General features: G+C 73.5%; 50 protein-coding genes and 1 pseudogene (2 of these 51 cut by a window edge). 36 read left to right on the top strand and 15 right to left on the bottom strand.

Translation table 11 applies throughout. From position 1 onward, the window contains the following. Positions 1-362 carry the end of a molecular chaperone HtpG gene (htpG, locus tag POF43_RS00660; RefSeq protein WP_271318033.1) on the top strand. It extends 1564 nt beyond the left edge of the window, so only the last 362 of its 1926 coding nucleotides appear in the window; its start codon lies off the left edge, out of view; it ends in the stop codon at positions 360-362. Between the two features lie 101 nt (positions 363-463). Here htpG and POF43_RS00655 read toward each other — a convergent pair whose 3' ends face one another. Together POF43_RS00655 and POF43_RS00650 are read right to left on the bottom strand one after the other, a co-directional pair. Next, the gene (locus POF43_RS00655; RefSeq protein ID WP_271322122.1) at positions 464-1054 is read right to left on the bottom strand and encodes a TIGR03086 family metal-binding protein; all 591 of its coding nucleotides are present in this window, start codon (positions 1052-1054) and stop codon (positions 464-466) included. Continuing rightward, entirely contained in the window at positions 1051-2610 is a 1560-nt protein-coding gene (locus POF43_RS00650; protein WP_271312478.1) for an AMP-binding protein, read from the bottom strand. The genes POF43_RS00655 and POF43_RS00650 overlap by 4 nt, the downstream gene beginning before the upstream one ends. A 451-nt stretch (positions 2611-3061) precedes the next feature. On the opposite strand from POF43_RS00650, the gene POF43_RS00645 reads away from it, so the two are divergent. From POF43_RS00645 to POF43_RS00575, 15 genes are all read left to right on the top strand, one after another. After that, a complete protein-coding gene (locus tag POF43_RS00645; protein ID WP_282704349.1) occupies positions 3062-4489 on the top strand; it encodes a class I adenylate-forming enzyme family protein in 1428 nt (475 codons plus the stop codon). Between the two features lie 707 nt (positions 4490-5196). Beyond that, entirely contained in the window at positions 5197-5463 is a 267-nt protein-coding gene (locus POF43_RS00640) for an acyl carrier protein (RefSeq protein WP_271312476.1), read from the top strand. Beyond that, complete coding sequence (locus POF43_RS00635) at positions 5460-5717, top strand: acyl carrier protein (protein WP_271312475.1); 258 nt, start codon at positions 5460-5462, stop codon at positions 5715-5717. Before POF43_RS00640 ends, POF43_RS00635 begins: the two co-directional genes overlap by 4 nt. Before the next feature lies 1 nt (position 5718). Continuing rightward, positions 5719-6834, top strand: coding sequence for a beta-ketoacyl-[acyl-carrier-protein] synthase family protein (locus tag POF43_RS00630; protein WP_271322124.1), 1116 nt, complete (start codon positions 5719-5721; stop codon positions 6832-6834). Beyond that, positions 6831-7409: a beta-ketoacyl synthase N-terminal-like domain-containing protein gene (locus POF43_RS00625; protein WP_271322125.1), complete on the top strand. Its 579-nt coding sequence runs from the start codon at positions 6831-6833 to the stop codon at positions 7407-7409. The genes POF43_RS00630 and POF43_RS00625 overlap by 4 nt, the downstream gene beginning before the upstream one ends. Further along, positions 7406-9025 (top strand): class I adenylate-forming enzyme family protein, encoded by a 1620-nt coding sequence (locus tag POF43_RS00620; protein ID WP_271322126.1) that lies wholly within the window; start codon positions 7406-7408, stop codon positions 9023-9025. Before POF43_RS00625 ends, POF43_RS00620 begins: the two co-directional genes overlap by 4 nt. After that, entirely contained in the window at positions 9022-10296 is a 1275-nt protein-coding gene (locus POF43_RS00615; protein WP_271312471.1) for a beta-ketoacyl-[acyl-carrier-protein] synthase family protein, read from the top strand. The genes POF43_RS00620 and POF43_RS00615 overlap by 4 nt, the downstream gene beginning before the upstream one ends. Continuing rightward, complete coding sequence (hppD, locus tag POF43_RS00610; RefSeq protein WP_271322127.1) at positions 10293-11306, top strand: 4-hydroxyphenylpyruvate dioxygenase; 1014 nt, start codon at positions 10293-10295, stop codon at positions 11304-11306. The genes POF43_RS00615 and hppD overlap by 4 nt, the downstream gene beginning before the upstream one ends. Before the next feature lie 29 nt (positions 11307-11335). Beyond that, positions 11336-12259, top strand: coding sequence for a phytanoyl-CoA dioxygenase family protein (locus tag POF43_RS00605; RefSeq protein ID WP_271312469.1), 924 nt, complete (start codon positions 11336-11338; stop codon positions 12257-12259). Next, positions 12256-13257: a thiamine pyrophosphate-dependent dehydrogenase E1 component subunit alpha gene (locus POF43_RS00600; protein WP_271322128.1), complete on the top strand. Its 1002-nt coding sequence runs from the start codon at positions 12256-12258 to the stop codon at positions 13255-13257. The genes POF43_RS00605 and POF43_RS00600 overlap by 4 nt, the downstream gene beginning before the upstream one ends. After that, on the top strand, positions 13254-14216 hold the full coding sequence (locus tag POF43_RS00595; protein ID WP_271312467.1) for an alpha-ketoacid dehydrogenase subunit beta: 963 nt from the start codon (positions 13254-13256) through the stop codon (positions 14214-14216). The genes POF43_RS00600 and POF43_RS00595 overlap by 4 nt, the downstream gene beginning before the upstream one ends. A 74-nt stretch (positions 14217-14290) precedes the next feature. Next, positions 14291-15085, top strand: coding sequence for a DUF3050 domain-containing protein (locus POF43_RS00590; protein WP_271322129.1), 795 nt, complete (start codon positions 14291-14293; stop codon positions 15083-15085). Between the two features lie 34 nt (positions 15086-15119). Further along, positions 15120-16091 (top strand): LipP1 family hormone-sensitive lipase, encoded by a 972-nt coding sequence (gene lipP1, locus POF43_RS00585; protein ID WP_271322130.1) that lies wholly within the window; start codon positions 15120-15122, stop codon positions 16089-16091. After that, positions 16088-17383: an aminotransferase-like domain-containing protein gene (locus tag POF43_RS00580; RefSeq protein ID WP_308217711.1), complete on the top strand. Its 1296-nt coding sequence runs from the start codon at positions 16088-16090 to the stop codon at positions 17381-17383. The genes lipP1 and POF43_RS00580 overlap by 4 nt, the downstream gene beginning before the upstream one ends. Further along, the gene (locus POF43_RS00575; RefSeq protein ID WP_271312463.1) at positions 17380-18537 is read left to right on the top strand and encodes an alpha-hydroxy acid oxidase; all 1158 of its coding nucleotides are present in this window, start codon (positions 17380-17382) and stop codon (positions 18535-18537) included. The genes POF43_RS00580 and POF43_RS00575 overlap by 4 nt, the downstream gene beginning before the upstream one ends. Before the next feature lie 307 nt (positions 18538-18844). Here the strand turns inward: POF43_RS00575 and POF43_RS00570 are convergent, their stop codons facing one another. Continuing rightward, a complete protein-coding gene (locus POF43_RS00570) occupies positions 18845-20173 on the bottom strand; it encodes a C1 family peptidase (protein ID WP_271312462.1) in 1329 nt (442 codons plus the stop codon). A 624-nt stretch (positions 20174-20797) separates the two neighbouring features. On the opposite strand from POF43_RS00570, the gene POF43_RS34725 reads away from it, so the two are divergent. Then, positions 20798-21358, top strand: coding sequence for a DUF3592 domain-containing protein (locus POF43_RS34725; protein WP_271322131.1), 561 nt, complete (start codon positions 20798-20800; stop codon positions 21356-21358). 1018 nt (positions 21359-22376) lie between these two features. On the opposite strand, the gene POF43_RS00560 is transcribed toward POF43_RS34725, so the two are convergent. Beyond that, positions 22377-23063 carry a helix-turn-helix transcriptional regulator gene (locus POF43_RS00560; RefSeq protein WP_271323539.1) on the bottom strand — a complete coding sequence of 229 codons (687 nt, stop codon included), beginning with the start codon at positions 23061-23063 and terminating at the stop codon, positions 22377-22379. A 772-nt stretch (positions 23064-23835) separates the two neighbouring features. Continuing rightward, positions 23836-24903, bottom strand: a complete 1068-nt coding sequence (locus POF43_RS00555) for an Lrp/AsnC family transcriptional regulator (RefSeq protein ID WP_271323538.1) — start codon at positions 24901-24903, stop codon at positions 23836-23838. Between the two features lie 117 nt (positions 24904-25020). On the opposite strand from POF43_RS00555, the gene POF43_RS00550 reads away from it, so the two are divergent. The 8 genes and pseudogenes from POF43_RS00550 (at position 25021) to POF43_RS00515 (ending at position 33669) form a co-directional block, all read left to right on the top strand. Then, on the top strand, positions 25021-26502 hold the full coding sequence (locus tag POF43_RS00550) for an amidohydrolase family protein (protein ID WP_271323537.1): 1482 nt from the start codon (positions 25021-25023) through the stop codon (positions 26500-26502). Positions 26503-26534: 32 nt separating this feature from the next. Further along, positions 26535-27260, top strand: a pseudogene (cuyB, locus tag POF43_RS00545) (cysteate racemase). Next, positions 27224-27715, top strand: coding sequence for an SRPBCC family protein (locus POF43_RS00540; protein WP_271323536.1), 492 nt, complete (start codon positions 27224-27226; stop codon positions 27713-27715). The pseudogene cuyB and the gene POF43_RS00540 overlap by 37 nt, the downstream one beginning before the upstream one ends. Before the next feature lie 148 nt (positions 27716-27863). Then, positions 27864-29159, top strand: a complete 1296-nt coding sequence (locus POF43_RS00535) for an amidohydrolase family protein (RefSeq protein WP_271323535.1) — start codon at positions 27864-27866, stop codon at positions 29157-29159. A gap of 387 nt (positions 29160-29546) precedes the next feature. Further along, positions 29547-30470 carry a class A beta-lactamase gene (gene bla / locus POF43_RS00530; protein ID WP_271314735.1) on the top strand — a complete coding sequence of 308 codons (924 nt, stop codon included), beginning with the start codon at positions 29547-29549 and terminating at the stop codon, positions 30468-30470. 214 nt (positions 30471-30684) lie between these two features. Then, positions 30685-31857 carry a glycosyltransferase gene (locus POF43_RS00525; protein WP_271314734.1) on the top strand — a complete coding sequence of 391 codons (1173 nt, stop codon included), beginning with the start codon at positions 30685-30687 and terminating at the stop codon, positions 31855-31857. A 401-nt stretch (positions 31858-32258) separates the two neighbouring features. Then, positions 32259-32927, top strand: a complete 669-nt coding sequence (locus POF43_RS00520) for a DUF4232 domain-containing protein (protein ID WP_271314733.1) — start codon at positions 32259-32261, stop codon at positions 32925-32927. Between the two features lie 100 nt (positions 32928-33027). After that, a complete protein-coding gene (locus tag POF43_RS00515; RefSeq protein ID WP_271314732.1) occupies positions 33028-33669 on the top strand; it encodes a DUF6518 family protein in 642 nt (213 codons plus the stop codon). Positions 33670-33738: 69 nt separating this feature from the next. On the opposite strand, the gene POF43_RS00510 is transcribed toward POF43_RS00515, so the two are convergent. Then, positions 33739-34635 carry a helix-turn-helix transcriptional regulator gene (locus POF43_RS00510; RefSeq protein WP_271314731.1) on the bottom strand — a complete coding sequence of 299 codons (897 nt, stop codon included), beginning with the start codon at positions 34633-34635 and terminating at the stop codon, positions 33739-33741. Between the two features lie 107 nt (positions 34636-34742). Further along, positions 34743-35333: a DinB family protein gene (locus POF43_RS00505; RefSeq protein ID WP_271314067.1), complete on the bottom strand. Its 591-nt coding sequence runs from the start codon at positions 35331-35333 to the stop codon at positions 34743-34745. A gap of 805 nt (positions 35334-36138) precedes the next feature. On the opposite strand from POF43_RS00505, the gene POF43_RS00500 reads away from it, so the two are divergent. Then, a complete protein-coding gene (locus POF43_RS00500) occupies positions 36139-37017 on the top strand; it encodes a cellulase family glycosylhydrolase (RefSeq protein ID WP_271323051.1) in 879 nt (292 codons plus the stop codon). Positions 37018-37074: 57 nt separating this feature from the next. On the opposite strand, the gene POF43_RS00495 is transcribed toward POF43_RS00500, so the two are convergent. The 3 genes from POF43_RS00495 to POF43_RS00485 form a co-directional block, all read right to left on the bottom strand. After that, the gene (locus tag POF43_RS00495) at positions 37075-38343 is read right to left on the bottom strand and encodes a hypothetical protein (protein WP_271323050.1); all 1269 of its coding nucleotides are present in this window, start codon (positions 38341-38343) and stop codon (positions 37075-37077) included. Then, complete coding sequence (locus tag POF43_RS00490; protein ID WP_271323049.1) at positions 38333-40429, bottom strand: hypothetical protein; 2097 nt, start codon at positions 40427-40429, stop codon at positions 38333-38335. The genes POF43_RS00495 and POF43_RS00490 overlap by 11 nt, the downstream gene beginning before the upstream one ends. Positions 40430-40705: 276 nt before the next feature. Next, positions 40706-41725: a LacI family DNA-binding transcriptional regulator gene (locus POF43_RS00485; RefSeq protein WP_271323048.1), complete on the bottom strand. Its 1020-nt coding sequence runs from the start codon at positions 41723-41725 to the stop codon at positions 40706-40708. Between the two features lie 244 nt (positions 41726-41969). On the opposite strand from POF43_RS00485, the gene POF43_RS00480 reads away from it, so the two are divergent. Both POF43_RS00480 and POF43_RS00475 read left to right on the top strand, forming a co-directional pair. Next, entirely contained in the window at positions 41970-44168 is a 2199-nt protein-coding gene (locus POF43_RS00480; RefSeq protein ID WP_271323047.1) for an RICIN domain-containing protein, read from the top strand. Between the two features lie 383 nt (positions 44169-44551). Further along, positions 44552-45421 carry an alpha/beta fold hydrolase gene (locus tag POF43_RS00475; RefSeq protein WP_271314073.1) on the top strand — a complete coding sequence of 290 codons (870 nt, stop codon included), beginning with the start codon at positions 44552-44554 and terminating at the stop codon, positions 45419-45421. Positions 45422-45652: 231 nt separating this feature from the next. On the opposite strand, the gene POF43_RS00470 is transcribed toward POF43_RS00475, so the two are convergent. The 3 genes from POF43_RS00470 to POF43_RS00460 all read right to left on the bottom strand — a co-directional run bounded on the left by POF43_RS00470 (position 45653) and on the right by POF43_RS00460 (position 49494). Then, complete coding sequence (locus tag POF43_RS00470) at positions 45653-47149, bottom strand: glycoside hydrolase family 18 protein (protein WP_271323046.1); 1497 nt, start codon at positions 47147-47149, stop codon at positions 45653-45655. A gap of 213 nt (positions 47150-47362) precedes the next feature. Next, positions 47363-48790, bottom strand: a complete 1428-nt coding sequence (locus POF43_RS00465; RefSeq protein WP_271323045.1) for a HAMP domain-containing sensor histidine kinase — start codon at positions 48788-48790, stop codon at positions 47363-47365. Next, entirely contained in the window at positions 48787-49494 is a 708-nt protein-coding gene (locus tag POF43_RS00460) for a response regulator transcription factor (protein WP_271314076.1), read from the bottom strand. Before POF43_RS00460 ends, POF43_RS00465 begins: the two co-directional genes overlap by 4 nt. Before the next feature lie 336 nt (positions 49495-49830). On the opposite strand from POF43_RS00460, the gene POF43_RS00455 reads away from it, so the two are divergent. Both POF43_RS00455 and POF43_RS00450 read left to right on the top strand, forming a co-directional pair. Further along, entirely contained in the window at positions 49831-50361 is a 531-nt protein-coding gene (locus tag POF43_RS00455; protein WP_271323044.1) for a hypothetical protein, read from the top strand. 187 nt (positions 50362-50548) lie between these two features. Next, the gene (locus POF43_RS00450; RefSeq protein ID WP_271314078.1) at positions 50549-50674 is read left to right on the top strand and encodes a hypothetical protein; all 126 of its coding nucleotides are present in this window, start codon (positions 50549-50551) and stop codon (positions 50672-50674) included. A gap of 525 nt (positions 50675-51199) precedes the next feature. Here POF43_RS00450 and POF43_RS00445 read toward each other — a convergent pair. Further along, a complete protein-coding gene (locus tag POF43_RS00445; RefSeq protein WP_271312690.1) occupies positions 51200-51562 on the bottom strand; it encodes a DoxX family protein in 363 nt (120 codons plus the stop codon). Positions 51563-51676: 114 nt separating this feature from the next. Beyond that, positions 51677-52198, bottom strand: coding sequence for a cupin domain-containing protein (locus tag POF43_RS00440; protein WP_271322257.1), 522 nt, complete (start codon positions 52196-52198; stop codon positions 51677-51679). A 262-nt stretch (positions 52199-52460) separates the two neighbouring features. Between POF43_RS00440 and POF43_RS00435 the strand changes: the two genes are divergently transcribed. From POF43_RS00435 to POF43_RS00410, 6 genes are all read left to right on the top strand, one after another. Beyond that, a complete protein-coding gene (locus POF43_RS00435; protein ID WP_271312691.1) occupies positions 52461-53312 on the top strand; it encodes a LysR family transcriptional regulator in 852 nt (283 codons plus the stop codon). A 451-nt stretch (positions 53313-53763) separates the two neighbouring features. After that, the gene (locus tag POF43_RS00430) at positions 53764-53943 is read left to right on the top strand and encodes a hypothetical protein (RefSeq protein ID WP_271312692.1); all 180 of its coding nucleotides are present in this window, start codon (positions 53764-53766) and stop codon (positions 53941-53943) included. 182 nt (positions 53944-54125) lie between these two features. Beyond that, positions 54126-54305 carry a hypothetical protein gene (locus POF43_RS00425; protein WP_271312693.1) on the top strand — a complete coding sequence of 60 codons (180 nt, stop codon included), beginning with the start codon at positions 54126-54128 and terminating at the stop codon, positions 54303-54305. A 570-nt stretch (positions 54306-54875) separates the two neighbouring features. Beyond that, complete coding sequence (locus tag POF43_RS00420) at positions 54876-56099, top strand: polysaccharide lyase family 7 protein (protein ID WP_271322254.1); 1224 nt, start codon at positions 54876-54878, stop codon at positions 56097-56099. A 198-nt stretch (positions 56100-56297) separates the two neighbouring features. Then, on the top strand, positions 56298-56771 hold the full coding sequence (locus tag POF43_RS00415) for an ATP-binding protein (RefSeq protein WP_271322253.1): 474 nt from the start codon (positions 56298-56300) through the stop codon (positions 56769-56771). 519 nt (positions 56772-57290) lie between these two features. Beyond that, positions 57291-57671, top strand: partial view of a beta family protein gene (locus tag POF43_RS00410; RefSeq protein WP_271322252.1) — the 5' portion only. Its footprint extends 672 nt past the window's final position; only the first 381 of its 1053 coding nucleotides appear in the window; it begins with the start codon at positions 57291-57293; the stop codon falls past the right edge of the window.

The following is a 57671-nucleotide window of genomic DNA, read 5'->3' as shown; positions in this document are numbered from 1 at the left end:
TGCTGGCCTGGATGACCGGCCGGCTGGGTGAGGACGTCAAGGAGGTGCGGCTGTCGTCGCGGCTGACCGTCTCGCCCGCCTGCGTCGTGTCGGACACCGACGACGTGACGCCGGCGCTGGCGAACATGTTCCGCGCCATGGGCCAGCCGGTCCCCGAGGTCAAGCGCATCCTCGAACTCAACCCGGGCCACCCGCTGGTCAGCGGCCTGAACCGGGCGCACGCCGACCGCCAGGAGGACGCCGGTCTCGACGAGGCGGCCGAACTGCTCTACGGCATGGCGCTGTTGGCGGAGGGCGGCGAGCTGGCCGATCCGTCGCGGTTCGTCAAGCTGATGGCCGACCGCCTGGAGCGCACCTTGTAGGTCCGCGCTCCCCGCGCCGCGACGAGCACGTGGCGCACCGGGCGGGGCCCCCCGCGCCCCCGGGGTGGGGGGGCGGCCCCCCCCCCCGCCGCGGACCGGCCTCAGGCGCGCCAGGCGGGCGAGCGGCCGGTCGCCGCGAGAATCCGCTCCAGCGGCCCCGCCGCACCGGGCGCCGGCAGCGCGGGGCGGAACGCGGCGCCCGGGGCGAGCCGTTCCGGCCCGTCTGGCACCCGTTCCGCCACGGCGAGCGCCGCGCCGAGCACCTCGTCGTCGAACTCCACCGCGGTGCCGAGGGATTCGGCGACGTCCCAGCCGTGCACGACGTAGTCCAGCAGATGGAAGCCGAGCGCGGTCGTGCCCGGGAAGCCGAACGTGGGGTGCACCTCCGGCAGCGCCCAGCGGCGTTCCGGCGCACCGGGTTCGGCGAACGCGGTGAGCGCCTCGGCGGCGGCCTTCGCGTACCCCTGGGCCGGATCGCCGTCCACCGGCAGGTCCGCCCAGACGGCGAGGTCGGCGCCGCCGCCGCGCGCGGCGGCGGCGAACCCGCGGTGCTGGCCGGCCATGTGCGCCAGCAGCCTGCCCAGCGTCCACCCGGCGCACGGCGTGGGCCGCGCCAGGTCCCCCGTGACGGCCGCGACGAGCTGCACGCCCGCCTCGACGGCCCGCCGGTCGAGGTCGACCAGGCCGGTCACCGGCCGGTCCCGGCGCCGGTGCGGGCCGCCCACTGCTGGCGCAGCGCCTTCTTGTCCACCTTGCCCATCCCGGTCAGCGGCAGGGCGGTGACGAACTCCACCGCCCCCGGCGCCGAGTACTCGCGCAGTTCGGCCGTCACCAGCTCCCGCAGCTCGTCCGCGGTCGGCTCCGCGCCCGGTGCCGGGACGACGAAGGCGACCACCGCCTCGCCCAGCGCCTCGTCCGGCACGCCGACGACGGCGGCCGCGCGGACGCCGGGGTGCGAGGTCAGCACGTCCTCCACCGGCTTGCTGTAGACGTTCACCGCCCCGCGCCCGGTGACGATCATGTCCTTGGAGCGGTCGAACAGGTACAGGTAGCCGTCCTCGTCGACGCTGCCGATGTCGCCGGTGTGCAGCCAGCCGTCCTTGACCGGGCTGTCCTCCTGCGGCTCGTCCCAGTAGCCGCTCATCACCAGCGAGCCGCTGACCCACACCTCGCCGGTCTCGCCGGCCGCCAGCACCCGCCCGTCCGCGTCGCGGATCTGCGCCCTGGAGTCGGCGAACAGCGTGCCGCACGAGCTGAGCCGCCGCGGGTGCCGCGGGTCGGGCATCACCGCGCGGTACTCGGTGACGAACGCGGCCTCGGTGAGCCCGTAGACCAGCCGGATCACCGGGCCCAGCCGCTCGCCCGCCTGCCGCAGCCGGGTCGGCGAGACGGCGGCGCCGCCGACGTTGAGCAGCAGCAGGCTGCTGAGGTCGGCGGACTCCAGGGCCGGGTGGTCGAGCACCTGGTAGAGCTGGACCGGGGTCAGCAGCGTGCTGGTGGCCCGCTCGGCCTCGATCGCGGCCAGCCACTCGGGGATGTCGAAGCCGGCGTGCAGCACGACCGTGCTGCCGGTGAAGAGCATCAGCAGGTTGGTCATGTGCCCGCTGACGTGCGAGAAGCCGTTGATCGTCAGGTGCTTGAGGGTGGGGGCGCCGGAGGCCAGCCAGGCCGAGCCGATCGCCAGCAGCGCGAGGTAGAAGCGGTGTTCGTGGTGGACGAGCTTGGCGCGTCCGGTGGTGCCGCCGGTGTAGAACAGCGAGGACGGCGCCGGGCCGGGGGTGAGGTCGGGCTCGGCCGCGTCCCGCCCGGCGAACAGGTCGGGACCCTCGCCGCCGGGGCCGACGCACAGCACCGTGCCTTTCCAGTCACCGCGCAGCAGTTCGGCGGCGGTGTCGCCATAACGCTTGGTGTCGTACACCAGGTAATCCGCACCGGAGCGCCGCAGATAGTCGGGCTGCTCCCGGGAGGGCATGTATCCGGCCACCCACACCGTGCGGCAGCCGATCAGGTGAGCCGCGAACTGCAACGACATCGCTTCGGCCTGATTGCCGGTGAGAATGGCGACCACCGATTCCGGCACCACGCCGTGCAAACGCAGTTCGGTGACCAGCGCCCGGATCTCCTGGACCAGATCCGCGTACGTGGTCCTGCGTGTCGCCGAGACGATCGCCTCCCGATCCCCGTATTCGGCGAACCGCTGGAGGGCATTGATCACGTAGTTCGCGACAGAATCACTGGGGTTATCCACGGATTCATCTAAGGCTGACCACAGAGGGTTGTCAACGTACCTTAACCATAAGGCGGTTGGCATCCGCCCGCAAAAGCCGCCGGCCCTTACCCCCGCCCTGCCGCAAACCGTTGCCGGCGGCTGCCGGGAAGGACGCGGACGGCCGTGGTCGAGCGTCGTGCCGCCCAACGCCCCCGACCGCGTAACGGTTCGGGCCCTTCGCCTCACCCCCCGGATCGCAGTCTGGCACTGCCCGGTTCCGGTGACCAGTCCCGGAATGCCCGAAGTTCGACTTCGGCGGCCGACCGCAGTTCCCAAAGGCCCCTGCGGCGGCGCCCGGTGAGCCGCCGGAGCCGTCTCTTGACCGCCTTCTGCCTTCTGTGCAAATCTCTGGACGCACAGTCAGGCGCGAGGCGAAATCAGTTCTGTACTTCCGTACGCTGTTATCCTTTTCCTCAAGCTTGGGGACGCGTTGAACGATCACACAACCCGCTGCGGCGGTCCCCAGGAGCGGCCGGAGAGCTGGGTGGACGACCTTCTTCTTGCGGGCCCCGACACGGACGACTGCCTGCGGTTCGGCACACCCACCGACCGCGGCACCCTGCGGCGGCTCGTCGCCGAGCGGCAGCTGCGGCTGCGCGCGGCGGGACTCACCCCGGACGGCACCGCCGCGCTGAGCATGGGCCCGTCGCTGGAGTTCGTGGTGACCCTGCTCGCCGGCTGGCGCGAAGGCGCCCAGGTCGCGCTGCTCGACCACCGGCTGTCCGCCGCCGAGACCGCGGCGGCCCTGGACCGCCTCGCCCCGCAGGTCCTGGTGGAGGACGGCCCCACGCCCCCCGGCGCCGCGCTGCGCGGCTACGTCGAGGCCCCGGTCGTCGTCACCGGCCGCCCCGGCGGACGCCCGGCGGCCGGCGAACACCGGCTGATCCAGCTCAGCTCCGGCTCCACCGGACCGTCGAAGGTGATCGCCCGCACCGGCGCGGACCTGGCCGCCGAACTCGACCGCTACGCCCGGATGCCGGACTTCCCGCGCCGCGGTGGGCGCGTGGTGCTGCTGTCGTCGATGGTCCACGTCCTGGGCCTGGTCGGCGGACTGCTGCACGCGCTGCACGCCGGCGCCGAACTCGTGCTGCCCGACCGCCTGACCGGCGACGGCATCCTCGACGCGGTCCGGGCCGGCGAGCGGCCCACCACCGTCATCGGCGTCCCGTTCCACGCCCAGCTGCTCACCGCGATCGCCCAGCCGCCGCCCACCCCCTCGCTGGTGCGGATGATCGTGGCCGGCGAACTCGTGCGCCCCGCGGTGCCGCAGGCCTTCCGCGAGCGCTACGGCGTTCCGCTCGGCACGATGTACGGGATGACCGAGCTGGGCGTGATCGCCACCGACCTCGACGGCACCGCCCACCCCGCCCTCACCCCGGCCCACGGCCACGAACTCATCGTGCGCGACGGTGAGTTGCACATCCGCCGGCCGGACAACCCCTACCTGGGGACCGTCGCGGCCGACCGCTGGTCGGACGGCTGGCTGCACACCCGTGACGCCGCCGAGATCGACCCGGACACCGGCCGGGTGGTGGTCCTGGGCCGGCGCGACTCCCAGGTGTCGGTCGGCGGCCTGAAGGTGGACCTCAACGAGGTCGAGCAGACCCTGCGCGAGGTGCCCGGCGTCACCGAGTGCGTCCTGGTCTTCGACAACGGCGCCATCCGCGCGTACGCCGAACTCGACGCGACCACCAGCCCGCAGGAGGCGCGCGGGCGACTGGCCGCCCGGATCGCCGGCTACAAGGTGCCCCGCACCCTGCGGGCGCTGCCCCGGCTGCCGCGCACCAACACCGGCAAACTGCTGCGGTCCGCCGAGGCGCTGCGCGCGGCCGGCGAACAGATGGCTCCCAGCGCGTGACGGCCGCCCGCACGTTACCCCGACGACGCGCCCAGCACCTCCCGGCGCCCGGACCGCAGCACCGTGCGGTCCGCACCGGTGCCCCGGGGCACCGCGGTCCCCGGCGTGCCGTCGGCCGTGCGGCCGGCCGCTCCGCCCTGCGCCTTACGCCGTTCCCGCAGCCGCAGGGGCGCCGAAGACCGGTCGGCGCGATCGCACCGCTGCGCCCTGCCCACCGCATACCGGCGCCCGCCAGGACGCCGGACCCCCGGGCCGTCCACCACCTCGACCACCTCGACCGCTACGCCGGCCCGCGCACCGGAACCGGCCCCGCCGCGGGCGTGACGCAGGCCCGCCCCGCCGCGGTCACCCGTCACCGCCGGCCGGCCGCCGAAGGCCCGTACCGCTCGCGGCCCGCGCCGGCCGGCACCGCACAGCCGCGCCACCGGCCCGCAGCCGGCCCGCGCGTCCCCGCGGCCGGCCCGGCCCGCGGCCCGCGCGACCCCGCCCGCCGCGCCCTGCGGCTCCCCGGCCGCGTACCGCCGGCACCCGCACCGGCGCGAAGGACCCGGAAGACCCCGTCGGGCACCGCCGCCCGGCAGGCGACCGGCTCGCCCCGCACGGGTGCGGGCAACCCAGGACACCCGCCCTGCGACCGGCTGATCGCCGACAGCAGGACCCGCCGCACGGGTGCGAAGAACCCAGGACACCCCCATCGAGGAGGAACAGTGCAGGACGCCGTACGCCGTTTCGTGGTCAACGCCCTGAACGACATGAACTACGACGTCAGCGAGGTGACCGGCGACACCGATCTCGGTCCCGCCGGCCTCGACCTCGAATCGCTCGCCCTGGCGGAACTCGCCATCCAGGTCGAGGACGAGTTCGGGGTCAAGATCGCCGACGACGACATGGAGAGCACCGCGCTGATGACCCTCGACGAGTTCACCGCCAAGGTGGCCCAGATGGCCGCCGTCGGCGTCGGGGACAACGCGTGAGCCTGCTCCCACCGTTCGACCGCGCCGCGGTCATCGGCATGCTCGCCGCCTTCGGCGACCGCGATCCGTCCGCCGTGGACGAGGAGATCGGGTCGCTGGAGCTGACCTGGCTGGTCACCGAGGTCGAACAGCGCTACGGCATCACGGTCGAACTGCCCGAGGACGCCCTCGACGCGGTGTGGACCGTGGACGACGCGGTGCGGGTGCTCGGCGCCCTGCTGCCCGCGGCGGCCGCCCCCGCGGAAGGACGCTGAGATGCCGGGCGGCGATCCGGCACGGCAGGTCGTCGTCACCGGCCTCGCCGTGCTGTCCGCCCTCGGCGACGGCACCGGGCCGCTCGTCGAGGCCGCCTGGGCCGGCAAGCCGGCGTTCGCGCCGGTCACCCGGTTCGACGTGGCCGGCCGCCGGGTCCGGCACGCCGCGCACCTGCCCGGCGCCCCCCGGCTGGCCGCCGAGCTGACCCGGGTCGTCGGCGAGGCCGCGGCCGGCGCCGGGCTCGACCGCGAACAGGCCGGCCGCGCCCCGCTGCTGCTCGCCCTGCACAGCGACACGCGCACCGCCGCGACCGTCGCCGAGGTCGGCGCGGCCGTGCGCGACACCGTCGGCCTGCCCGCCGTCACCAGCACCGCCGTCGGCGCCTGCACCGCCTCCAGCGGCGCCCTGGCCGACGCCGCCGTCCTGCTGACCGCCGGCCGCGCGCAGACGGCCGTCGTCGCGGCCGGCTACCTGGTCGAACCCGACACGTACGCGCTCTTCGACGCCGCGAGCGCGCTCTCGCGCGACGGCGAGGTGCGCCCGTTCAGCCGCGACCGGCGCGGACCGCTCCTCGGCGACGCCGTGGTCGCCGTCGTCCTGGAGACCGCGGGGTCCGCCCACTCGCGCGGGGTGCGGCCGCTGGCCGCGCTGGCCGGCTGGGGACGCACCGGCGACGCCCACCACGTCTGCCGTCCCGCCCCCGACGGCGCCGGGCTCGCCCGCGCCGTCACCGCGGCGCTGGCCCGGGCCGGGGTGGCGCCCGGCGACGTCGGCTACGTCAACGCCAACGGCACCGGCTCCGTGCTCGCCGACGCCGCCGAGACCCGGGCGCTGCACGCGGTGTTCGGCCCCGGCGACGGGCCGCCGGTCAGCTCCACCAAGTCCGTGCACGGCCACGCCCTGGAGGCGTCCGCCCTGCTGGAGTTCGCCGTCACCGTCGAGTCCCTGCGGGCCGGCCTGCTGCCGGTCAACGCCGGATACCTCGGCAGCGCCGACGACTGCCGGCTCGACCTGGTCCTGCACGCCCCCCGCGAGGCCCGGCCGCGGTACGCGCTCAGCCTCAACTCCGCCTTCGGCGGCGCCAACACCGCCCTGCTGGTGGAGGCCGCCGCGTGAGCGCCGCCGCGCCGCCCACCGGGCCGGTGACCCTGGCCGAGGCGCGCTGGCCCGAACCGGACGACCAACAGCCGCCGCGCATCCCCGGGTTCATCGTCTCGCCGTTCAACCCGCTCGTCGCCGCGGTGGCCGACCGCTGCCTGCGCGCCGCCCACGGGACACCGGAGACCGCCGACCCGCGGCGGCTGGAACGCACCGCGATCGTGCTGGCCAGCGCCGACGGCGACACCGCGACCGCCGACGCCGTCGGCCGGGCCGTCGCCGACGGCAGCCGGGTCCAGCCGCTGCTGTTCTTCCAGTCCAACCCCAACGCCGTGGCCGGCCACGTCGCCGCCCGCTGGGGGCTGCGCGGACCGGTCAGCTGCGTCAGGACCGCCGACGCCGACGCCCTGCCCGCCGCCCTGGCCGCCGCCGAACTCCTGCTGCTGGACGGCGACGCCACCGAGGTACTCGTCATCGCCGCCGACGCCGCCGCCGGCACCCCGGGCGAGGCCCGCGCCCGGCTGCTCGCACCGGCACCGCACCCCGTACCACCGCGCCTGACAGCGCCGCCGAAGGGAAACCCGCACCCGTGAGCGCCAAGACGATCCGCGCACAGCTCGCCAGCGATCCAGCCGTGGGCGCGGGCAACGTGCTGACCACCCTGATGGCCCTGGACACCGGCCTCGACGTCCCGCTGATCACCTTCGACAGCGCCATCGACACCCACCGCGCGGGCGAGGCCCTCACGGTGCGCCAACTCGACCGCGCCGTGCGCGCCCGGGCCGCCGCGCTGCACGCCGAGGGCATCCGGCCCCGCGACCCGGTGGCGGTGTGGGCGGGCACCGCGGCCGACCACGTCCTGAGCTTCCTCGCCCTCGCCCGGCTCGGCGCCATCCCCGCCCTGGTCAACCCGCGCCTCGACCCGGACAAGGCCGTCATCTACATCGGCCGGCTGCGGGCTGCCGCCGTGCTGGCCGACACCGAGCGGCACGCCCTGCTGACCGGCCGCGACACCGGCGCCCCGCTGCTGCCCGACCTGTCCGCGCCGGCCACGCACGACCCGGCCGACGCCCCCGAGCCGTACCGCCACTGGGCGGACGACCCGGTCGCCATCACCCACTCCTCCGGTACGACCGGCCTGCCCAAGGCGGTCGTCCACTCGCACGCGAGCCTGTACGCGGCCGTCCGGCACCGCCTGTCGCTGCCGCGTCCGCAGGGCTCGGAGCGGATGCTCAGCGTGCTGCCCGCCCCGCACGCCGCCACCTTGATCGCGGTCAACCTGGCGCTGAGCACCCACGCCGAGATCTCCCTGCTGTCGAGCCAGACCGGCGACGCGGTCCTGGAGGCGATCGAGAGCTGGCAGCCGCGCGGCGTCATCGGGTTCGCCACCACCTGGGCCGACCTGGCCCGCCACGACCTCGGCGCCCGGCGCACCGGCAGCGTCGCGCTGTGGTGGAACACCGGCGACTGCGCCCACGAGGCGCACATCCGCCGGCTGATCGCCGCCGGGTCCCGGCAGTCCGTCACCCGGCAGGGCCGCGTCACGCTGCCCGGGTCGGTGTTCGTCGACGGCCTGGGCTCCACCGAGATGGGGCACTCGCACTTTTTCATCACCCACACCCCCGACACCGAGCGCTACGGCCGCTGCGTCGGCCGCCCGCACGCCTTCGTCGACTGCGCGGTGCTCGGCCCGGACGGGGAGGAACTGCCCGCCGGACAGGTCGGCGAACTCGGCACCCGCTCGCCCACCCTCGCCCTCGGCTACTGGAACGACTCCGTCACCACCTACCGCACCCGGGTACGCGGCTACTTCCTGACCGGCGACCTGGTGTACCGCGACGAGGAGGGCTACTACTACCACCTGGACCGCGCGGTCGACGCGGTCGACCTCGGCGGCGGCCGGCGGCTGTACACCGCGGTGTCGGAGGAGGCGGTCCTCGCCGCGTGCCCCGACATCCTCGACTGCACCTTCGTCGCGCTGCGCGAGGACGGCCGGGTCGTCACCGACGTCCTGGTCCAGCCGCGCGACGGCGCCGACCCGGGCCGCGACTGGGCCAAGGAGGTCGCCGCCGCCCTGCCGCCCGAGGTGGCCGCCACCCTGCGCGAGGTGACGACCGCCGCCGACGGGCGCATCCCGCTCGGCCCGACCGGCAAGGTCCGCAAGGTCCTGCTGCGCGACCGGCACTCCGCCCAGGGCGGCGCCCGGTGAACCGGCCCGGTGCCACCGTCACCGGCCTGGGCGTGGTCACCCCGGTCGGCCGCAAGCCCGCCGAGTTCTTCGACGCCCTGCTGACCGGCCGCTCCGGCCTGGTGCGGCCGCCCGACGGCCACCCGGCCGCCGGCTGGCTGGAGTCGGCCGGGATCGCGCCGGCCGTCGACCCGCTGGAGGTGCTGCCGCCCAAGGAGGGCCGCTGCGTCGACCGCTTCGTGCTGATGGCGCTGGCCGCCGCCGAGGACGCCCTCGCCGACAGCGGGATCGTCGTCGGCCGGGACGTGGACCCCTACCGGGTGGCGGTCGTGGTCTCCAGCGGCGGCGCCGGGCTACAGACCTTCGAGGAGCAGTCCCACCGGCGCCTGGAGCGCGGCCGGCCCGGCGTCAGCCCGTACCTGCTGCCGGGGATGCTCGCCAACATGGCCTCGGCCCGCATCGCGATCCGGCACGGCATCCGCGGGTACAGCTCGGCGGTCTCCACCGCCTGCGCCGCCGGGGCCCAGTCGATCGCCGAAGGGCTGCGGCTGCTGCGGGCCGGCGACGCCGACGTGGTGGTGTGCGGCGGCTCGGAGTCCTCACTGCACCCCACCATCGCCTCCGCCTTCGCCAACACCCGTGCGCTGGCCTCCGGTTGGCAGGACCCGGCGCAGGCCAGCCGCCCGTTCGACGAGCGCCGCAACGGCTTCGTGCTCGGCGAGGGCGCCGCCGTACTGGTGCTGGAACGCACCGACTTCGCGGCCGCGCGCGGCGCCACCGGGTACGCCGACCTGATCGGCTGGGGCGCCACGACCGACGCCCACCACCCCACCAGCCCGCGCCCGGACGGCGAGGGCGCCGCCGCCTGCGTGCGCCGGGCGATCGACGACGCGGGCCTGGCCCCCGGCGACATCGACCACGTCAACGCGCACGGCACCGGCACCAAGCTCGGCGACCGCGCCGAGACCGCCGCGCTGCACACCGTCTTCGGCGACACCGGCCCGGCGGTCAGCTCCGTCAAGGGCAACACCGGCCACCTGCTCGGCGCCTCGGGGGCGGTCGAGGCCGTCGCCACCGTGCTGTCCGTCGCCCACGGCGTCCTGCCGCCGACCGCCAACCTCGACGCGCCCGCCCCCGACTGCGAGCTGGACCACGTCCGCGCCGCCCCGCGCCACACCCGGGTGCGCGCCGCGCTGTCGAACTCGTTCGCCTTCGGCGGGCACAACATCAGCCTGCTGTTCGGGCCGGCCGGCACGGCCGCCCCGAGAGTTCCGGAGGGGGACACACCGTGAGTGTGCAACGGATCGACCATGTCGAGTTCTACGTGGGGGACGCCGAGCGCGCCGCCGCCGACCTCGCCGACGGCTTCGGCTTCACCGCCGGCCCCGTCGAGGACACCGACGGCACCGCCGGCACCCGGTCGGTGCCCGCGGTCCAGGGCGGCATCCGCCTGCGGCTGACCTCCAGCACCGACCCCGCCCACCGGGCCGCCGACTACGTCGCCCGCCACGGCGACGGGGTCGCGGTCGTCGCGCTGGCCTGCCCGGACGCCGCCGCGACCCTGGACCGCGCGCTCGCCCACGGCGCCCGGCTGCTGGACGCCGGCACCCGCACGGTCGCCGGCTTCGACGACGTCGCGCTGCGCTTCGTCCAGGACGGCGACCCGGCCGCCGAAGCCGCCTTCCCCGCCCCGGCCGGCGCCGGGCTGCTCGACGCGATCGACCACCTCGCCATCTGCGTCCCGTCCGGCACCATGGCCGACGCGGTCCGCTTCTGCGAGGACGGCCTGGGGTTCCGCCCGATCTTCAGCGAGTACATCGAGGTCGGCGCCCAGGGCATGGACTCCGTCGTGGTCCAGAACCCCTCCGGCACCGTCACGTTCACCCTGCTGGAGCCCGACACCCGCCGCCCGCCCGGCCAGATCGACGACTTCCTCAAGGCCCACCAGGGAGTCGGCGTCCAGCACGTGGCGTTCCGCACCGACGACATCGCCCGCACCGTCCGCACCTGCTCCGAGCGCGGCGTCGGCTTCCTGACCACCCCGGGCACCTACTACGACGCGCTGGCCGAACGGCTCGCGGCCGACAGCGGCATCCCGGTGGCCGCCCTGCGCGAACTGCACGTCCTGGTCGACCAGGACCACGGCGGGCACCTGCTGCAGATCTTCACCCGCTCGGTCCACTCGCGCCACACCTTCTTCTTCGAGCTGATCGAACGCCGCGGCGCCGCCACCTTCGGCACCGCGAACATCAAGGCGCTGTACGAGGCCGTCGAGCGCCAACAGGCCGTCGCCACCACCTGACCGGGCCACCCACCGAAAGGATCCACCCCGTGACCAGCACGGCCGACCTGACCCTCACCGACGCCGAGACCCGCCTGCTGCCCACCGCCGAGGACGTCGCCTTCTACGCCGAACACGGCTGGTACCTCTCGCGCCGGCTGTTCGACGACGCCGAACTCGACGCCCTCACGCAGGCCAGCGACCAGTACTACGCCGGCCACCGCGACCGGCAGCTGCCCGTCCGGCCGCCGTACCTCGCCTCCTGGCAGCCGTCCGACGGCCCGATCCACCGGCACAACGACTACGTGCACTACGAGAGCGACGAGATCGGCCGCATCCTGCGCAAGCCGCTGCTCGGCGCGGTCGCCGCCGCGCTGGCCGGCACCGAGGAGATCCGGGTCTTCCAGGCCACCATGATCTACAAGCCGCCGAACCCGGCCGAGCCCAGCAACCTGGTGCCCTGGCACATCGACCGGCACTACTGGCAGACCTGCACCTCCGAGCGGATGCTGACCGCGTTCGTCCCCTTCCACGACTGCGGGGAGGAGATGGGCACCATCACCATGATCGACGGCAGCCACCGCTGGAAGGAGACCAGCACCGACGACTCCACCCGGCACTTCGCCCGCCGCGACCGCGCCGAGCTGGAGGAGATCCTGGAGCGGACCGCCCACTTCAACGGCGACACCATCCGCAAGGTCCCGGTCACCATCCCGCGCGGCCACGTCAGCTTCCACAGCTGCGCCACCTACCACGGCAGCGGCCCCAACCGGTCCGACCGCCCGCGCCGCGCGGTCTCCGTCCACCTCCAGGACGGCGACAACCGCTACCGCCCCCACCTGCGCCCGGACGGCAGCCCGCTGGTCTACAACCACGACGTCCTGGTGCGCCGCACCGAGGCCACCGCCGGCCGCCCCGCGGAGCCCGACTACGCCGACCCGGACTTCTGCCCGGTGGTGTGGCGATCCCGATGACACCGACCGCACCGCCCCACCACCTCCCGCTGGCGGAGCCGGCCGACCGCTACCGCGCCATGCGGCTGGTGCGCGGCTTCGAGGAGCAGGCCCTGGACCTGGTACGCGAGGGCGTCATCGCCGGCGGCATCCACCCCTACATCGGGCAGGAGGCCGTCGCCGTCGGAGTGTGCGCCGCACTGCGCGACGGCGACCTGATCACCAGCACCCACCGCGGGCACGGGCACGTGCTGGCCAAGGGCGCGTCACCGCACCGCATGCTGGCCGAACTGGCCGGCCGGGTCACCGGACTCAACCGCGGCCGCGGCGGCTCGATGCACGCCGCCGACTTCTCGCTGGGCATCCTCGGCGCCAACGGCATCGTCGGCGCCGGCGCCCCGATCGCCGCCGGCGCCGCCTGGGCCGAGGCCCGCGCCGGCCGCGACACCGTCGTCACCGCCTTCTTCGGCGACGGCGCCCTCAACCAGGGCGTCCTGCTGGAGACCTTCAACCTCGCCGCCATCTGGCGGCTGCCGGTGCTGTTCGTCTGCGAGAACAACGGCTACGCCACCACCTTGCCGGCCGCCGGCGCGGTGGCCGGCGGCGCGGTCGAGCGGGCCCGGGCGTTCGGCATCCCGGCGCAGACCGTGGACGGCATGGACTGCGAGGCGGTGCTGGCGGCCGCCGCCGGCGCCGTCGAACGGGCCCGGGCGGGCGACGGGCCGTCCTTCCTGGAGTGCCGCACCTACCGGTTCGAGGGACACCACACGATGGAGCGCCGCCTCAAGCTCGGCTACCGCACCGCCGAGGAGGTGGCCGGCTGGCGGGAGCGCGACCCGCTCCCGCGCGCCGCCGCCGCACTCGACCCCGGCGAGGCCGACCGCATCGACGCCGGGATCGGCCAACTGCTGGCCGACGCCCGCACGTTCGCGCTCGCCAGCCCCGCCCCCGACATCTCCGGCGCCTGCGACTACCTGTACGCCGACGGCCTGCGCCCCCGGGCGGGGGTGACGCTGTGAGCAAGCTGTCCTACACCAAGGCGCTCAACCGGGCGCTCGGCGACGCGCTGGCGGCCGACGAGTCGGTGTGCGTCTTCGGCGAGGACGTGGGCGCCGGCCTCGCCGGACCGACCCTCGGCCTCCAGGCCCGGTTCGGCACCGACCGGGTGGTCGACACCCCGCTGTCGGAGCAGGCGTTCGTGTCGATGGCCATCGGCGCAGCCCTGGCCGGCCGCCGCCCGGTGGTGGAACTCCAGATCCCCTCGCTGCTCTTCCTGACGTTCGAACAACTCGCCAACCAGGCCCACAAGTTGTCGCTGATGACCGGCGGTCAGACCTCCGTGCCGCTGACCTGCCTGGTGCCCGGGTCCGGATCGCGCGAGGGCTGGGCCGGCCAGCACTCCGACCACCCCTACAGCCTGTTCGCGCACGTCGGCATCAAGACCGTCGTCCCGGCCACCCCCAGCGACGCCTACGGGCTGCTGGCCTCCGCCATCCGCGACGACGACCCGGTGATCGTCTTCGCGCCGGCCGCCGCCATGGGGGTGCGCCAGGACGTCACCTGGGACCTGGAACCCGTCCCGCTCGGCCGCGCCCGGATCGCCCGGCAAGGCGACGACGTGACGGTGGTCGCCCTCGGCGCCCCGGTGCACGGCGCGCTCGCCGTCGCCGAGGAGCTCGCCCCGGAGATCTCCGTCGAGGTCGTGGACGCCCGTACCGTCCACCCCTTCGACTGGGCCACGCTGAGCCGGTCGCTGGAGCGCACCGGCCGGCTCGTCGTCATCGACGACTCCAACCGGGCGTGCGGCTTCGCGGCGGAGGTGATGGCCACCGCCGCCGAGGAGATGCGGCTGACCGCCCCGCCCCGGCGCGTCACCCGGCCGGACGGCGCCGTGCTGCCCTTCGCCCTCGAACTCGACCGCGCCCTCCAGCCGGACGCCCGGCAGCTGACCGGAGCCATCCGCGCCGTCATGAAGTGAATGACCCGTTCGTCCACCCGGGCGCCCAGGACCCGCACGCGCCCGCCGCTGCGGCCAGTTGAAGGAGAACCGCCATGACCGCCAGCCGTTACCACTGGGACCGCACCCACCCCGGACTCGTCAGCCTGCAGAAGGCCATCGAGCCGGTACGCGGACAGGTCGTCGCCCACCCCGTCTACACCGCCCTGGACGACCTGGAGCGCGTCCGGGTCTTCCTCGGCACCCACGTCTTCGCCGTCTGGGACTTCATGTGCCTGCTGAAGTCCCTTCAGCGCAACCTCACCTGCGTCCAGGTCCCCTGGGTGCCCAGCGGGCCCACCGCCAGCCGGCGGCTGATCAACGACATCGTGCTGGTCGAGGAGAGCGACGAGTACGGCGACGGCTACATCAGCCACTTCGAGCTCTACCTCGAAGGCATGGCCGCCGCCGGCGCCGACACCACGCCCATCGACACCTTCATCGGCCTGCTGCGCGACGGGACCGGCGTCGCCGAAGCCCTCAAGCGCGCCGAAGTACCGCAGGGCGCGGCCGACTTCGTCACCACCACCTGGGGGATCATCGAGTCCGCCCCGGTGCACTGCCAGGCCGCCGCGTTCGCCTTCGGCCGCGAGGACCTGATCCCGGAGATGTTCCAGCAGGTCGTCGGGATCGAGGACACGGCCGGCACGCTGACCGTCTTCAAGGACTACCTCGCCCGGCACATCGAGGTCGACGGCGAGATGCACACCCCGATGGCCATGCAGATGCTCATCGACCTGTGCGGCGACGACCGGGCCAAGTGGGAGGAGTGCGCCCGTACCGTCCACGACGCGCTGTCCGCCCGCGTGGCGCTGTGGGACTCCATCACCGCCTCCTTCCCCGGCCGCTGACGACCCGCCGCACCCGCTCCCCGGAGACCCGACCATGCCGCTCCACCCGCAACTCCAGGCCCAGCGCGCCCACCGGGCCGCCGAGGGCACCCCGCCGCTCTACGAACTGACGCTCGCCCAGGCGCGGGCCGCCGACCTGGCGGCGATCCGCGCCGGCGCGGGCACCGGGGAGCGGGTGCACCAGCTCGCCGAGGAGACGATCCCCGGCCCGGACGGCGACCTGCCGGTACGCGTCTACCGGCCGGACGCCGTCCCCGGCCGGCCCGTCCTGCTGTACTTCTTCGGCGGCGGCTGGACGCTCGGCAGCCTCGACACCGGCGACGCGGTCTGCCGCTCGCTGGCCAACGCCGCCGGATGCGTCACGATCGCCGTCGGCTACCGCCTCGCCCCGGAGAACCCGTTCCCGGCCGCCGTCCACGACTGCTACGCCGCGCTGTGCTGGGCGGCCGGCAACGCGGCGCGGTTCGGCGGCGACCCGGCGCGGCTGGCCGTCGCCGGGGACAGCGCCGGCGGCAACCTGGCCGCCGCCACCACCCTGCTCGCCCGCGACCGCGGCGGCCCGGCCATCCGCCACCAGGTCCTGGTCTACCCCAACACCGACCACCGCGCCGACACCCCCTCCGCCCGCGAGAACACCGACCCGCTGCTGTTCAACCGGCACTCGGTCGCCTGGTACTGGGGGCACTACCTCGCCGGCGCCGACGGCACCGACCCGCTGGCCTCCCCGCTGCGCGCCGCCGACCTCGGCGGCCTGCCGGAGGCCACCGTCGTCACCGCCGAGTACGACCCGCTGCGCGACGAGGGGGAGCGGTACGCCGACCGGCTCCGCGACGCCGGGGTCGCCGTCGCCGCCCGGCGCTACGACGGCATGGCGCACGGCTTCTTCACCATGACCGGCGTCCTGGCGGAGGCCCGCGAGGCGCACGCCTGGATCGCCGGCCGGCTGCGCACCGCGCTCGACGCCCCCGCCTCCGCTCCGGCCCCCGTCGCGGAGGGCCGGCCGTGACCGCGCTGACCCCGCTGGACCTGCACGGTTCGCTGTCCGACCCGCTGCTGGACACCATGACCTTCCTCAACGAGGTCACCACCCGGTACCCGGACGCGATCTCCTTCGCCCCCGGCCGCCCCTACGAGGGCTTCTTCGAGGTGGACTCCGTCCACACCTACCTCGACACCTACCTCGAACACCTCGCCAAGGACCGCGGCATGCCGTCGGAGCGGGTGCGTACCGAACTGTTCCAGTACGGCCGCACCAAGGGCATCGTCCACGAACTGATCGCCCGGACCCTGGAGGCCGACGAGGACCTGCGCGTCGACCCCGAGGCGCTCGTCGTCACCGTCGGCGCCCAGGAGGGCATGCTGCTGGTGCTGCGCGCGCTGTTCGCCTCGCCCCGCGACGTCCTGCTGGTCAGCTCGCCCTGCTACGTGGGCATCACCGGCGCCGCCCGGCTGCTCGACATCGCCGTCGAGTTCGTCCCCGAGGGCCCCGGCGGCGCGGACCCCGCCGCCCTCGCCGCGGCCGCCACCCGGCTGCGGGCCGCCGGCCGCCGGCCACGCGCCTTCTACGTCGTGCCCGACTTCGCCAACCCCTCCGGCACCAGCATGGCCACCGAGGACCGCCACCGGCTGCTGGCCACCGCCGCCGAGCACGACCTGCTGGTCATCGAGGACGACCCCTACGGCTTCTTCGGCACCGACCCGCTGCCCCGGCCCACCCTCAAGGCCCTCGACCCGGACCGCCTCGTCGTCCACCTGGGCTCCTTCGCCAAGACCTGCTTCCCCGGCGCCCGGCTCGGCTACGTCGTCGCCGACCAGGAGGTCGTCCACCCCGACGGCCGGCGCGGCCTGCTCGCCGACGAACTCGCCAAGCTCAAGAGCATGACCACCGTCAACACCCCCTCGCTCAGCCAGGCGGTCATCGGCGGCATGCTGCTGCACCACGGCTTCCGGCTGCGCGAGGCCAACGAACGCTCCCGCCGCTTCTACGCCCGCAACATGGCCACCCTGCTCGACTGCCTCGACGCCGCCTTCCCCGCCGCCGAGCGGACCGCGCTCGGCCTGGACTGGAACGCGCCCGAAGGCGGCTTCTTCGCCGTCGTCACCGTGCCGTTCACCGCGGACGACGCCGCACTGGAACGCTGCGCCCGCGCGTGGGGCGTGCTGTGGACCCCGATGGCCGGCTTCCACCCCGCCGGCGGAGGGACCAACGACCTGCGCCTGTCGTGCAGTTGCCTGGAACCGGCCGACATCGCCGAAGGCGTCCGCCGACTCGCCGGCTTCCTGCGGGAGGCGGTGTGACCACGGGGGACGGCACCCGGCCGCGTCCCGCACCGGACGGCGTGACGCCCGCGGACCGCGGTGAGCCGCTCGACCTGGCGGACCTGGAGGCCGCGGCCCGCGACCGGCTGCCCGCCGACGTGTGGGACTTCATCGAGGGCGCCGCGGGCGAGGAGTGGACGCTCGCTGCCAACCGCGCCCAGTTCCAGCGGCTCGCGCTGCGCCCCCGCGTGCTGGTCGACGTCTCCGCGGTCGACCCGGGCGTCGAACTGCTCGGCGCCCGGCTGGCCGCCCCGATCGGCGTGGCACCGCTCGCCTACCACGGACTGGCCCACCCGGAGGCGGAGTTGGCCACCGCCCGGGCGGCCGGCGCGGCCGGGGCGCTGTTCGTGGTGGGGATGCTGGCGGGCGAGACGATCGAGGACATCGCGGCGGCGGCGACCGGCCCGCTGTGGCTCCAGCTGTACTGGCTGCGCCGCCGCGACGTACTCGCCGACGTGGTGCGCCGCGCCGCGGACGCGGGATACCGGGCGCTGGTGCTGACCGTCGACGCCCCGCGCGTCGGCCGCCGGCTGCGCGACGTGCGCAACTCCTTCCGGCTGCCGGACCGGCTGGCCGCCGTCAACATCGCGTCCGTCCCGTCCGCCAACTCCTACGGCACCCGGGGCGCCTCCGCGATCGAGGCCCAGTCCCGCGACCAGTTCGACCCCGCGATCACCTGGGCGGACCTGGCCTGGCTGCGTGCCCTGACGCCGCTGCCCCTGGTACTGAAGGGCGTGCTGACCGCCGAGGACGCCCGCCTCGCCCTCGACCACGGCGTCGACGCCGTGATCGTCTCCAACCACGGCGGCCGGCAACTCGACGGCGCCGTCCCGCCGCTGGCCGCCCTGCCCGAGGTCGCCGGCGCGGTGGGGGAGCGGATACCGGTGCTCCTCGACGGCGGTATCCGCTCCGGCGGCGACATCGCCAAGGCGCTGGCCCTGGGCGCCCGCACGGTGCTGGTGGGCCGGCCGGTCCTGTGGGGCCTGGCCCACGACGGCCGCGACGGGGTGGCCGCGGTCCTGCGCCTGCTGCGCGAGGACCTGGAACAGACGATGACCCTCGCCGGCCGCCCCCGCCTGACCGACCTCACCCCCGACACCGTCACGGTGTGGCCCCCGGCACCGGGGGCCTGAGGGGTCGCGTTCGCGATCAGTGAACGTGCAGGTCACAGCCGCGAGTCGTGGGTTCGGGCACCGCGGGGCACCAGCCCGTCCGGCGTCAGCACCCGGGACCGTCCCGTCCGCCGTCGCCCCGGGGCAGCACGAGACCGCTCCGCTACGGGCGGACGGTGACGGGACCGGCTGCGATGGCGAGGGGGACGGTCCTGGTGGCCGTCGTACACGACAGCTCACCCGGATCGTGAGCGAGGAGGCGGACCCCCGCCTCGGGGAGGCGGGGAGCCCGCGCCCTCGTGCGGCGCGGTCCGTCTTCCGGACGTCCTCAGTCGGCGAGGGCGCCCATGGGGTCCCAGGCGGGCAGGACGATCGGCGGCTGGTCGAGGGCGGCGGCCAGCTCCGGCGGCAGCGCGGAGCGCCGGACCGCGATCTCGAAGACGTACTCACCGAACCACGAGTCGTTCATGGTCCAAAAGCCCCGGTCGGCCTTCTCCGCGCCCCAGCTGTTCTCCACCCGCCAGCGGCGCGGACTGCCGTCCACCACGTCGACGCCGGTGAACAGCATGGCGTGGGTCATCTGCGTCTCGTGGTGAAGCAGCCGGTCGGCCTTGTCCATGGTGAAGGGGGCGTCGTAGACCCCCGCGTAGTCGTAGAGCGCGGCATCCCACACCCCGACGTCCGAGCGCGACATCTTGCTCACGTCGCAGCCGAACCACACCGGCTCGCCGTCGACGATCGCGGTCATGGTCAGCCGCTTCAGCAGCTCCATCGGCGCGTTGAGATAGACCACCGGCGGGGCGTCCACGACGTTGCCCAGGTACTGCACGGTGAACGTGCGGCCGACCGGGCTGGACTCCCGCGGGTCGTGCACCAGGCAGACGTAGTCCTCCAGCGGGAGCTGCGCGTACGAGGCGGCGAACTGCGCCGGGGTGAGCCAGCCGTCGCGGTGGAACTCCTTGTCCTTGTCCTCCCACTGCCACAGGAACCGCTGCGGCGGCGTGCCGAGGTGGATGCTGAGCACCCGGTGGATGGCGGCCAGCACCTCCCGCTTGCACTCCCGCTGCGCCGCGACCCCCTCGGCGGCCAGTGCGCGCAGGTCGCGGGCGCCCTGGCGCAGCAGGGTCTTCAGCGCCAGGTTCATCGCCCGGGTGGCGGAGGAGCTGTGGGTCTCCGGCATCGCCGACTTGGGTACCAGACCGTGCTTGGCGACCAGCGCCACGAACATGTTCCACTGCCCGCCGTCCCCGATCGGGTCCGACAGCAGGTGCGCCACCGTGCGGTCGTCCACCTCACGGTCCGACGTCTCGACGACCGCTTCGAGGAAGTGGTTCGCCCGCTCGAACTTGTCCCACCACAGCAGGTAGTTCTGCGAGAACTCGAAGTCCTTCACACCCAGCTTCCGCGCGGCGCCGACCCGGAGCAGGTTGAGCCCGGCGAACATCCAGCAGCGGCCGCTTTTCTTCTGGTTGGTGACCTTCCAGTCGTCCAGATGGTGCGAGACCGAGTGGTCGATACCGGTGACGACCCGCCGGTCCAGGGCGACGTCGTCCACCGGCGTCTGGGTGACGGCGTTCTGCATCAGCCGGTTCGCCGACCGGGCGGCGAACCCCTTCTCGAAGAGTTCGAGTTGATCCGGGGTCAAACTGCGATCCATGGCCTGGCGGGAGTCATCGTCTCCGAAGGTCACAGCGGCCTGCCTCCAGTTCCCAGCGGTTCTCAGAGCAGCGCACCCACCGTTGCACGGCCGTTCAGCCGAGTCAACGAGGTATCGAAGGCAAGCCGCTCCGCCCGCGCGGCACCGCCCGCCCCGCCCGCCGGCCTGGCCGAACCGGATCCGGACAGGCGGCAGCCGAGCCCGGCCGGCTCACCTCCCCCTCGCGACGGGGTGAACCGCACCCTGGCGGCAGGGCCGTAAGCGCGGTCACCCTGGGGTCCGGCTATGGCCACGGCAAGCGGTGGTCACGAGGCGCCGTGCGGTCGGCGCCCGGCCGCTGCGCCGACGCCCCGACCCCTGCGATCACCGATCGGGCCTCGGCGGGGTGGGCCCAACCGGCCCGGAGACCGACCGGTTCGCCACGGCGAAGACGCGGACGGCGAGGACACGGACCACGCGGACGGACTGCGAGGTCACGGACCAGGAAGACGCGGACCACGCGGACACGGACCCAGAAGACGGACGGCGAAGACGCAGAGCACGCGGACAGCACGCGAAGACAGCGCACGAAGACACAGCGCACGAGGACACAGCGCACGAAGACAGAGCACGGAGAACTCGGTAGTGACATCGTTCAGGGACTACGTGACGGGCCGCCGGGGACGAGCCGTCGCGGGAGGCATACTCGTCGCCGACGGCATCGTCGGTATCGATGGACAGGTCGGCCGGAAACGGGCCGGCATCCTGAGTTCGCTGGTCGTACTCGTGGTGGGGCTGGTTTTCGTCGGAGTCGGTGTCTACGTGCACCGTCAACACCAGCCCTACGCGAACGGGATGTCGACCACCGGGACCGTGACGGGGGTACAGACGTCCCGAAACGATCACGGCCAGCCGGCGTACGCGCCCGTCATCGCCTTCACCGCGGCGAGCGGGCGGAGGGTGACGGTGACCGAGCCGAACACGAGCAGCGTCAGGCCCACCGTCGGCGGCAGCGTCCAACTGTCCTACCGGAAAGGTGATCCGCAATCGGCGCGCGTCATCCCCGCGCACGACTGGGTGGCGTTCGCGGTGACCGGAATCGGTGGCCTGACCGCGCTGATCGGTGCCATCACCTTCGTCATCAGGCTCAAAACACTGCTCGCCGGCCTTCGTCTGCTGATCGGCTCCAGGGGACAACACGGCTGACGGCGGTCGGTGATCTCTCCCGCAGGCAACGGTCCGTCGCTCCGCTCACCGGACCGACGGCCCGGGGATTCCTTCTGCGGACGTGTTCCCTTGTTCGCTGCGGGACGACATTGCGGCTGCTGCGGAACGTTCTGGCCGCTGCGGCGGGAATCTTCTCCGGCCGCGCGGAATCCGGTTCGGCCGCGGGTAATCCGGCTGTTCCGGTCGGCGGGCGGTGCGTGACGACTCCGTCCGCGCCGCTGTCCGCGCCTCTGTCCTGGCCTCCGTTCTGGCCTCCGTTCTGGCCTTTGTCCGGGCCTTCGTTCTGGCCTTTGTCCGGGCCCGCGCCGGCGCGCGAAGAATGCGCTGGACAATGGGTCATGCTCCGCGGTGCTTCGGGCGTCGCGCAATCAGAACCCGTCGCGATTATCCGGTGCGCTGATTCCACATTCCGCATTTCGCGTTCCGCGCGGTCCCGTTTTTTCGGCATGGCGGGACGGGATAGCCCGGGCCACGAGGCGCCGAGACGCGCGCAAGGCGGCGTTCCCCGTGCACTGAGGCGGGCCGGATCATCCCCCGGCGGCTGTCCGCGATTTACAACCGCCCCCTGATGCCGCCGCCCTGTCGGACGCGGTCGGGGCAGCGCCGGAACGCGTGTCGCTCGCGGCTCCGGACGATGCGGTGGGTGGGTGGGTGCCGTGGCCGTGGCGCTCGAAGGGCCGGGCGGGGTCCGGGAGATGCGCAGGCCGTGGCCGGGGTGGGCCGGTCACGGCCTGCGCGTGTCACGCGGCGCGGGCGGGGCCAGCGCACCCGTCGGCCACCGGTCTTCGCGCCACCGACCGTCGGCCGTCAGCCACCGGCCGCCGTTCCGGTGCCGTCGCCAAGCCCCCTCCCGTACGCCGCCCGCCGTCCCGCGCGGTCGACACATCGGCCGTGCCGTCGACACATCGGCTCCCGCGCCGCCCTTTCCGTACCGCCGCCCGCCGGGCCCCCGCCCCGACGACCCTCCTCCAGCGCGCCCGTTACCCGAAAGCCCGCCCTACTTGACGAACTCCGGCAGCACGCGGGGCGGCCAGTGGCCGACGGTCAGCATGCCCATCGAGTGCGCGCGGGCGACCAGCGCGGCCCGGTTGGGGGCCTTGAGGGTGCGCAGCATCAGGCCGACGTGGTACTCGACGCCCTGGCGGCTGAGGTAGAGGCGGGAGGCGAGCTGGACGGTGGAGGCGCCGCTGGCTACGCCTTCCAGCACGAGGGCGTCGAGCTTGCTCAGGATCGCCTTGCGGTGCTTCAGCGGCTCGGTGGCCGCCGGTTCCCCGGCTTCCTCGTCGGGCTGCACCATGACAACGATGCCGGACAGCCGGTCGTCGCTCTGGTGGACCGCGATCCCGACCAGTTCGCCGGAGAAGGGGGTCTCGCCGTTCTCACCCTTGAGGCCCACCATCCGCTCGGCGAAGCGGTTGCAGCGGCGTTCCGTCAACCGGGTGAAGTGCCGCCCGAAGACCGTGGGCGCGCTGGGGTGGAGCAGTTCGTAGAGGCTGCGACCGCAGACGTCCGAGGGGCTGCGGCCGAACTGGTGGTAGAAGTCCGGGTCGGCCGACGTGATGCGCAGTTCGGGGTCGAGGTTGGCCGTACAGGCGCGGCGGCGAACACGTCCCCGGGCGCGGAGATCCGCCGCCTGCTGGGAGGCGGCCGCACGCGCCGGGTTGAGCGGACCAGGACCAGTCACCGTAGTGCTAAGCAATTCCTGGGACCTTGTGATGGTTTCCTGGGTCATGGAGATGGTCGTCTTTCTGATGTCAAGAGGGAGCGGAGATATCAGGGTTCCGGGGTCGAGGGGGGAATACGCCCCGACGTCGCCGGCCGTGCGGACCCTGGTGCGTGCGAACGCGCCCTGGTGCCTGGCCGGAAAGACCCGAAGAACTGGAGAGGAGCGCCCTTGGTGTGCGGCGTAACGCGGAAGTACCGGCCCGTCGGACAGGCGCCGGGAAATGCGGCTCCATCGGGATGTCCTTCCCGCGTTCCAGGAGTTGATTCTTCGCTATCGGAATCAACTCGTCCTCTTTCGTCCGGTGCGGCCTCCTCCGCCGAGGACGGGGAGGACCCATGTGATCGAGCGCGCCGGAATACGGCTGACCGAAAAGGAGCGGTCACGCTGGACGATCGGCTGATCGATGCCGAGGGTGGCATTCGAGGTATGCAGTAGATCGCACCCATTGCCACGTCACCAGGGTGCGATTCACCCCCTCCCCGGGGCAGGCGCTCCGTACCGGCGGCCCGCCAGGGCTCCCGGGGGCCGTCGATGCCCCCGACCGGTCAGGCGCGGGCAGCCGAAGGCGGCAGGGGAGAGGAAGCGCGATCCGGCCCGGCGGCCCCGCTCCGGCAGCCACGCGTCAGGGGCCCTGCCGTCCCTCCCCGGCCACCACGCATCAGGAGTCCTGCCGTGCCGCTCCGGCAACCACGCGTCAGAGGCCCGGCGGTCCCTCCCCGGCAACCACGCCTCAGGGGTCCTGCCGTGCCGCTCCTGCGCACAGACCCGGTCCGGGGCACGGCTCGCTGTCGCGGGCGGTGGCCCAGGGATCCAACGGCACCGACCCCACGGTACGGCCGGCGGCGTCCAGCAGGTGGCCGCAGAGCTTCTCCTGGCGCAGCACCAGGTTGCGCTCGCGGATGCGCGCGTACGGGAACTGCGCGGTGATGTCGCTGACCAGCCCGTGCAGGTCGCCGATGGAGCGGAGTCCGACGCTGAGCAGCAGGTTCCGTTCGTCGGCGAGCGCGGCGCAGGTGCGTACCTCGTGCCGTGCGCCGAGTTTCCGCCCCACCTCCTCCAGCCGGTCCTCGGGAACGGAGAACCACAGCAGCGCGGCGCTCGGCCACCCCACCAGACTGCGCGCCACGTCGCAGCGGACCATGACCTCGTCACGGGCGAGCAGCGCGGTCAGCCGGCGCTGGACCTGCCGGGCCGACAGCGACAGCCGCGACCCCAACGTGACGTTGGAACCGCGACCGTCCTGCGACAGGGCACGGAACAGGTCGCGGTCGGGGCTTGCGAACGGCCGCTCCGTGGAGCCGGCGCGTCGCGGGGCGGCGGTGCGCAGCCGGCGGACCTGAGCGGCCGACAGCACCCCCAGCCGCCACTGGCCGGTGGCTTCGAACATCCGGGTGGCCAGGCTGCTGCGTACCCGGGATACGCCCGGCAGCGACGGCAGGTCGACCAGCAGCAGCTGTGACATCTGCACGAAGTCGGCGGCGAACACGATCGCCAGCAGATCGTGCTGGCCGGCGACGTACTGCACGGTGACGACGTTGTTCCAGTGGGCCATGGCGTGCGCGACGTCGTGACTGCGTCCGGGCTCGCAGGAGATCTCCAGGAATCCGGTGGTGACCGTGGAGCTCGCCTGCGATCCGACGTAGGCCGACACCCACGCGGTGCCGTCGCCCGTCAGGCGCTCCCACCTGCGCCGGACCGTCACGGGATCCACCTGGAGGACCTCGCCGACCAGTGACCACGGAGCGCGCGGACTGATCTGCAGCGCGTCGACGATCTCCAGTGAGCCTTCACTGAGCATGACCTATACCTGGCATTCCGCAGGTCTGGATGTCCGAATGCTGCGTTTCAACCGTACCAATGTCCCAGTCGTGCACGGTGGTGGGACCGAGACACAGCGCACCGGAGGAGTGAGCACATGACCACGACGCATGACCTCGTTCTGGCCGGCGGACGCGTACTCGATCCGGAGAGTGGCCTCGACGCCGTGCGCGATGTGGGCGTGACCGGCGGTGTCGTCAGCGGCGTGGGCGAGCGGCTGGCCGGGCGCCGCCGCACCGACGTCTCCGGCCTGGCGGTGGCGCCCGGCTTCATCGACATGCACAGCCACGCGCAGACCGTCATGTCGATGCGGCTCCAGGCGTGCGACGGCGTGACGACCGCCCTCGAACTGGAAGCCGGAGCACTGTCGGTCGAACGCGCCCACCGCGAGGCGGAGCGGGCGGGCCGGCCGATCAACTACGGCTTCTCCGCCTCGTGGGCCGCGGCCCGGATGGCCGTACTCGGCGGGCTGAAGACCGAGCACGCGCGCGGCGACGTGCCCAGCCGCATCAGCGACACGGCGTGGACCGGTGCCGGGACTGCCGACGCCACGCGCCGGGTGGTCGACCGGCTGGAGAAGGAGCTGGCCGCCGGCGCGCTCGGCATCGGCGTGCTGCTCGGCTACGCACCGGGCGCGGAGCACCGCGAGTACCTCGACGTGGCCCGGCTCGCCGCCAGGTACCGGGTACCGACCTTCACGCACGCGCGCCACAAGAACCAGGCGGAGCCGGGTACCGCGCTCCAGGGCGTGCAGGAGATCGTGGCCGTCGGGCTCGACTCCGGGGCGCACATGCATCTGTGCCACCTCAACAGCACGTCCCTGCGCCAGCTCGACCTCGTCACCGAGCTGATCGGCCGGGCGCGCGAGCACGGGGGCGGGATCACGACCGAGGCGTATCCGTACGGCACGTCGATGACGGCGCTGGGCGCGGCGTTCCTCGACCCGGACAACCTCGCCCGGCTGGGTCTGCTGCCCACCGACATCGTGTACACGCCGACCGGTGAACGCCCCGCCGACGCCGCCCGCCTGCGCACCCTGCGGGAGCAGGACCCCGGCGCCATGGCGCTCATCCGCTACCTGGACGAGAGCCGCGCCGCGGACCGCGAACTCCTGGCCCGGGCAACGCTGTTCGACGACACCGCCGTCGCCTCCGACGCGCTGCCGCTGTACGGGCCGGACGGCAGGGTGCTCACGGGAACGCAGTGGCCGCCGCCGGAGGGGGCGACGACCCACCCGCGCAGCGCCGGCACGTTCGCCCGGACGCTGCGGGTGTTCGCGCGCGAGAGGGCGGAGCTGAGCTTGCTGGAGGCGGTGCGGCGCTGCACGCTGCTGCCCGCCCGGATCCTGGCGTCGGTGAGCCCGCAGTTCGCCCGCAAGGGGCGGGTGCGCACCGGTGCCGACGCCGACCTGACCGTCTTCGACCCGGGGACGGTGACCGACAACTCCACCTACGACGCGCCCGGACGGGCCTCGACGGGGATCAGGCACGTGCTGGTGAACGGCACGTTCGTGGTCAGGGACCAGGCGGTCGAGACCGCGGCCATGCCCGGCCGCCCGGTGAGGGCGGGCACGCTGTGAACGGCGTGCGCCGGGTCGGCGTCCTGGGCGGCATGGGCCCGGCGGCCACCGCGGACTTCTACCGGAGACTCATTGCGGCGACCGGCGCCGCCACCGACCAGGAACACCTGCCGGTGGCGATCTGGGCCGACCCCCGGACACCGGACCGCACGGCCGCCCTGCTCGACGGCGGCCCCGATCCCCGCCCCTGGCTCGCGTCGGGCACCCGCTGGCTGGTCGACGCCGGATGCGAAGTCCTCGCCATGCCCTGCAACACCGCGCACGCCTTCCTCGCGACCGTCCGCGCCGAAGCGGGGGACGCGTACGTCGTGGACATGGTGGAATAGACGGCGGCCGCGGTCGCCGCGCGCCACCCCGGTGCCCGGGCCGCCGTCATGGCGACCCCGGGGACGGTGCGCAGCGGGCTCTACACTCGGGCCCTGGGCCGGCGGGGACTGGAGCCGGTGGTGCCGGACGAAGGGCGGCAACGGCTCATCACGGCGGCCATCCGGGCGGGCAAGGCGGGAGCCGACCCGCGCGAGGCGGCGGCCGTCCTCACCCCAGTCCTGGAGTCGCTCGTGGCGGCCGGCGCGGACGTCGTGGTCACCGCTTGCACCGAACTGCCCCTGCTGCACCACCACTCCGGCGGCTGGCCGCTGCCGGTCGTCGATTCCACCGAAGTCCTCGCCACCACCACCGTCGAGCTCGCCCAGGCGGGCCCGCCCGATCGAGGGGAGACCCCATGCCCACGCACAACCGTCCCAGCCCCGAACCGCTGACGGAGTCGATCGACATCGCGCGATCCCCGGAGAGCGTTTACGCCGTCGTCTCCGACGTGACCCGTACGGGCGAATGGAGCCCCATCTGCCAGAAGTGCTGGTGGGACGACGCCGACGAACGAGGGGCCGGCGCGTGGTTCACCGGACGCAACGTCATCCCCGAGCGCACGTGGGAGACCCGCTCCCAGGTGGAAACGGCCGAACCGGGCCGGGAGTTCGCCTGGCGGGTCGGCCCCGCCGAGGACCCGGTGGCGCGCTGGGGGTACCTCCTCGAACCGATCGAGGGCGGTACCCGGCTCACCGAGACCTGGAAGCTGCTCCCCGGCAGCACGCCCTTCTTCACCGGCCGCTACGGGGACGACGCGGACGACGTGATCGCCGAGCGTGCTGAGATGGCACGGACCGGCATCGCGGAGACCCTTGCCGCGATCAAGCGGATCACCGAGGCGAACTGACCGGCCGCCAGGCGCCGCGGCCGGCCGCCGCGAGGCCGGCCGGCCGTGCGCGCTGCCCCTGAGGTCCGCACCCCACGTGCCCTCGGCGGAGCGGAACCGCCGGCGGTGCCCCCGCGGCACCACCGTGGAACGACAGGAGGAGATTCCCATGGGAAAGAACCCGACCACCTTGATCCGTGACGCCATCGTGCTGTCCATGGACGCGGAGATCGGTGACCTTCCTCGCGGGCAGGTGCTCGTCGAGGGCAAGCGGATCGCCGCGGTGGGGCGCGACCTCGGCCCCGTCGTCGCGGACCGGGTGATCGACGCGAACGGCGGCATCGTCATCCCGGGCTTCGTCGACACGCACCGGCACATGTGGGAGGCGATCCTGCGCGGCTACGCGGCGCGGGACACGCTGGAGGGCTACTTCGAGCGCATCCTGTTCGGGATCGGCCCCGAACTGACGCCGCGGGACCTCGCGGTCAGCGAGGCGCTCAGCGCGCGCGCCGCACTCGACGCCGGGATCACGACGGTCCAGGACACCTCCGACATCAACGAGACCCCCGCGCGCACCGACGCCATCGTGGCCGCGCTCCAGGAGTCGGGGCTGCGGGCGGTGTTCGCCTACGGTCTGAGCCGCCCCTACGTCTCCCGGCACGGCAGCGGGTTCCCCGACGACGTGCGCCGGGTGCGCGCCCAACTGCTGCCCGACGACGACGCGCTGGTCACCATGGCGCTCGAAACGCAGAACGGCGACGACGCCGCGGAACGGCGCAACGCCGCGCTGGCCCGCGAACTCGACGTCCTCACCGCCCACCACGTCCGCTCCTCCATCCGGCCGAGCCGGTTGCGTGAGCTGGGCGCGTTGCGGCCGCGGACGACGTTCGTGCACGGCAACGGCCTGGACGCCGACGAACTCGCGGTGATCGCGGATTCGGGGGGATCGCTGTCGATCGCACCCGTGGTCGAGCAGGCCATGGGACTCGGCAACCCGATGATCACGCAGGCCCTCGCCGTCCCGGGTCTGCCGGTCTGCCTCAGCGTCGATGTGGAGGTGACCAGCCCGACGGACATGTTCTCCCAGATGCGCTCCCTGTACCTGGCCGCGCGCTCGGCCTCGACCACGAGCGGACCGACCGTGCGCGACATCCTGCGGTTCGCGACGCTCGACGGCGCGCGGGCGCTCGGTCTCGACGGGCGCGTCGGCTCGATCACCCCCGGCAAGGAGGCCGACCTGCTACTGCTGCGCACCGACCGCGCCGACGCCTTCCCCGTGACGGACCCCTACGGCGCGGTCGTCCTGCAGATGGACCGCAGCCACGTCGACACCGTCCTCGTCGCCGGCACCGCCCACAAGCTCGACGGCCGTCCGACGCGTGACGACACAGCGCTCATCGACACGGCACGCGGGACGATCCGACGGCTGACGCGAGCCGGCGTCCTCGACGGCTTCGCGGCCTGACGCCCCGACGGGCGTCCCGGCCCCGGCCGCGTCGACGGCACGCACCCGTCGAGGGGGTGGGCTGCCCCCTGGTGGTGTGGCCGCGGCCGCGATGTACTGCGTCACCGGGACGAACGGCACCTCGGTGCCGGCCGGCGAACCGGCCGTCCGCCGGCGGATCGCGGGTCACCGCGGCCAACGACCGCCCTGCGCACCCGGTCCCGTTCCGCAGGCCCGCACCAGCAGGCGTACCGGGGGAGCCGGGACCTCTCCCGCGGACCGCCTGAACACCCGGTCGCGGGCTTCGGGAACCCGGCGAAGCCCGGGGAGAGGCGACCGCGGCGTCCGGTTCCGCGCCCGTACGGACCGGCGTCCTGAGGATGCACCCGCGAACCGAACATCACAGAAATGAGCGAAGCCATGCGTTTCCGGCGCGACCGGTATCCCCTGTTCGCCGTGGTGGCGGCGGTCCTGCTCGCCCTGACGACGGCCTGCGGCTCCACCGGCCACTCGTCCCCGGCGCAGCCCGCCGCGACGGCCTCGGTCACCGCCGGCACCGGCCCCGCCTTCGCCGGCCTGGAAACCGAGTACCACGCCAAGCTCGGCGTGTGGGCGCTGGACACCGGTGACAACCGCACGGTCACGTGGCACTCCACCACGCGCATCGCCTACGCCTCGACCTACAAGGCGCTGGCCGCCGCGGCGCTGCTGCGGAACGACTCCACGGCCCAGCTGGACCGGACGGTCACGTACACCAGCGCCGACCTGCAAAGTTACGCGCCGATCACGAAGCAGCACGTCAAGACCGGGATGACTGTCCGCGCCCTGTGCGACGCGGCGATCCGCTACAGCGACAACACCGCCGGCAACCTCCTGCTGCGCCGGCTCGGCGGCCCGGCCGGTCTGCAGAGCGCGCTGCGCGCGATCGGCGACACCACCACGCACGTGGACCGTTACGAGCCCGATCTCAACGACGCCGTCCCCGGTGACGTCCGCGACACCAGCACGCCGAGCGCGCTCGGCGAGGACCTGCGGCAGTACGCCGTCGCCACCGCGCTGCCCGGCGACCGCCGCACCGAACTCGACCAGTGGCTGCGCGGCGACACCGTGGGGGCGACCCTCGTGCGGGCCGGCGTTCCCAGCGGCTGGACGGTCGGCGACAAGAGCGGCGCCGGCGACTACGGCACCCGCAACGACATCGCCGTCGTATGGCCCCCGCACCGCGCGCCGCTGATCGTGGTGGTCATGTCGACGCGTACCGGCAGCAAGGACACGTACAACGACGCGCTCATCGCGAAGGCGGCCAAGGTCGCCGTGGGCGCTCTGGCGTAGCGGCGCACGTCCCGGCGCCGCGAGGGGGTGAAGCCCACCCTGGTGGCGCGGCCATTCGTACGGTCGACTGTCGTCGACAGGTCCTGAGAGCCAGGGCCCTGAAGCATCGGGAGAACGTGGTGTCCGACTCGCCCGCCATCCGCACTACGCCGGCGTGTCCCGCAGCGCGTTCCCGGCCGGACCGCCCGCCCGCCCACGCGCCGCGGTGAGCCGGATGCGCATCCTCTTCACCGCCCAGGCCGCCTTCTCGCACGTGCACCCGCTCGTCCTCCCGCTCGCCCGGTCGGCCCGCGAGGCGGGGCACGACGTCCTGGTCGCCACGTCGCCCGAGCTGGCGCCGGACCTCGACCTGCCCGCCGGCGACGTCCTGGTGCTGCCCCGGTCGCAACCGCTCGGACAGGTCATGCGCCGCCTCTCCGCCGAGGCCGCGGACCGCCCGCGTACCCCGGACGCGGGACCGGCGGCCAACGGCACCAGCCCGGAGCTGTTCGCCCGCGGGTTCGTCTCGACGATCGCGCCCACCACCGCCGAGGATCTGCTCGCGGCGTGCGGTGACCGGCCGCCGGACCTCGTCGTGCGCGAGGCGAGCGAGTTCGGCGGTCACCTGGCCGCCGAGGTCCTGGGCGTCCCGCACCGCGTTCTCGACATCGGCCCGATGTCGCACGCGAGCGACCCGGTGGTCCTGGCCGCCCTCGACGTCCAGCGGGCCCGGTTCGGCCTGCCGCCGCTCGAACCCGGCCGGATCTGGGGAAGCGGGCGCATCGGCGTGGTTCCCGAGGCGTTCTACCCGCCGTCGCTGCGCCCGGCCGGCGCCGGTTACTTCCAGGTGCCGTCCCCCCGCCGTCCCACACCGCTGCCCCGGACCGTCGCCGACCTGCCCGGCGACCGCCCGCTGGTGCTGGCCGGCCTCGGCTCGAACGCGGCGATGGTGCCCGGCATCGACCGGATCCTCGACGCGATCATCGTCGCGCTGGGGCGCCTGCCGGTGTCCGCGGTGGTCGCCCTCGGCGCCGACCAGGACCCGTGGGCGTGGACCGGGGCGAGAGCGCCCAACGTCGTGCTGGAGTCGTTCGTCCCCCAGCAGGAGCTGCTGTCGACCTGCGACCTCTTCATCACCCACGCGGGCTTCAACGGCGTCCGCGAGGCGATCGCGGCGGGGGTGCCGATGGTCGCCCTGCCGCTCTTCGCCGACCAGCCGGCCACCGCCGCCCGGGTGGAGGAGATCGGCCTGGGGCGGGTGCTCGACCCCGCCGTCGTCGATCCGGAGACGCTCGCGGTGACCGTCGCGCGAACCCTGCGGAACCCGGCCGTTCGCTGCACGGCCCGGGCCATGCAACGGCAGACCCTGGCCCTGCCGCCCCTGGTCGACGCGCTCACCGCACCCTGACCGGCGTGTCCGGCGCTAGCTGTCGGCGCGGTTGATGGCGGGCCGGTGCGCTTGACGTGCGGCACGGGCGGCGGCTGGTGCGGTCGGCGCGCGGAACGGGCGGCAGCGGGGTGCGGTGCGTCGGACGTCGCGAGCACCGCGGCCCGGTCGGTCCGGGGCGGGACCGTGCCGACGGCATGCGGGACGCCGACGCCGCCCGCGATGTCTTCCGCGGCCAGGTCCGCTCCCGACGGGCGCCGGGTCCGTGGTGTGATGCCACCAAGGCGGGACAACAGGCGCTGACCTGGGCGTTTCCCCGATAAGAAGTCAATATGGCCCCGGTGTCGGCGTTCGCTCCGAAGAGGGATCGAACACGCGCCGCCGGCCGTGTGACGAAGAAGCGAATGCGAAAGAGGAACACCATGCTGACGAGGACTGCCCGCCGGAGCCTGCCGGTCGCCGCGCTTGTCGCCGCCGGGCTGGCACTGGCCGCGTGCGGCTCCAACAGCACGACCGCCTCCGGCACTTCGAGCGCCACGCCGCCCTCCGGCGGCTCCGCGGGCGCCGGCGGCGGCACGTCGGCCACCACGTCGACTCCCGGCGGGTCCACCGCCGCCGGCGGGTCCGGCACGTCCGGTGACGGCGCCGGCAACGCCGGTAATACCGGCGGCACCGGTGCGGGCGGCGGCCCGGCGGCGGGGTCGGGCTGCCGGACCGCGAACCTGGCCTTCAGCTCCTCGGGGGGCATGGGGGAGGGCGAGGTGCTGATCAACCTGAAGAACGTCGGCGCCACGAGCTGCTCGATGCACGGCTTTCCCGGCGTGGACCTCAAGGGCCGCGACGGCACGGTCAGCGCCGCGCGCAGCACGATGGCGGCGCCCTCGGTCACCCTGGCGCCCGGGCGGACCACCGAGTTCACCCTGCACTACCCGCCCAACAACACCGGCGGCAGCGGCGAGACCTTCACCACCGCCGAGGTGACCCCGCCGAACGAGACCCACTCCCACACCATGACCCTCGGCATCAACGTCCCCGCCGACTCCGACTCGGCCCCCGCCATCAGCGTGGACCCGGTCGGCGCCGGCAAGTGACCAGCGCGCCGGCCCGCCGCCGGCGCCTCCTCCGCGAGCCCGCCGGGCGTTGCGGCAAGACTGCGGCCCCGCGCCGGAGAAACGGAGAAAACCCGTCGTGATGACCACTGCGAGCACGCCCGCCCCCGCCACGAGAGAGGCGTCCGTTCGTGCGTGGGCCGGGTCCGTGGCCGGTGGCCTGCTGCTGGGCGTGCTGACCAACTTGGCCCAGGGCTGGCTTCCCGGCGCCTGGAACCAGATAGCCAACTCCGGTGCGGTCTGGACCGTCGCCGCGTTCGTGGCCGGCGCGCTGGTGACCGGCCGGGTGACCCTGGCGGTCCGCGCGGTCGCCGGGCTGCTGGCCGAACTCGCGGTGGTGGTCGGCTACTACGGTTACGCGGAGTTCGGCCGGCACGGCATCGGCAGCCTCTACGCTCCGCTGATCTGGACCGTCATGGCGCTCGTCGCCGGGCCGCTCTTCGGCATCGCCGGAACGTGGTGGCGGCGCGAGCCGGACGTGCGGCGCAGGATCGCCGGCCTGGCGGCGCTCGCGGGCGTCTTCGGCCAGGAAGGACTGCGCTACGCCTGGGTGCTGCACTACGCAGCTCAGGCGTGGGCCTGCCTGGGCTGCGTCGTCGTGCTGTCGCTCGCCCTGGCCCGTACCCACCGCGAGCGCCCGCTGACGCTGCTGGCCGCCGTGCCCTTCTCCCTCGTCGCCTACGTCATCATCGACCTCGGCTTCCTCAACCACACCGTCGGCTGATCCGGCCCGCGCTCACCCTCCGGCCCGGTGGTGGCGGCGGGCTCGCCGATCGGGCTGGCGGTGCGGAGCTCAGTCCCCCGTGGCGGCGAGCTGCTCGACGCGGCGGGCGCTTTCGCCGCCGGGCTCCGGGGTGAACACGTGCAGGCGCTGGCCGGGCACCGAGACGACGGCGAAGGTGTTGCAGTACAGGTGGAGGTCGCCGACGAGCGGGTGATGGATCAGATGGGTTTCCGGGCAGGGGTCCAGCCGGATCTCCTGGGCCTGCCACAGGCTTTCGAAGTGCTCGCTGCGGGCGCTGAGTTCGCTGACGATCGCGTTGATCCGCGGGTCGCCGGGGAACTGCGCCGACGAGGCACGCAGACTGGCCACCTTCGCGCGGGCGGTGAGGTCCCACTCCTCGTAGAACTCGCGGGCCACCGGATCGCAGAACACCATGCGCACGAGGTTCTCGGTCTTCGCGAACCCGCTGTAGAGGGCCGCGCCGACCGGGTTGATCTCCACGATGTCGAGCGCGGGGCCGAGCACCGTGACCGGGACCCTCAGCAGGGACGGGTGCAGCAGGGCGCGCAGATCGGCGCCGAGCGCGGCCTGCGGCGCGGGGACCGACGGCACCGCCTGGCCGGCCAGGAGGAACAGATGGCCGATCTCGTCGTCGTCCAGCAGGAGGGCCCGTGCGATGGCCCCGATCACCTGCGCGGAGGGGCGACGCTCACGTCCTTGTTCGAGGCGCGTGTAGTAGTCGGCGCTGATGCCGGCCAGCTCGGCGATCTCCTCGCGGCGCAGCCCCGGAACCTGACGCCGGCGCCGGTCCGACACGATCCCCACGGATTCCGGGGCGACCCGCACGCGGCGCCCGTGGAGGAACTCGCCGAGCGCGGACGGCCGGCCCCGCCGGCGCGGGGTGGACGCGCCGGCCGTTCGCGGGGCCGGAGCCGGGGTACGGGGTGCGGACCGGGCAGAAGCCATGGTGGGAAGCATAGGTGTCCGTTGTGTGGAGCGCGTGAGCTTGCGGGCGGGGGAGGGCGGAGGGGTGCCCGGGCGGAATGACGCCGCCGAGGGGTCCGCGGGCGGGATCAGCGGTGACCGGCTTCCCGGGCCGCCCGCTCCAGCCGGTGCCGGTACTCCTCCCACCAGGACTGATCACCCGGTGCCATGTTGCTGTTGCCGTCCCGCACTCCGACGGCGCCGTCCACGAGTTCCCGGACGATGTCGGCGTGGCCGACGTGCCGGTGGGTCTCGGCGATCATGTGCACCAGGACCTGGTGCAGCGTGACCTCGCTGCGTTCCGCCGGCCACCACGGAACGCGGCCGGTCGCGTCGAGCGCCAGCGTGTCGATCGTGGCGTCCGCATGCCGCCACGACCAGCGGTACAGCCCGATGATCTGTTCGCGTGACTCGTCCGCGGTGGCCCACATCTCCGCGTTGGGTTCGGCGTCCTGCGCCAGCCACGGCAGCGGCTCGTCACAGGGACGGCCGAACGTGTCGCCGAAATAACCCAATTCCACGCCGACGAGATGCTTGACCAGCCCCAGGAGATTCGTTCCGGTCGGCGTCAGCGGACGGCGGACGTCATACTCCGAAAGCCCGTCGAGTTTCCACAGCAGGGCCTCGCGGGCGGTTCGCAGATAGCGGAGCAGGTCCGTTTTCGGCTTCGATTCGAGCATGCTGTGCAATCTCTCACGTGGAAAGGAATTCCTGCCATGAGGCGAAGCCCGCTGTCGTGAACGGCCCGTTTCGGCCTCCCGGAGATCTTGTCACGAACCCCATGGTCGTCCGCAAGGGTGCGCTGCACCCTGTCCCGACGCGCCGGCCCCGCCGGCCTCCGCGCTCCCTTCCTCACGGCCCGCATACCGGCCCCTTCCTCACGGTCCGCACGCCGGTCGCGGGTGACGGGCCGGACGCGCACCTGGGCGCCGAAGTCCGCGATGACGCCCACGTCGAGGTCGGCGAGCCCGTCGCGCAGCGGGGCGAGGTCCTCTTCCCCCTCGGACACGAGGACGTGTTGACGACCTGAAGCTCTGAACGGAACGGCCGCGGAGACGCTTTCCCCCGGCGGGAGAACACGCGGTCGCGTACCCGTGGCCGGTGATATCGAGCGGCTTGTGCGAGCCCGGTTGCCGGGGTATGCGGGACGTTTCGTAGAGTCGGAAGACGCATTTACCTGCCGCAGGCGGAATTCCCGGCCTGCCGGCGTTCATTGTTTTTCGACGATGGGGGAGCGGTGTGACCCGGAACCACCGGACGGCGACTCGGCGTTATCGGCCTCGGCGCCATCGGCCTCGAAGCGCGGGCAGGGTGATCGCGGCATTCACCACCCTGGTGGTCGTGACGACGATGCTCGCCGCCTGTTCGGCCCCCGCAAAGCGGTCCGGCTCCGCGTCCCCCGCCGGAGCGGTCACCCTGGTGGGCGGACATCTTCGGCGGGACGGCCGGCCCTGGGTGCCGCACGGGCTCGTCAGTGTCGCTTTCGTGGCACCGCCGAAAGCGGCGCAGGGCGTCTTCGCCACGGCCTACCGGCAGTTCCGGCCGGTGCAGATGAGTGCCGCGCGGGCCTGGGGCGCCGACAGCATCCGGTTCCAGGTCTCGCAGCCGGGCCTCGATCCGAAGAGCCCGCTGTTCGACCCGGCGTTCCGCAGCAAGGTCGTCGCCGGCGTGCGGGCGGCGCGTGCGGCGGGCCTGAGCGTGATCGTGAGCGTGCAGGACGAGCAGCAGAGCGGCGAGCGGCACCCCACGTCGCTGCCGGACGACGCGACCCGCCGGGTGTGGGCGTCGCTGGCGCCTGACTTCAACCATGATCCGGGGATCATGTACGAGATGCTGAACGAGCCGCGCCCCCAGCCCTCGCCGGCGAACTGGCGGGCCTGGGCGACCGCGATGAACAAGACGATCGCGACCATCCGGGGGACCGGTTCGCGCAACGTCGTGGTGGCCGACGGCCTGCTCCTCGGGGAACGCCTGTCCGGCGCCCCGGACCTCACCGATCCGGTCCACGCGGTCGTCTACGCCTCGCATCCGTACGCCCACGACGCGGAAGGGCAGACCGCGCAGGCGTGGGACGACCGGTTCGGCCGCTTCGCCCGCACGCATCCGGTCATCGTCACCGAGTGGACCACGGTCCCGGGCTACTTCTGCGATCGCGACACCGCGAAGTCAGCTGTCGCCTTCGTCCGCTACCTCCGGACCCGGCAGATCGGACTGACCGCCTACGCCTTCGACTTCAGCGGTGACAAGTTCGGCAGCGTGGCCCACGGTCCGCAGCACCAGGCGTCCACGTTCACCGGCACGAGCTGCGGCAGCGCCGACTTCGGTCCGGGCGGCGTCGTCCAGTCCTGGTACAGGGGATCGTGAGCCGCGCCGCCCTGCTTCACCCTGCGCCGCGCGGCCCCACCCCACTCTGACGCACCGTCAGATACGGCGGCGGTGGTGCTGGCTGAAGTCGCCGCGCGCGATCCGTCCGGCCATGCTCTGCGGGCCGTCCGCGTCCACCAGCGAGCCGTAACCGGTCGCCGCCCACACGCTGGAGTCCGGCGGCAGTTCGAAGTACGGCACCCGCCGGCCGTCCGCCGCGGTGCCGGTCAGCACCTCCGGGGCCCGGTGGTCGCGCACCGCGGTCGCGCAGCTCGCGCAGGCGGCCACGTCGAGCTGGTCGCGGCGGCCCAGCGGACGCCAGGTGACGCGCCGGTCGGCCCGGCCGTGCAGCGGGTCGAAGAAGCACAGCGGCAGCGCGTCCAGGTGGCCGGCCAGCGCGTCCCGCCCGGAGCTGACCAGCGCCAGCACCCCGGCCAGGTCCGGCATCCCCCGGCTGCCGTCCAGCACGGTGCCGGCCGCGGTGTACGCGTCCAGCGCCCGCTGGAGCCCCGGCACCGTCGCCGGGTCGGCCGCCTGGACGGCCTCGCCCAGCGACAGCACCTCCGCCTCCGCCCGTTGCCGCAGTTCGTCCTCGTCGGCGGCCCGCCCGGCGGCGAACACCGCCTGCGGGAAGGCGAACGGCTCGGCCGCCGTCCCACCGCCGCGCCGCCGGCGCACCAGCAGCAGCCGGCCGAGACCGGCGAGCACCAGCACGGCGACGACCAGCGCGACCACCACCCCGGCCGCCGAACCGCCGCCGCCCTTGACCGGCCCGGGCGCGGGGGTCGGGGTGTCGAACCGCGCGGTGGCCTTGTCGTAGACGGCGTCACCGTCGCCCTGCTTGATCAGCGCGATGGCCTTGGCCAGCCGGACGGACAGCCCCGCGTTCTTGGTGCTGTCGAGGAAGCCGACCGCCGAAACCGCCTGCTGCGCCTGGTGCTTGCCGTACGGCCACTCGGTGCCGTCCAGCAGGTCGCCGTAGCTGTCGGTGGTGATGGCGATCATGTCGCCGCCGCCGAGGCGGCTGTGGACCAGGCCGGCCAGCGTCGCGGAGTCGCCGTTGAACGAGTCGCCCTTGACCAGCGGGATCAGCACCACCTTGATCGGCAGGCCGGTCGCCTTGATCTGTGCGGCCAGCCGCCGCTGGTCGGCCGGCGGCACCGAACCGGTGTAGGCCGGGTCGATGTACACCGGCGAGTGGCGCAGCGCCGCCACGATCACGTCCACCGGACTGGCCGTCGCGGCGGCGGCCGGCAGCGCGGACACCAGGACGAGGACGAGCGCCGCGACCAGCGCCGCGATCGGCCCCTTGCGGTCACTGGACATGGGCGTACTCCTTCACCTTCGCGATCAGCCCGGCGATGCCGTCCGAGACGTGGGGCAGTGCTCCGGGCGCCTGCTCGTACGGGGTGGTGCCGTGCTTGGCCGGCAGCCGCAGCCACCGGTCCGCCAGGTCCGCCGCGGAGCGCCGCAACCGGGCCTGGCAGGGCGCGCACACCCAGGTCTGCCGGGCCGGGCGGCCGGCCGGCCGGACGGTGCGCCGGCCGGTCGCGCGCCCGTGCAGCGGGTTGACCTCGCACACGTGCTTGACCGATCGCCCGGCGACCTCCTCCTGCCCGGCCGTGGCCAGCACGATCGCGGCCACCAGGTCGGCCGGCGCGAGGTGTTCGCCGATCCTGCCGTTCGGCGCGCGGTCCACCAGCAGCAGCGCCGCGTCCAGGCACTCGTACGCGGCGGGATGCCGGCCGGCGGCGTCACCGGCGGCGAACTCCGCCACCAGCGCGTCGACCGCGTGCTGTGCCCAGCGCCGCAGGGTCGCCGCGCTCGGCGCGGCGGGTGCTTCGCTCGGCGGGACCACGCCGGACGGCAGGCCGGTCCAGGCCTCCGGGACCTCCAGCCGGGCCCGGCGGGCGCGCGCCAGCCGGCGTCCCAGCGCGACGCAGGCCACCACCGCCAGGAAGAGGATCAGCACGCAGCCGGCGCCGCCGGTGAGGCCGTCGCCGAACTCGCCGCTGAACAGCGGCGCGAGGTGCTGGTCGTCGAGCGGCTCGGGCGAGGTGTCGTTCGCGTTGTCGGTGGGCTGCGAGGCGTGCGGGACCTTGCCGAGGAAGGTCATCAGCCGGTCGTAGCGCTGCGGGAAGCCGTGGTCGTCGCTGTCGTGGACCGGGATGTCGGTGATCGACTCCGGCACCGGGTACGGCTCCAGCTTCAACCCCCAGGAGTCCACGCCCAGTTCGCCGGTCGCGGTGTCGGCCACCGTGTAGACGCCCGGCTTGCCGACCGCGCGGTGCAACGCGGTGAGGAACGCGTCGGGGTCGGCCATCGACTCGTCGTCGAGGTCCATCGGCACGGCCGCCACGTACACCTGGCCCGGGGTGAACGCCGCGATCCGGTGCTCCAGCTCGGTCAGTTGGGCGCCGGTGAACGGCGACGGGCTCTCCGGGTCCAGGTAGACCGGGTCGTGCGCCAGCCCGGCGGCCACCCGGTCGATCCGGGCGCTCAGGTCGGCGTGGGTGGGCCGCACCAGCGGTCCGTCCAGCGTCTGGTCGTAGACGTGCGGCGCGATCAGGCCGATGGCCGCGGCGAGTGCGGCGGCCACGACGACCACGGCGAGTCTGGGCAGGCTCGTCCGCAACCGGCCGCTTCTGCCCGGCGCCTTGGCCAGCAGGTGCGGTGCGGGCCGCCGCCGGCGGCGCAGCAGGCGGATCGCGTACAGGCCGAACAGCAGCACGAACAGCGGCGCGCCCAGCATGAGGGCGCCGGTGTTGAACGACTGGTTGTCGCGGTCGTCGTCGGAGATGTACGCCGGCGGTACGAGGCCGTCCCCGTCCTTGGAATGGGCCTTGTCCATCCGGGCTTCCAACGCGTCCGCCTGCGAGCCGGCCTTGGCGGCGCCCTCCCGCACGGTGTCGACGAAGGTCTGGAACAGCCGCAGCGGGCTCGCGTCGTAGGGGGTGCTGAAGGTGGCGACGGTCTCGGCGTCGTCGGCGTCCGCGTTCACACCGAACGCCACCGCCTGCAGGTCCGACCCGTCGCTCATCAGCACGTACAGACCCGGCTTGCCCAGCCGGTCGTGCACCCCGGCCAGCAGCGAGTCGTCCATGGACAGCAGCGAGGGCAGCACGAGGACGTACGTCGGCACCCCGGTCCGCCGGGCGAGCGCGGCGAACTTCGGCTGCCACGAGCGCGGTACGGAACGCGGCAGCTGGTCGCTGACGTAGACCGGGTCCTGCCGCAGGAGCTGCGCCAGCTTCTCGTCCTGCGACGCCGGGGCCGGCGGTGCGGCCGTCCGGTCGGCGGCCGGCGCCCGTGGCACGGCCGCCATCGCCAGGGCCAGCACCGCCAGTGCGACCACCACGAACCGTACGACGCCCCGCCCCAGGCGGTGCCCTCCCGCGACGACGCCGCGCATCGGCCGCCTCCCCCTGATCCGTGGGCCTTTACCACCACCCTACTGACGCCCGACACGCCACGACACGCCCGGTCGGTTCCGTTCCGTCGACACATGGACGGGGAGCACCGGGACGGGGACACCGGGAGGAGTTGGGTGCGGTGCCGGTGAGGCACGGGCGGGGGCGCGGTGGCCGAGGCGGTACCGGGGACGCGGGACCACCCGGCGCAGTGCCGCGTCCCGGCGAACCCGGCAGCCCGGCACCCCCGGCCGCGCGGGCCGTTCACGCGGGCGCGCTCAGGCGAGGGTGCCGGCGGGGCCGGTGGAGTCGCGCGGTACGAGGTGGGTGGCCAGTTCGATGTGGAGGGTGTCGACGGTGTGGCCCTCCAGAATCCGGGTCAGCAGGGAGACGGCCAGTCGGCCCATCTCCTCCAGCGGCTGGCGCACGGTGGTGAGGGTGGGCAGGGTGCTGCGGGACAGGTCGCTGTCGTCGAAGCCGACGACGGACAGGTCGGCGGGGACCCGCAGGCCGCGTTCGTGGGCGGCGTGCAGGATGCCGACGGCGACCTTGTCGTTGAACGCGACCAGCGCGGTGGGCCGTTCGGGGAGGTCGAACAGCTCGTGGGCGGCGCGGTAGCCGTGTTCCGCGGTCGGCTCGACGCTGCGGCGCAGTTCCGCAGCGGGCAGCGTGCCGCTGTCGGCGAGCGCCGAGGTGTGGCCGGCCAGGCGTGACTGGCTGGCGAGCCATTCGCGGGGGCCGCCGATGATGCCGATGCGCCGGTGGCCCAGCGCGGTCAGGTGCGCGGTGGCGCTGCGGGCGCCGGCGAAGTTGGCCGCCGAGACGGAGGCGATGTCGCGCGGCGGCGGCGTCCTGGGGTCGACCACGACGAACGGGAAGCCGGTGGCCCGCAGTTCCTGGAGTTCCCCGCCGGGCTCGGGCGGCAGTATCAGCACGGCGCCGACGATGCCGCGGTCCTGCGGCAGCGCCGCCAGCACGTGCGCGCCCTGCGCGGACTCGCCCGCGCCGAGCACCAGGTCGCGCCCGTGCAGGGCGAGGGTGTCGGCGATCGAGGTCACGATGACGCCGAAGTAGTCGCTCAGGACGTAGGGGCACCGCACGTACACCGCGCCGGGACCCGCCCCCCGCGGTCCGGCGGCGGCCGCCCCGAGCCGTTCCGCGGCCCGGCGGACCCGGTCCTGCGTCTCGGGGGTCACCTGGGCCTGGCCGTTGACGACCCGCGAGACGGTGGCGATCGACACCCCCGCCTCGGCGGCGATCGCCCGCACGGTGACGTGCTTTGATCGCGGCCTAGCCATGTGTTACAGAGTTTCGTTTCATATGGTGCAGCCTATAGGCCATCAGGGGCTTCAACTCCGGTGTCTGCGCAATCCCTTGACATCTCCCGGGCACCGGAGGTTAGTTGTGTTCCGCGGTTTCCGGAACTTGTTTCATTTTGTTCCAAGCACGTGCGAGCGATTGTCCTCGGGGCGGCCGACCGGCCACACGCGACGGGGTACGTCACCGGCGGGCCCCGACCATCTCATCCAAGGAGGGGCACCGTTGTCCCGCACCAGAATCACCTCAGCGCTGCTCGCAGCGGCGGCGTTGGTCTCCGGATCGGTCTTGGGGCTCGGCACCGCGCACGCCGCGACGACCGGGGCGGCCGTGTCGGTCTGGGAGACCACCGCGGACCAGAGCAAGCTGCTCGCCCCGCAGACCGGGACCACCTTCGCCGCCGGCGGCGGTACCGGTTCGCAGACGATCACCGTCAACCCCTCGACCACCTACCAGAGCATGACCGGCTTCGGGGCGTCGCTGACCGACTCCTCGGCGTCGCTGATCGCCGCCTCCCCGCAGCGCAACGCCATCATGTCCAAGCTGTTCGACCCCAGTTCGGGCATCGGCCTCGACTTCCTGCGCCAGCCGATCGGGGCCTCGGACTTCGCGCTGTCGACCTACAGCTACGACGACCTGCCCTCGGGCCAGACCGACCCGACGCTGGCGAAGTTCTCCATCGCGCACGACAACAGCTACATCCTGCCGCTGCTCCAGCAGGCGCTGTCGCTCAACCCGTCGACCACCGTGATGGCGACGCCGTGGAGCGCGCCGGGCTGGATGAAGTCCAGCGGTTCCATGATCGGCGGCTCCCTCAACAGCGCCGACTACCAGGTCTACGCCAACTACCTGGTGAAGTTCCTCCAGGCGTACAAGGCGGCCGGCGTGCCGGTCTCGCTGCTCACCGCGCAGAACGAGCCGGAGTACTCGCCGTCGAACTACCCCGGCTCCACGCTGACCGGCGCCCAGGAGGCCAGCCTGATCGGCGGCTACCTCGGCCCGGCGATCAAGGCCGCGGGGCTGAGCACCAAGATCCTCGCCTACGACCACAACTGGGACGACCCGAGCTTCCCCGAGACGGTGCTGGGCGACTCCACCGCCGCGCAGTACGTCTCCGGCGTGGCCTGGCACTGCTACGGCGGCGACCCCACCGGGCAGACCACCGTGCACAACGCCTACCCCAACAGTGACGCGTACTTCACCGAGTGCTCCGGCAGCCAGTCGTCCAACACCGCCAACACCTTCTCCGACTCGCTGGACTGGCAGACCGAGAACCTGATCATCGGCGCCACCCGCAACTGGGCGAAGTCCGTGGTCACCTGGAACATGGCGCTGAACCCCAGCGGCGGCCCCTCGATGAACTGCACCACCTGCACCGGTGTGGTGACCGTCGACAACAACGCGGGCACGGCGGCGTACAACGCCGAGTACTACGTGCTCGGCCAGGCGTCGAAGTTCGTCAAGCCCGGCGCGGTGCGCATCGACTCCAACACCTTCGGCTCGGGCAACATCGAGGACGTCGCCTTCCGCAACCCGGACGGCACGATCGCCACGGTGGTGCTCAACGCCGACGCCTCCAACGCCCACACGTTCAACGTCTCGCAGAACGGCCAGGCGTTCACCTACACGCTGCCCGCCAAGGCGGTCGCCACCTTCACCTGGAAGCCCAGCACCTCCACCGACGCCACCCCGCCGACCGCCCCGGCCGGGCTGACCGCCTCCGGCACCACCGCCAGCTCGACGAAGCTGTCGTGGACCGCCTCCACCGACAACGTCGGGGTCGCTGGGTACGACGTGTTCCGCAACGGCACGCAGGTCGGCACCACCGCCACCACCGGCTACACCGACAGCGGCCTGTCCGCCTCGACCGCCTACAGCTACACCGTCAAGGCGTACGACGCGGCCGGCAACGTCTCGGGTGCCTCCAACACGGCGAACGTCACCACGAGTTCGTCCGGCTCCGGCGGCGGCGGTATCGACACGAGCAAGTGGTACCAGGTCATCAACACCAACAGCGGCAAGTGCGCCGACGCCGCCAACAGCGGCACCAGCGACGGCACGGCGCTCCAGCAATGGACCTGCGCCAGCGGCAACACCAACCAGGAATGGCAGTTCCAGGCCACCGACAGCGGCTACTACAAGGTGGTCAGCCGCAACGCCCCCACCGAGGCGTGGAACGTGACCGGCGGCCCGAGCGCGACCGGCGACGGCGTCCCGATCCAGCTGTGGACGTACGGCGGCGGCACCAACGAGCAGTGGAAGCCCACCACGACCAGCGGCGGCGCCTACACCCTCAGCCCGCGCAGCAACGGCAACGAGTGCCTCGACGTCACCGGGGTCTCCACCGCGGACGGCACTCGCCTCCAGCAGTGGACGTGCACCGGGGGCGTGAGCCAGAGCTTCACGCTCAACGCGGTGGGCTGACCCCCGCCCCGCGTCCCGGCGCCCACCGCCGGGACGCGGCACCGTCACCGCGGCGCCCATCCCCTCACCGGGGGTGGGCGCCGTCGTCATGCCCGGCCCTGCCCCGCCTGTGCCGCCGTGGTCCCGCGGCCGGCCGGCGGCTTGCGGCGCGCGGCCGGTCGGGTCCCGGGCGGCGCGGTCCACCGAAGGCGTGGTGCCGGGCAGGTCCACCAGGGTGTCTTCCCGGGCCGCGTTGATCACCTCCCGCCCCCGGACCGTCTTTTCTTGGCTGACGGGCACCGGTCCGCCGGGTGCGTCTAACCCTCAAGGCGTGTTTGAAAGGTTAGGTGGCCCGTGGTCGAATGAACGCCTAACCGGTAAACGCGTCAAGAAGGGTTAGATCCATGGCTCACGCAGTGCACTACCGCACCAGCACGGTGAACGGGCTCGACGTCTTCCACCGCGAGGCCGGGGACGCCGGGGCGCCCGTCGTCGTGCTGCTGCACGGCTTCCCGACCAGCTCGCACATGTTCCGCAACCTCATCCCGGCCCTGGCCGACCGCTACCGGGTCATCGCCCCGGACCACATCGGGTTCGGCGGATCGGCCATGCCCTCCCTGGCGGAGTTCCCCTACACCTTCGACGCGCTCACCGACGTCACCTCGGGCCTGCTCGACCAGCTGGGCGTCGACCGGTACGCCGTCTACGTACAGGACTACGGCGCCCCCATCGGGTGGCGGCTCGCCCTGCGCAACCCGGAGCGGATCTCCGCGATCATCACGCAGAACGGCAACGCCTACACCGAGGGCTTCGTCAAGCCCTTCTGGGACGGCCTGTTCGGGTACGCCGCCGCCCCGGGCCCCGACACCGAGGGGCCGGTCCGGGCGGCGCTGACCACCGAACTCGTCCGCTGGCAGTACGTCAACGGCGTGCCGGACCCGACGCTGGTGAGCCCGGACAACTGGATCCACGACCAGGCCCTGCTCGACCGGCCGGGCAACGACGAGATCCAGCTGAAGCTGTTCCGCGACTACCCCACCAACGTCGACCTCTACCCCGAGGTGCACCGGTACTTCCGCGAGTCCCGGGTCCCGTTGCTGGCCGCCTGGGGGGCGAACGACGAGATCTTCGGCCCCGACGGCGCCCGCGCCTTCCGGCAGGACCTGCCCGACGCGGAGATCCACCTCATCGACTCCGGGCACTTCGCCCTGGAGAGCCACCTGGAGGAGATCACCGGCCACATCCGGGGCTTCCTCGCCCGCGTCCTCGCCTGACGTCCGCGCCCGACGTCCGCGCCTGACGAGTGCGCCGCGGCGAGATGTCGCGGACGCCTTCGGGGCGGACCGGGGGAGTGCCGCTGCCGGCCATGGCGCGAGTCGGCCCGGCTGGCCACCGCCGTTCGCCGGCGACCGCCGTTCGCCGACCCGACGGGACCGCCCCCGGGCCGGGTAGGGGCGGCGGCCCGGGGGCGGTGCGCTGTCCGGCCAGGTGCGGCCGACGAGGCGTCAGCCGGTGTACGCGGCGAAGGCCTTGGCGAACGCGTTGGCCGACTGGGTGATGGACGAGCACGTCGCGTCGGCGTAGCTCTCGGCGCCGCCCGCGCACTGCTTGTCGCGGGTCGCGGACCACATCGACAGCCAGGCCAGGCCCTTGGACTTCGCGAAGTCCGCCAGCTTGCCGGCGTCGGCGACGGTGAACGTCTCGGAACTCACGTCGTTGACACCGATCATCGGAGTGACCGCGATCTTGCCCCACGCCGCGGCGTCGGACAGGCCCAGCACGCTCTTGACCTGCGCCTGGGTGGCGGTCGCGCCGTCGATCGCGTACTGGCCCATGTCGCCGCTGAAGGAGGCGCCGTAGTCCATCGCCATGATGTTGACCGCATCGACGTCGACACCGGCGGACTTCGCGCCGGACAGCAGGTCGATGCCGTCCTGGGTGAGGCCGGTGGGCATCGCGGGCAGCGTGAAGGAGACCTTCAAGCCCGGGTGGCTCTTCTGGAGCTGCGCGATGGCCTGGTCGCGCTCGGTGTTGGCGGCGGTGTCGGTGAGCGCGCCGCCCTCGACGTCGAAGTCCACCTTGGTCAGCTGGTACGCGTCGATGACCTTGCCGTACGCGGCGGCCAGCGCGGACGCCGAGGAGCAGGTGGTGGCCAGCTCGTTGCCGTTGGCGCCGCCGAAGGAGACCCGGACGTCGCCGCCGGCCGCGCGCAGCGCGCCGATCTGCTGGGCGGTGGCGTCGCCGGCGAGGCCGGTCACCCCGCCCCACTCCGGGGTGCACGAGCCGCCGTCGGTGACGAACGCCAGGTTGAACTGCTTGACCCCGGTGGCCTTCTCGGCCGCGACCAGGTCGTAGGCCGGGTAGAGCGAGGTGTCGACGTACGGCGCGAAGCCCGCGTCCGACGACGTCCCGCCGCCGGTACCGCCGGACGACGGCGTGGTCGGCGTCGAGGAGGCGGTGGCCGTCGCCGTCGGGGCGGCCGTGCGGGTCGGCGCCGCGGAGGCGGTCGGGGCCGTGCTCGGGGCGGCCGTGGCGGTGGGCCGGCCGGTCGGGGTCGGGGCCGGCGCGTCGTCGACCGAGCAACGGGCGCCGTCGATGAGGCAGTCGGTGGGTGCCACGGCGGCGCCGGACGAGGTGGCGACGAAGCCGACGGTGACCGACGCGCCGGCCGCGATCGTGTTGTCCCAGCCCGCCCCGGTGACGGTGACGTGGCCGCCGTCGGCGGTGTACGCGCCGTTCCACAGCGAGCTGATGGACGTCCCGGCCGGCAGGGTGAACTTCAGCGTCCAGCCGGACAGCGGCTGCCCGGAGGAGTTGGTGATCACGTACTGGCCGGTGTAGCCGCCGCTCCAGTCGCTGGTCGAGTCGTACGCGGCGCCGACCGTCGCGGCCTGCGCCGAGCCGGCCAGGGCGAAGGCGGTACCGGCGATCGCCGCGGTGGCGACGGCCCCGCCGATCAGCTGGGTCCGGCGGCTGGGACGGCGGCGGTGCGAAGAACTCATGGGGGCTGCCTCACGTGTGCGTCAGGGGGTGGGTCCGGGCAGCACGCTAGTGACCCGGAAACCGGCAAACGGGCTGTTCGGGGCGGTCGCCGGTGTTCTTATGGCGCACTTAAGGCAGCGATCGGCGACGGTTATGGTTCACCCCGCTCAGCCACGGCCGGACCTGTCCCGGGCGTACCCGGCGTACCTGATGTCCTGGGCGTTCTTGGTGTCCTAGGTGTCTTCGGCGTACTTCGCGCCCGCGGCCTTCCTGGTGTCCTTCGCGTCCTTGCGCGTCGCGCCGTGGGCGCCCGGCGCGGTCCGGCGGCGGCGCGGCACCCGGTGTCCGCGGCGGACCTCGGTGCCGCCCGGTCGCAGCGCGAGCCAGATCCGGACCTCGGTGCCGCCCAGCGCCGAGCGGCCCAGCGAGAGGTCCCCGCCGGTCGACTCGGCGACGCGGCGCACGATGTCCAGGCCCAGGCCGGTGGACCCGGGACCGCCGTCGCCGTGACCGCGGCGCAGCGCGGCGGCCGGGTCCGCGATCCCCGGTCCCGCGTCGCAGACCAGCAGGATCACCGCGTCCTCGCCGCTGTGCACGTCGACGGAGAACGCGGCGCCCTCCGGGGTGTGCCGGAAGACGTTGCCGAGCAGGGCGTCGAGCGCGGCGGCCAGCTCCGCGCGGGGCACCGGCACCCGGGCCGGCCGCTCCACCCCGGCGGTGCGCACCGGGCGCCCCTGGTCCTCGGCGAGCGCGGACCAGAAGGACATCCGCTCCCGGACCACCTCCGCCGCGTCGCAGCCCGCCACCGCCGAGGTGTGCGCCCGGGCGCTGCGGATGATCCGGTCGACCTCGCGCTCCAGCTGCGCGACGGCCTCCCGGGTCTGCTCGGCGGCCTGACTGTCGCCGAGCGAGGCGGCGTTCAGCCGCAGCACCGTCAGCGGAGTCCGCAGCCGGTGCGACAGGTCCGCCGCCAACTCCCGCTCGTTGGCCAGCAGTTGTGTCACCTGGTCGGCCATCGAGTTGAACGCGGCGGCTGCCGAACGCAGTTCGGTGGGTCCGTCCTCCCTGACCCGGACGCCGAGGTCACCGCCGCCCAGGTCGCGGGCGGCCGCCGCGAGCCGCCGGGCCGGCCGGACCACGCGGGTGCCGAGCCGGTCGGCCACGGCCACCGAGCCGATCACCAGACCGAGGCCGACCAGGGCGAGGATCCCCCACGCGGTGGTGACCCCGTCGGTGACGTCACCGTCCGGCACGAAGACCTCGACCACCGCGAACCCGGTGTCCACCGCCGTCGGCCGCAGCAGGGTGTAGCCGCCGGGGACGGCGATGGTGAAGGCCCTGCCGAGCCGGGCGGCGGTGTCCACGTCCGCCTGCGGCGCCCGCTGCCGGCCGATCCCGGCCCCGGCGCCCGTGCCCCCGCCGGGCAGCCGCACCGCGATCCGCCCCTCGGCGCCCGCCTGGGTGGAGGCCACCGCGCGCTCCAGGGCGGCGCGGTCGGTGGTGATGGCCAGCGCCGGGTCGATGGCGGCGGCCTGCCGTTCCGCGGTGGTGAGCGCCTGGTCCCTGGCTGTCTCGCGGACCACCAGACCCAGCGGCACCGCGAACGCCAGCACCACCATCACGGTCACCGCGACCACGACCTTGACCAGCGCCCATCTCATCGCACCGGCTCCCCGGCCGGCGCGCCCGCCGCCGGCGGCTCGATCTTGACGCCGACCCCGCGCAGCGTGTGCAGGTAACGGGGCCGGGCCGCGGTCTCGCCGAGCTTGCGACGCAGCCAGGACAGGTGCACGTCGATGGTCTGGTCGTCGCCGTAGGACTGCCGCCAGACCTCGGTGAGCAGTTCGCGCCGGGCGACCACGATGCCGGGCCGGGCGGCGAGGAAGGCCAGCAGGTCGAACTCGCGGCGCGTCAGGTCCAGCACGGCGCCGTCGAGCGCGGCCTCCCGCCGCTGCACGTCGACGTGCAGCCCGCCGACCCGCAGCACCTGGGACGCCTGGGTGGCACGCGACCGCCGCAGGACGGCCGCCATCCGCGCCGAGAGGTGCTCCACGGAGAACGGCTTGACGAGGTAGTCGTCGGCCCCCGCGTTCAGCAGCCGGACGATCTCGGCCTCGTCGTCGCGGGCGGTGGCGATGATCACCGGCACGTCGGTGATGCCGCGCAGCATCTTGAGCGCCTCGGAACCGTCGAGATCGGGCAGCCCCAGGTCCAGCACCACCACGTCGAAGCCGAGCTGCGCGACCTCACGCAGCGCCTCCAGCGCGGTGCCGACGCTGCGCACGCTGTGCGCCGCCTCGGTGAGGTGCCGGATCAGCGCCGACCGTACGAACTGGTCGTCCTCGACCACGAGCACACTTGCCATGCCCGGCACCGTACGTCATGCGTCGGGCCGCGCCGCCGGGCGCCTCGGCGGTGGTCCGGGCGGCTCGGGGCCGGTCGGGCGGCACGGTGCGGATTCCTCCGGTGCGGATTCCCTCGCGCCCGGCCCGGACGGCGTCGCTCTGCGGTACGGAGGGGGCGGCTCCGCGGTCGGGTGGTGCGGCTCTGCGGCCCGGACGGCGTCGCTCTACGGCCGGACGGCACCGCCCGCAGCGCTGATCCGCTCACCCCGGTCCGTGTGCGGCGGCGCTCGCGGTACGCACCGGCTCACCCCGGGCGCTGCTCGACGCCGGACAGCGGTGAGGCAGGATGGGCGACCATGCTACGAGGATTGGCCCATGGCGCGGCGTGGACGCTGGCGACGAGCACGGCCGTCGCGCTGTCGTGGTTCGGCGTGCACACGGTGCTGACCGGCACCGTCGACGACCCGCCGCGCGCGCTGCCGCTGTCCACCGCGCCGAGCCCGCCGCCCCGCACGTCGTCCACCTCCCGGCCGCGCCCGCCGGCCCCCGGCACCTCGGCGGCGGTGCCGTCCGGCGGCGGTCCCTCCGGTACGGCGTCCGCCGGGACCGGTCCGCAGCAGCCGCCCGGCACCGCCCGGCCCGTCCCGAACGCGGCCGGGGCCACGGGTGACGTGCACAGCTACCCGGTCAGCGGCGGCCGCGTGGTGCTGGACCTGGGCCCGGCCGCGGCGTCCTTCGTCTCGGCGACCCCGGACACCGGCTGGTCGACGCGGGTGTGGAAGCAACCCGGCTGGATCCGGGTGGACTTCACCTCCGGCCTCCACACCTCGTCGGTCTTCTGCACCTGGAACGGGCACTCCCCGACCGTCCAGACCTACGGAACCTGACCGGCCGGCGGAGCACCTCCGCACGGCCGACGCCGCCGGACGCCCGGCCCCGCGCTCCGGGGCGGGTCGGCCCAGGCCCAGCAGGAACCCGTCCTTCAGCACGGCCTGCGGATACGGGCCGTCGCCGAAGATCCCGAACCGGAACGCGCAGGACCGCGACCCGGCCGGCACCTTCGAGACCACGAACGTGAAGCGGCACGCCGTGGGGGACGACACCGAATCCGGCCGCCCGGCACCCAACGTGCCCATCGCCACCTCGACCCTGGAGGAGTTGTCGACCTCCACGGTCGTACCCTCGTGCACCGAGGAGTAGATCCCCGCCGCGCCACCTCCCGTGCACCCGGGGCCGGCCGTCGTGCTCCGGGCCGTACGGTCGACCCACCGCAGACTCACCGCGCCGTGCAGGGTGAACGTCGACGGCTTGGCATCGCGCGTCACGCCCCACGCCGTACCGGCGGCGACGACCGCGCACACCGAGCCGACGGCAACCCACACCTTCGGCCTGCGCCACCAGGGTTCGGGCCACACGTAGCCTGCGTCGGAGGACGGTTCGGGCGATTCCGGCGGTTGCGGCTGCGCTGAATCGTGCATGCCCGGAGCGTGACAGCGCATCGGTCAACTGTCAGGTCTCCGGGGGACGTTGGGGGTTGGGGGGCTCCGCGGGCAGGGCTGGGGCTCTGCGGTTGGGCGGGATTCTGCGGAGGGACGGTAGGACTGACTTCCTCCGATGACGTTACGACCGATGACGTCACCACCGATGACCTCACGACATCCGACGTCACCACCGATGGCGTCACGCCCCCGAAGTCACCACCGGTGACGTCACCACCCGCCTGCGTCACAGCCAACTCGTCGCGAGCCAGCCGGTCACGGCCGCGGTGGCGACGAGCGCGAGGTTGAGGGCGACGCGGCGGTCGCCGAGGTTCAGGTGGACCGCGGTCGCGCCGAGCTGAAGGAGTACGAACCCGATGGCCGCGGCCAGGGCCAGCCAGGGCGCGATGCCGGTCAGCGGCGGCAGGATCAGCCCGATGCCGCCCAGCACCTCGACCGACCCGATGGCCCGGACGGCCGGCATCGGCGTGCGGTCCACCCAGGCCATCATCGGCCGGAGCTGCTCACGGGTCCTGATCACCTTCACCCCGCCCCCGTAGAGGTTGAAGACAGCGAGTACTCCGGCCACGATCCAGTACGCGACGTTCATGTTCCCCTCCACGGTTGCCAGTTGTGAGCGACCGGATCGCAGGTCGCGGCGTGAGTGCTTGCGCGTTACGGAGGTGCTGGCCTGCGGCGTGAGCGCTTCCGCGCCGGGGGAGACCTACGCGGGGTGCTCCGGGGGCCCGGCGAAGTCGGTGGCGGGCTCGGTGGCGTAGCGGCTCATCGTCCGGACGGTCGCCTCCGCGCTCAGTGCCTGGCCGCCGGCGATCATGTCCTGGAGGTCGCGGAAGTACTGCACGTACAGGTCGGGCGTGAACGTGCTGAGCATGACGGCCGGCCGGTCGCCCGGATTGGCGAACGTGTGCGGGGCGCCGGGCGGGATCATCACCAGCGTGCCCGCGCCCGCGTCGTAGCTCTCGCGCCCGACGGTGAACCGCACCGAGCCGGAGATGACGTAGAAACCCTCGTCGTGCTGGGCGTGGCGGTGCTGCGGCGGTCCGTCCGTGTGCGGGGCGAGGACGGTCTCGCCGATTCCGAGACGGTGGCCGGTGGTGCGGCCGTCCTCCAGGATGCGCAGCCGCGTGGTGCCCAGGAGGATCTTCTCGCCGTCGTCCGGGCCGACGACGGACACGGCCGGGCCGGTCGCCGGTTCGGTGGACTCCGTCGTCGGTTCGGCGGTCAGCGGTTGGGCGGGGTCGGTCGTCGGTTCGGTGGTGACGGCGGTGCTCGGTTCGGCGGGGTCGGTCGTCGGTTCGGTGGTCAGCGGTTCGGCGGGGTCGGCGATCGGTTCGGTGCTCGGCCCGGTGGAGTCCGTCATCGGTTCGCTGGGCATCGGTTCGCTGGTCCTGGGTTCGTCCGGCATGCTTCGATTCCACTGCCGGGGCTCGGCGGCTGTCCAAGACCGATGGGGTGAGGCCGATACCGCGCGGGTATCGTTGCTGGCTATGGAGCTGCGAACGCTGCGCTATTTCGTGGCCGTTGCCGAGGAACTCCACTTCGGCCGGGCCGCCGTCCGGCTGCACATGAGCCAGCCACCGCTGAGCCGGGCGATCAGGAAGCTGGAGCACGACGCCGGCGCCGTGCTGTTCGAGCGCTCCGCCGCCGGCGTCACGCTCACCCCGGCCGGCGTGGTGCTGCTGGAGGAGTCGCGCGCCCTGCTCGACCGGGCCGACCGGATGCGCGTACGGGTGGCCGCGGCCGCCGGTGCCGCGACGCTCACCGTCGGCATCCTGGGCGACAGCACCGACCCCGGCGCGATGCGGCTGGCCGCCGCCTACCGCCGTCGGCACCCCGGCGTCGAGGTGCGGATCCGTGAGACCGACCTGACCGATCCGACCTGCGGGCTACGCGCCGGACTCGTCGACGTCGCCCTGACGCGTGGGCCGTTCGACGAGACCGGCCTGACGGTGTGCGAGCTGCGCGCCGACCCGGTGGGCGCGGTCCTGCGCGCCGACGACCCGCTGGCCTGCCGCGACCGCCTGACGCTGGCCGACCTGGCCGGACGCCGCTGGTTCCAGTTCCCCGAAGGCACCGACCCGAGCTGGCAGTCGTACTGGAACGGCGGCGAGCCCCGCGAGGGCCCGGTGGTCCGCGCCGTCCAGGAATGCCTTCAGGCCGTGCTCTGGAACGGCACGGTCGGGATGACCCCGCTCGGGCACGACCACCCCGGGGAACTGGCCGTGGTGCCGCTGACCGACATGGCACCGAGCCGCGTGGTGGCGGCATGGAACGGGTCCGACCCGAACCCACTGATCCGGTCATTCGTCCGGATCGCGACGGCCGCCTACCGCGACTGAACGGCTTGCGGCCGGCGCTGTCCGATGCTGAACGGTGACGCCGACCGGTGAGGTGGACGGCCCCCGGTGATGGTCGCGAGGGCGGTGGACGGGATCGGGCTCTCGGCCAACCTGCGTTGTGCGTAGGGAGTTGACCCCGTCGCGGCTGGTGGTGATTGCCGAGGCCCACGAGGGGGCCCGGCGTTGCGCGGAGTCCTCACAGTCGGAGTTGAACCTCCGGGGACGTGCGCCACCGCGCCGTCTTCCGAATCGCCGCCGCCACCACGGGAACCCGTCACGTGAACCCGCCGCCCGAACCCGCCGCCCGAACCCGCCGCCGGCCCCGCGCCGTGGCAGGAAGCTGCGCCCGGGAGCGGAGATCCGACGATGCGTATTCCTCGCGGCGGCGCCCACTGCGATACTCCGGGCGGCACGACAGTCTTGTGCCTGTTGATCACCGATAGGAGTACGCATGCGTAAGCAGACTCAGCCCCGCCGCGTTCGCCGGGTGGCGGCTTCCGCCGCTCTCGCTCTGACCGCCGCGGTGGTCGGTGTCGCCCTGCTCGCGGGTCCCGCGGCGGCTGACACCGGCGGCTTCGGCGGCTTCGGTGGCGGCAGCAGCGGTGGCGGCGGCGCCAGCGGCAGCTGGTGATCCGTCCGGGCGCCGCGTCCGGGGCCGCCGCAGGGCGGGCCGGGGCGGCGCCCGTGGCAGGAAGCTGCGGTGCCGCCAGGGGAGTTGGCGTCGTGTATTCCACGGGGCCGTCGCCCGCTGCGATACTCGCGCAGCCGGAACCGGTTTCACGGTTTCCCTGTTGATCACCGATAGGAGTACGCATGCGTAAGCAGACTCAGCCCCGCCGCGTCCGTCGGGTGGCGGCTTCCGCCGCTCTCGCTCTGACCGCCGCGGTGGTCGGCGTTGCCCTGCTCGCGGGTCCCGCGGCGGCTGACACCGGCGGCTTCGGCGGCTTCGGTGGCGGCAGCTTCGGCGGCGGTGGCGCCAGCGGCAGCTGGTGAACGCCCCGGCGACCCGGCGGGGACGACCTCGCCGGGCCGCCGCAGTGTGACTCCGGCGGCTGTCGCGGCCGCCGTTCGGTTGTCTTCTGCGTGAGCGTGCCGAGCACCTGCCGCTGCCGGACCCGAACTCCCGCCCGTTAGCGCTCAGTTCGCACGCGTGGCTTTCGGCGTTCCCGTCGAATTCGTTCACCGCGTTCACCGCGTTCACCGCGTTCACCGCGTTCACCGCGTTCACCGCGTTCACCGCGTTCACCGCGTTCACCGCGCCATCCACGCGTTCACCGCCGCCCCCGCCCGACCCGCCACGGCAGCGAACTCTTCGACCTCCGACCCGCCGAACCCGGCCACCTCGGCGTCGGTCCCGCTGACAGCGCCCGCCACGCACTGCGGGGCAAGGCAAGTCAGGCGAGGCAAGACAAGTCAAGGCAAGACAAGGCGAGGCAGGGTAAAAGAAGGCAAGGCAAGACAAGGCGAGGCAGGACGAAGGTGCCGGTGCGACGACCTGTCGCCCCGTGTCGGGGCGCGGATATGATCCTCCGTCACCTGCCCCGACACACGAAGAGGTTCTCGATGAACAGGGTCCGGAAGAGCGTGTGGGGCCGCGGGCGGCGCGGTGCTGTGGCCGCCGCCGTGGCGATGGCCGCGGGGGCCGCGGTGCTCGGCGTGTCCGGTGCCGCCCAGGCGGCGGACGTGGAGATCACGCCCGCCGCCTCGGCCGTGACCGCCAGCAGCAACGACGGCGACGTACCGGGCAACGTGGTGGACGGCGACTACTCGACGCGCTGGTCGGGCCAGGGCGACGGCGCGTGGCTGCAACTGGACCTCGGCACGGTGCACACCGTCACGCACATCAAGCTTGCCGTCTACCAGGGCGACTCGCGCGAGAACGTCTTCCAGCTCCAGTACTGGGACGGCAGCGCCTGGCAGACGGCGTACAACGGGCGCAGCAGCGGGACGTCGACCGCGCTGGAGTCGTTCACCTTCCCCGCTGTGCAGACGTCGTGGGTCCGTTACGTCGGCGACGGTTACGTACTGGACAGCGACGGGACGGCCGGCACGTGGAACAGCCTGACGGAGGTCGAGGTCTGGGGCGGTGCCGCGACCGGCGGCGGTGGCGGGGGCGGCACGGCGACGGTGCCGGGGCAGGTGCTCGACCTGACGAACTGGAAGGAGACGCTGCCGACCGGGCCGTCCGAGGACCCGACCGAGATCGGCCAGCCGCAACTGGCCACCTACGACGACGACCCGTACTTCACCGTGGCGCCGGGCGGCACCGCCGTGCAGTTCCGCGCCGGGGTCAACGGCGTGACGACCAGCGGCTCGGGCTACCCCCGCTCGGAATTGCGTGAGATGACGAACGGCGGTGCCGACGAGGCGAGTTGGTCGGCGACCTCGGGCACCAGCACCCTGACGGTCAAGGAGGCGTTCACCCACCTGCCGAACACCAAACCGCAGGTCGTCGGCGCCCAGATCCACAATGCCTCCGACGACGTCAGTGTCTTCCGTCTGGAAGGCACCGACCTCTACGTCACCGACGGCGACGACACCCACCACAAGCTCGTGACCAGCAGCTACCAGCTCGGCACCCCGTACCAGGCCGAGTTCGTCGTCAGCGGCGGCACCATCAAGGCGTACTACAACGGCACGCTGGAGACGACGATCGCCTACACCGGCTCCGGCAACTACTTCAAGACCGGCGCCTACGTCCAGGCCAACTGCACCAACTCCTCCCCGTGCAGCGCGAGCAACTACGGCGAGGTCGACGTCTACGACGTCACCGTCAGCCACACGTAGCCCACGGCGAAATCCCACCGGTCGCCGGTGCCGGTGCCGGGAGGGGTATCGGTGCCGACCCGGCGAAGGGGTGCCCCGGCCACGGGCGACGCGGGCGGGGTGCCGCAGCCTGTCCTGCGCCCCCGGGGGTGCCGCGCAGCGGGGTTGCGCCCGGGACCACGCCTCCCCGGCGGCGTGGTGGGCGCCTACGCTGTCCGCGTGGGCAAGATCCTGATCACCGGCATGTCGGGCGTCGGCAAGTCGACGGCACTCCAACTGCTGCGGCTGCGCGGGCACCGCACGGTGGACACCGATACGGACGTGTGGAGCCGTTGGGTCACCACGCCGGACGGCTCCCCCGACTGGGTCTGGCGCGAGCAGGCCATCACCGACCTGTTGGCCGGCCACGCCACGGGCAGCCTCTTCGTGGCGGGCTGCAAGACCAACCAGGGCCGGTTCTACCCCTCGTTCGACCAGGTCGTGCTGCTCAGCGCCCCCGCGGAGGTCCTGCTGGTCCGCATCGCGGCACGCACCGGCAACCCCTACGGCAAACGTCCCGAAGAACGCAACGCCGTTCTGCACCACCTGGCCACCGTCGAGCCGCTGCTCCGCGCCACAGCCACCCACGAGCTGGACGCGACCGCACCCGTCGAGATCGTCGTGCGGCAACTGGAAGAACTCGCCGGGCACTGAATTCGGTTGCCGGCGGTCGCGATCCGGCGCGGGGTGCGCTGCCCACAACGGGCGGGACGGCCGGCAACCCCGGGGCAGGAGCAACGCGCCGCCTGCCGCACCGGCCGGGCGGCCGACCTCAAGTGGGTTTTGCCCGCTGGTCGGTTCAGGCCACCGGGCGACCCCCGGCCGTGCGCGGGGCGTTGTGATGTTCCCGGGTTCATCGAAACGGATTGTTCGGGCGATCGGCCAGGCAACGCCGACCGGAACCCGTATCTCCGGCGGACTTCCCTCCGGACTCCGCCGCCGAGGTGATCCGGTCTCGCGGAATCCGGCGGTCACTTCCCGCGTTCCCCCGGGGCCGGACCAACCGGTTCCGTTTCTACCGTGATCCCTTGAGCGGTGGGCCGAACAGGCTGCTCACCGCTCGCGGCGTCGTCCTCCCCGGCCACTGTGGCTGAGAACGCGCTCTTCCTCGACCAGGGACCTTTGCTCACCCTGGGACCAGGGGAAAGCCGAGGGTGCCGAGGGGAATCCGCCATGGCCGGACCACTTCATGTTCCCGTACTTCCGACCCGGCCGCATGCCGCAGATGCCTACCGTCGACTCCATCCGGACGTTCAACGGGCTGTCGCGCCGTTGTGGACCCTTCCGCCGCACGCCGGCCTGCCGCCGTCCGCGCTCGCCGTCGCGCTGGAGAAGGACCTGGCCGTCGTGGCCCAGGTCCAGCGTTACTCCCCGGCCTGGTTCGACGCGCCGTTCGCGGACGAGACACAGACGGGCGCGATCGCCTCGATCCTGCGCAAGGCCGCTGCCACCGGCCCGCTGCGGCTCGTGACAGGGCCGGGACGACCCTTGGCCCAGCAGGTGTCGGCGCTGGAGACGGCCCTGCGCTCCGGGAACGGGAACGGGATCGGTGTA

The sequence above is a fragment of the Streptantibioticus silvisoli genome, from assembly GCF_027947535.2.
GTDB classification, from domain to species: Bacteria; Actinomycetota; Actinomycetes; order Streptomycetales; family Streptomycetaceae; genus Streptantibioticus_C; species Streptantibioticus_C silvisoli.
The sequence above is the reverse complement of the archived record's forward strand: the minus strand, read 5'-3'. Positions and strand labels throughout refer to the sequence as shown.

Bases quoted from the DNA above. Each gene is read 5' to 3' on its own strand.
- POF43_RS00630 (WP_271322124.1), top strand. From the start codon at position 5,719: ATGCCGGGCGGCGATCCGGCACGGCAGGTCGTCGTCACCGGCCTCGCC.
- POF43_RS00600 (WP_271322128.1), top strand. From the start codon at position 12,256: ATGACACCGACCGCACCGCCCCACCACCTCCCGCTGGCGGAGCCGGCC.
- POF43_RS00590 (WP_271322129.1), top strand. From the start codon at position 14,291: ATGACCGCCAGCCGTTACCACTGGGACCGCACCCACCCCGGACTCGTC.
- lipP1 (WP_271322130.1), top strand. From the start codon at position 15,120: ATGCCGCTCCACCCGCAACTCCAGGCCCAGCGCGCCCACCGGGCCGCC.
- POF43_RS00570 (WP_271312462.1), bottom strand. From the start codon at position 20,173: ATGGATCGCAGTTTGACCCCGGATCAACTCGAACTCTTCGAGAAGGGG.
- POF43_RS00555 (WP_271323538.1), bottom strand. From the start codon at position 24,903: ATGCTCAGTGAAGGCTCACTGGAGATCGTCGACGCGCTGCAGATCAGT.
- POF43_RS00550 (WP_271323537.1), top strand. From the start codon at position 25,021: ATGACCACGACGCATGACCTCGTTCTGGCCGGCGGACGCGTACTCGAT.
- POF43_RS00540 (WP_271323536.1), top strand. From the start codon at position 27,224: ATGCCCACGCACAACCGTCCCAGCCCCGAACCGCTGACGGAGTCGATC.
- POF43_RS00535 (WP_271323535.1), top strand. From the start codon at position 27,864: ATGGGAAAGAACCCGACCACCTTGATCCGTGACGCCATCGTGCTGTCC.
- bla (WP_271314735.1), top strand. From the start codon at position 29,547: ATGAGCGAAGCCATGCGTTTCCGGCGCGACCGGTATCCCCTGTTCGCC.
- POF43_RS00525 (WP_271314734.1), top strand. From the start codon at position 30,685: ATGCGCATCCTCTTCACCGCCCAGGCCGCCTTCTCGCACGTGCACCCG.
- POF43_RS00520 (WP_271314733.1), top strand. From the start codon at position 32,259: ATGCTGACGAGGACTGCCCGCCGGAGCCTGCCGGTCGCCGCGCTTGTC.
- POF43_RS00515 (WP_271314732.1), top strand. From the start codon at position 33,028: ATGACCACTGCGAGCACGCCCGCCCCCGCCACGAGAGAGGCGTCCGTT.
- POF43_RS00510 (WP_271314731.1), bottom strand. From the start codon at position 34,635: ATGGCTTCTGCCCGGTCCGCACCCCGTACCCCGGCTCCGGCCCCGCGA.
- POF43_RS00505 (WP_271314067.1), bottom strand. From the start codon at position 35,333: ATGCTCGAATCGAAGCCGAAAACGGACCTGCTCCGCTATCTGCGAACC.
- POF43_RS00495 (WP_271323050.1), bottom strand. From the start codon at position 38,343: ATGTCCAGTGACCGCAAGGGGCCGATCGCGGCGCTGGTCGCGGCGCTC.
- POF43_RS00490 (WP_271323049.1), bottom strand. From the start codon at position 40,429: ATGCGCGGCGTCGTCGCGGGAGGGCACCGCCTGGGGCGGGGCGTCGTA.
- POF43_RS00485 (WP_271323048.1), bottom strand. From the start codon at position 41,725: ATGGCTAGGCCGCGATCAAAGCACGTCACCGTGCGGGCGATCGCCGCC.
- POF43_RS00475 (WP_271314073.1), top strand. From the start codon at position 44,552: ATGGCTCACGCAGTGCACTACCGCACCAGCACGGTGAACGGGCTCGAC.
- POF43_RS00470 (WP_271323046.1), bottom strand. From the start codon at position 47,149: ATGAGTTCTTCGCACCGCCGCCGTCCCAGCCGCCGGACCCAGCTGATC.
- POF43_RS00465 (WP_271323045.1), bottom strand. From the start codon at position 48,790: ATGAGATGGGCGCTGGTCAAGGTCGTGGTCGCGGTGACCGTGATGGTG.
- POF43_RS00460 (WP_271314076.1), bottom strand. From the start codon at position 49,494: ATGGCAAGTGTGCTCGTGGTCGAGGACGACCAGTTCGTACGGTCGGCG.
- POF43_RS00455 (WP_271323044.1), top strand. From the start codon at position 49,831: ATGCTACGAGGATTGGCCCATGGCGCGGCGTGGACGCTGGCGACGAGC.
- POF43_RS00445 (WP_271312690.1), bottom strand. From the start codon at position 51,562: ATGAACGTCGCGTACTGGATCGTGGCCGGAGTACTCGCTGTCTTCAAC.
- POF43_RS00435 (WP_271312691.1), top strand. From the start codon at position 52,461: ATGGAGCTGCGAACGCTGCGCTATTTCGTGGCCGTTGCCGAGGAACTC.
- POF43_RS00430 (WP_271312692.1), top strand. From the start codon at position 53,764: ATGCGTAAGCAGACTCAGCCCCGCCGCGTTCGCCGGGTGGCGGCTTCC.
- POF43_RS00425 (WP_271312693.1), top strand. From the start codon at position 54,126: ATGCGTAAGCAGACTCAGCCCCGCCGCGTCCGTCGGGTGGCGGCTTCC.
- POF43_RS00420 (WP_271322254.1), top strand. From the start codon at position 54,876: ATGAACAGGGTCCGGAAGAGCGTGTGGGGCCGCGGGCGGCGCGGTGCT.